This is a genomic window from Paraburkholderia sp. RL17-380-BIE-A (assembly GCF_046028085.1).
GTDB lineage: Bacteria > Pseudomonadota > Gammaproteobacteria > Burkholderiales > Burkholderiaceae > Paraburkholderia.
The window spans coordinates 228,339-278,147 of the sequence record NZ_JARESQ010000011.1 but is presented as its reverse complement, the minus strand read 5'-3'; the positions used below and the strand labels follow the sequence as shown (position 1 = coordinate 278,147).

Here is a 49,809-nt window from a genome sequence, read left to right as displayed (position 1 = left end):
GCCGGCGCGCACTTCCTCGGACATCTGCCACACGCCCGTGCCGGAGCCGATGTTCTTGCCGCGAAAGCGGCCGTTCAACATCGGTCCGCCGGAGACCGCCAGCGCGGGCAGATTGCACGAAGCCGCGCCCATCAACAGAGCCGGCGTGGTCTTGTCGCAGCCGACCAGCAGGATCACGCCGTCCATCGGATTGCCGCGAATCGATTCCTCGACATCCATGGAAGCGAGGTTGCGAAACAGCATTGCGGTGGGCCGCAAGTTGGTCTCACCGAGCGACATCACCGGAAACTCGAGCGGCAGGCCGCCGGCTTCATGCACGCCCTTTTTTACGTACTCCGCCAGCTCGCGGAAATGCGCATTGCAAGGCGTCAGTTCGGACCACGTATTACAGATGCCGATGACCGGGCGTCCGTCGAATTCGTCGTGCGGAATGCCCTGGTTTTTCATCCACGAGCGATGCAGAAAGCCGTCGCGGTCCTTGAGGCCGAACCACGCCTGGCTGCGCAGCGGCTTTTTTGTCTGGTTCGAATCAGCCATGAAATCTCCTGTTGGCAAACATGTAGAGCGGGGCGCGCATTAGTGCACGCGCTTGCTGCGCCGGAACTGGTCGAACAGCACCGCGAGCAGCAGAATCCCGCCGCGAATCAGGTATTGATAAAAGGTCGGCACATTCAGGAGGCTCATGGCGTCCTGCACGGAACCCATGATGAGCACGCCGACCAGCACACCGGAAATCGTCGCGACGCCGCCAGTGAGAGAGACGCCGCCAAGCACGCATGCCGAAATCACGCCGAGCTCGAGGCCGACTGAAGTTTTCGGGTCGCCCAGACTCATGCGCGACGCCAGCATCACGCCCGCGAAGCCGGTCACGAGGCCTTGCAATACGAACACTGTGATCTTGATGCGCGTGACCGGCAAGCCCGCCAGCAAGGCCGCCTCGCTATTGCCGCCGACGGCCAGCACGTTCTTGCCGAACACGGTTTTCTTCAGCAGAAAACCGAACAGCACGAAGCCGACAATGTTGCTCCAGATCGGAAACGAAATACCGAGGAACGAGCCGCCGCCGAGGTCGAAGAAACGTTCTTCGGAGATCATCACGGCGTCGCCGTTCGAGGTGATATACGCGAGGCCGCGCACGACCTCCATCATGGCGAGTGTGACGATCAGCGAGTTGATCTTGTAGCGCGCGACCAGCACGCCGTTCACGAGTCCGACCGCGCCACCCGCGAGCACGCCGGCCGCGACGCCGAGCATCACGCTATGCGTCGCGGTGATCAGCGTGGACGCCACCACGCCCGCGAACGCGACGATCGACGCCACCGAGAGATCCACTTCGCCGAGCGCGAGCACAAACATCATCGTGACGGAGATCGAACCGATCAGCGTGACGGAAAGCAACAAGCCCTGAATATTCCGCGAGCTCAGAAAGTCCGGCACGGTGAACGACAGGACCGCGAACAGAATCACGAACACCATGACGATGCCGGACTTGTTGATCATGTCCCAGGTGCGCGCGGCGCGCGCGCTCAATCCCGCTGAGGCGACGGCTGGGGTCGATGAATCGGTTGAAGGTGTGTGCATGGTGTGTATTCCGTTTCAATAACGCAATTCGATTCAGTTGCCTTCGTTGTGTCGAGGATGCAAGACGGCGTCAGCGGGGCAGGGCGAGCTTGATCAGCGCATCGGGGGTGGCCTGCGCCTTGGGCAGATCGCCGACAATGCGGCCTTCCTTCATCACGATCACACGATCCGCCACGCCGATCACTTCGGCGAGGTCGCTCGACACGACGATCACCGTGCGGCCCGCTTCGGCGAGCCCATACAGCAGCCCGTAAATCTCGCTGCGCGCGCCGACGTCGATGCCGCGCGTGGGTTCGTCCATCAGAAACACGTCGATGTCTTCGGCAAGCCAGCGCGACAGAATCACTTTTTGTTGATTGCCGCCCGAGAGCGTGCCGATCGGCGTGTCGCCATTGCGCGTCTTGATCGCGAGCTTGCCGATGAACTCTTTCGCGGTCTGCGCTTCCTTGCGGCCGTTGAGCACGTTGAAGCGGCTGAAATGGCGACGGCAACTGATATTGAGGTTGTCCGATACCGAGGCGATCGAAACGATGCCTTCCTGCTTGCGATCTTCGGGACACAGCGCCACGCCTGCGCGCACCGCGTCGCGCGGTGTGGCAAAGCGCACGCGCTTGCCTTTGAGCGTGATCTCGCCGCCCGCCGGTTTGACCGCGCCATAGATGAGCTTCATCAACTCGGAACGCCCCGCGCCGACGAGCCCGAAGAAGCCGACGACTTCACCTTTGCGCGCCGTGAAAGAAGCCGGTTCGCGCAGACCGCGTCCCATCAGGTTCTTGACATCGAGTTGCACGTCGCCGAGTTCGCGCGAGCGATAGCCGTACACGTCGGCGATCGAGCGGCCCACCATGCAGCTGATCAGGCGATCACGATCGAGTCCTTCACCCGCGTCGAACGTATCGATGCGGCGGCCGTCGCGAAACACCGTCACGCGGTCGCACAGTTCGTACACTTCATCCATCCGGTGCGTGACGTAGATGATCGCGCGGCCTTCGGCCTTCAGCGCACGAATGATCCGGAATAGTTGCGTCGTTTCGCGCGACGACAGAGAACTGGTCGGTTCGTCGAACGCGATCACGCGCGCGTCGCGCATTAGCGCCTTGCCGATTTCGATCATTTGCCGCTGGCCGATCGAAAGATTCTTCACCTGCTGCGATGGGTCGATCTTTTCGCCGAGCCGCTCCAGTTCGCGCATGGCGCGCGCCACCAGCGCTTTTTCGTCCAGCACACCGAAACGATTGGGCAGGGCGCCGAGCATCAGGTTTTCCGCAACCGTCAGTTCGGGGACCAGATGCAGTTCCTGATAGATGATCGCCACGCCCGCGGCAATCGCCGCCTTCGTCGTGACGAACTGCTGTTCAACGCCATCGAGCGACAAGGTGCCCGCCGCGGGTTGATTCACGCCGGACAACACCTTCAGCAACGTCGATTTGCCCGCGCCGTTTTCCCCCATCAAGCCATGCACTTCGCCGCGCCGCACTTCGAGCGACACCTGGTCGAGCGCGAGCACGCCCGGAAAGCGCACGGTGATGCCGTCGAGTCGCAGATACGGCTCGGCCGATAGGCGCGCAGGCAAGGGCGCAGGTGAGGGCGCCGGTTCGCCGGCGTGGGACTCGGTGTGTAAAGACGTCATCGAAAAACCTCAAGCGGAAGAACAACCAGAGCGGACCGCTCTCGCTTGAGCGAGGGACGGCCCGCGGCGTGCAGACTCGAATACCGCTTAAATACCGAGTTCTTTACGCACGTCCTGCCAGTTACCGCGCACCATCAGCTTGCCGGTGGTCTGTGTATCGGCGGGCGGCTGCTTGCCGTCCTTGATCCACTCGACGAGGTTCTCCGTGCTTTCCTTGCCATGCATCGTCGAACTCACGGCAATCGTGCCGTAGAAGCCCGTCGGCTCCTTCTTCTGGAATTCGGCGAATGCTTCACCCGCGCCGTTGATGCCGACGCCGATCACGTCCGCCGCCGGAATATGCAACTGCTCGGTCGCGCGTACGCCGCCCAGCACGCTTTCCTCGTTGAGCGCGAAGATCACCCACTTCTTGATGTTCGGATGCTGCGCGAGGACCGGCGACGACGCGTTGAAGCCGCCTTCGTCGTCGGTCGTCTTTTGCGGAGCGTCGAAAATGTTTTCCTTCTTGAAGCCGCCGGCGAGGAGCGATTGTGTGGCGCCATCGGTGCGCAGTTTTGCGGTCGGCAATTCGTAGTTCGTGATGCGCAGCGCGCCGACTTCTTCCGGCTTCCAGCCGCGGCGCTTCATTTCTTCGGAGATCGCGGTGCCGACCTGATTGCCGATCTTGAACGCGGACATGCCCAGATGCGGCACGTTCGGCAGCGGCTTGCCGGTGGAGTCGACCAGTTGATCGTCGACGGTGACGAACTTCATGTTGTAGCGCTTCGCCCGAGCCTGGATCGCCGGTCCGAGGCGCACGTCGGGCGCGCAGATCACGAAGCCTTTGGCGCCTTGCGCGCCGAGGTTGTCGATCGCGGCCAGCACTTTTTCACCGTCCGGCGTACCGATGTTGACTACCGAAAAGCCGTCCTTCTGGCCGAGCGCGCTCGCGGCCTTCTGTTCGTTGATGAACCACGCCTGTTCCGGCATCTTCACGAGGAAGCCGACCTTGAGCGGCTGATCCGCGTGTGCGGAAAGCTGCGCGGCAAAGGGTGCGGCGAGGGCGGCGACCGCTACTGCGGATAGCGTCAAACGGCGAAGCTTGCTGGTCATGTCTGTCTCCTGAGGTTGAAAAGCTGCATTGGTTTCGTTTATTTGCAGCGGGTGATGCACGGCGGCGTTAGCCGGGACGTGGATGAACGTGGTGGGACGCCACGGCGTAAAGGGATCTTATGAGCATCAGTTCGCTACGTAGGCCGTTTTCACGGCCGTCCAGAAACCCGCGCCGGTAGCGCCATAGGCCGACGCCTTGCGGCCGCCGCCGGGCGCGTGATGCTCGACGGCCGTGGTCGGCAGATTGATCGTGACGAGACCGCTATGCACATGACGGCGGAAATGCCGCGCGCGGCTGAGCGAGCGCGTGCAGATGCCGGCGCATAGACCATATGTGGTGTCGTTCGCGAGATGCAGCGCGTGGTCGTAGTCATCCGCGCGCAACACGACGGCGAGCGGGCCGAAGATTTCCTCCTGCGCGATACGGTGTTCGGATTCGCCGATGAATAACGCGGGTTCGAAGAAATAGCCGCGCGTTGCGCGTTCCAGGTGGCGGCCGCCGTGCAGCAGGTGCGCGCCTTCCTGCAGACCGATGCGCACATAGTCGAGATTGCGCTGCAACTGCGCGGCGTTCGCCACGGGCCCCATGTCAGTGCCGTGCTTCAGGGCGTGATCGATCGTGAGTCTCGCGAGTTTCGCCCGCAAGGCGTCCACGAACGGGTCGAACACCGCGCGCTCGACGATCAGCCGCGCCGCTGCGGTGCTGCATTGACCGGTCGAGCCATAGGCGCCGTGCAAGGCGGCATCGACGGCGCCGTCGAGATCGGCATCGGCCAGCACCACGAACGGATTCTTGCCGCCCATCTCGAGTTGCACACGCGCCTGGCGGGCGGCGGCGGCTTGCAGCACGCGCGTGCCGGTTTCCGCCGAGCCGGTGAAGCTGATCGCCGAGGTCAGCGGATGCGCGGCGATCCGCGCGCCGACCTGCCGGCCGCTGCCCATCACGAGATTGAACACGCCCGCCGGCAGACCGGCGCGGCTGATGATCGACGCCAGCGCCGCCGCGCAAGCCGGCGTCGATTCGGCCGGCTTGAAAACGACGCAATTGCCGTGGGCGAGCGCGGCGCCGATCTTCGCCGCGGCGATCGCGAGCGGTGCGCTCCACGGCGCGATGATGCCGATCACGCCGAGCGGTTCGTGCGTCACGTCCACTTCGACGCCGGCGCGCGCGCTCGTGCTCGCGCCGGACTCGGTGACGGCGCGCAAGGCTTCGGCCGCCAACAGCTTGAAGATCTGGCCGGCGCGCGTCGTCTCGATCATGGCCTCGGGCAGCGTCTTGCCGACTTCGCGTGCCAGCAGTTGGGCAAGTTCGTCGCGGCGCGCGAGCACCTCGCTGCCGATCGCATCGAGCACGTCCGCGCGGCGTTGAGCCGACGCCAGCGACCACTCGCGGAAAGCCAGGTGCGCCGCTTCGATGGCCGTATCCGTTTGCCGCACATCGGCCCGCACATATTCCCCGACCGGTTCGTCCAGGTCCGACGGGTTGAGCGAGACGCCCGTGGTCGCGCCGGTCTGCCATCCGCCATTGATGTAGTGGCGCAACGGACTTGCAGCGAGTGGGACGGGATCGCGGTTCATCGATGGAAAGGCACCACGTGAGGAAGTTCGGAAAGTCCACGAATGGTATGAGCCGTCCCAATAACTTTCCAATCCCTTTTCAAGCCGTCCCGATATCAATTTCGATATGGCATGATGGAGCACCGCCCCGGACAAACCGCGCAGCGGTCGGCTTCGAGCCGCTTATCAGAAAACAGGTTGGAGAGAGACCATGACGCGTAGCTACTCGAACTGGTTCGTGCGGGCGCGGCTCAAGACGCGGCAGTTACTGCTGCTCGCGGCGATGGACGAGGAGGGCAACGTCCGCCGGGCCGCCGACGTGCTCGGCATGACCCAGCCCGCCGCCTCGCGTCTGCTCAAAGAGCTGGAGGACATGCTGGAGGTGAGCCTGTTCGACCGCACGCCGCACGGCATGCACGCCACGCTATACGGCGAGGTCATGATCCGCCATGCGCGCATGGTGCTGTCGAATCTGAGCCATGCACACGACGAAATATCGGCGTTGCGCGCGGGCCTGGCGGGCCAGGTGCGGATCGGCGTGATCGCGGCGGCCGCGGCAACCATGGTGCCGCGCGCGATTGCCGAGGTGAAAGAACGCTATCCGCAATTGCAGATCTGGGTAGAGGTGGAAACCTCGGACGTGATGCTGCCGCGGCTGGCGGAAGGCGAACTGGACATCATGATCGGCCGCGTCCTGGAGCGGCAAAACCAGTTCAACGCCGAAGTCCGCTATGAACCGCTCGCCGATGAACCGCTTTGCGTGGTCGCGCGGCCCGGCCATCATCTCGAAAATGAGACAGGTTTGACGCTACGTGGAATCGTCAACGCGAGCTGGGTTTTGCATCCGCCAGGCAGCGTCTTGCGCCATCGTTTCGATCTGATGTTTTCTCAAATCGGGCTGAATCCGCCGCAAAACGTGGTCAATACGAACAATTTTCTGGCGATTTCGAGCCTGCTGCTCCAAAGCGACATGTTGGCGGTTCTACCCGACGAAGTGGCGCGTCAATACCAACAGTACGGCGTTTTGAAACGAGTGCCGATCGATTTACCGTGCAGGATGGATACATTCGGTATCATCACGCGCCAGTCGCACCTGCTTTCACCGGCAGCCTCGGTCGTGCTGGAGGCCCTGCGGGAAGCCGCGGGCGAGGTGTACGGCACCGCTTTCGAGCCGGCAGTGGCGCGATAAATGCTTCTCCCGTGGTAATAGCAGCCGGCTGACGGCGCGGGAGGGACCGAAAGATGTACCACAAACACGGAAAACGGCAACGCGCCGTCGACGATTCTTTTTCAGTTCGCTCCGGTGGAGCGAGCGCCTGGTTTAGCAACGGCATGGCTCTCAAATCGACGATTTACAAGGCGGAACTGCAGATCGCCAACATGGACCGGCATTATTACGCCGATCATTCGCTGACGATCGCCCGCCATCCCTCGGAAACCGACGAACGGATGATGGTCCGCGTCGCCGCGTTCGCGCTGTTCGCGCAGGAACGCCTCGAATTCTGCAAAGGTCTGTCGGACGTGGACGAACCGGATCTGTGGGAAAAAGATCTCACGGGCGCGATCGAGACCTGGATCGAAGTGGGTCAGCCGGACGAACGGCGTATCGCCAAGGCAAGCGGCCGCTCGAATCAGGTGATCGTGATCGCCTATGGCGGCCGGGCGTCGGACATCTGGTGGCAGGGCGTGCGCAACAAGGTCGAACGTATGCGCAACGTGACGGTGTGGACGCTCGGCGAAGACGTCGCCAGCGCGCTCGGCTCGCTAGCCGAACGGACCATGCGGCTGCAATGCACGGTGCAGGACGGCGAAGCATGGCTCGGCAGCGCCGAAGCCGATGCGGTGAAAATCGAATGGACGGTATTGAAGGCGCCCGCCAACGCCTGACACTGAACGCGGCCGACGCTCGAAGCGCTTAAAGCGACGTCACGCGCGCCGCGTCCGGCGGCCCCTTGAGTTCGACCATGTTGCCCTCCGGGTCGAACAGATACAGCGACTGCCCAAAGCCGTCCGCGCCGTAGCGCTGCCCCAGTTCGCCCAGCCGCGCGCCGTGTCCGGTCAGATGCGCCTTGAGCGCTTCGGCGTCGAACGGCTCGATGCGCAAACATAGGTGGTCCATATTCCGCCCGGCTCCTGGCACGCCGTTTTCGGCATGGTCGAGCTTGGCGCCGACCTGCAACAGGTCGATCAGCGAGCGCCCCGCACGCAACTGTGTCAGGCCCAGATCGCGCTGCTCCTTCTCCACGGTGCAACCCAGCACGTCGCAATAAAATCGCGCCATGGCCTCGACGTTCGTCGCCCGAATGACGACGTGATCGATCTCGCGGATATGGATTTTCATGTCGAACGCCCCTTTGGCCGGTTCGAAGAATGGGTGAATAGCCAGTGTAGGAGAAAGGACGGCGCCGCGAGTGAGGGCCGGATCAGACAGGTATGGGCGAAAAAAAGCCCGCTCTATGTGGAGCGGGCTGAATCCATATCAGGAGGAGACATGGAGGAGACAAGTACTAATATACACATGGGGTTGGTGCGACGCAATAACTTTTTAAGGGAAAACCCGATATCGTGCGAATTTGTCGCAGTTTGCGGCAAAACGAGCGCCTGGCGTGCCTTTGGGCGCTACGAAGAAGCGCAATGACAGAGCAAGAACCGGGGCGTACTGTGTCGGCATGCGGCCTACATTGGTGAACATCGACACCGCTGATCCGGGACCAACATGAACCGCACGCCTACCGACACCCCATCCAGCGCCGCCAGCTGGACTTCCGACGACGAGCGCTGGGAAGCCGTCACACGCCGTGAGCCGCTGGCCGACGGCGCGTTCTTCTACGCCGTCAAAACCACCGGCGTGTTCTGCCGCCCGTCGTGCGCGTCGCGCCAGCCGCGCCGCGAGAACGTCGCGTTCTTCGTCGATGCCGCCGCCGCGCGCAACGCCGGTTTTCGTGATTGCAAACGCTGCCAGCCCGGCGGTCTGCCGCGCGAGCTGGAAATCGTGAACCGCGCCTGTGCCGCGCTGGACGCCGATCCGCAGCAACGCCTCACGCTCGCGCAGTTGAGCGCCGCCGTGCACGTCAGCCCGTTTCACCTTCAGCGCCTGTTCAAACGCGTGGTCGGCGTGTCGCCGCGGCAATATCAGGCCGCCCAACGGGGCGCCGCGTTGCGCGACGCGCTCCGGCGCGGCTCGGACGTCACTCGCGCCACGCTCGACGCGGGCTTCGGCTCGCCCTCGCGGATGTACGACAGCGCCTCGGCCGAACTCGGCATGGCGCCGTCCGCGTATCGCCGCAAGGGCGCCGGACTCACCGTGCGCTATGCCAGCGCTTCCACGGCGCTCGGCTTCGTGCTCGTGGCGGCCACGGAGAAGGGCATCTGCAAGATCGGTTTCGGCGACGACGCCGCCATGCTCGCCAACGACCTGCGCAGCGAACTCGCCAACGCCGATCTGTTGGAAGACACTGACCACCTTGCGCCGTTCATCGCGCAGATCGACGCCTATTTGCGGGGCACGCGCCAGGACTTCGATCTGCCGCTCGACATCGCCGCGACGGCATTCCGGCAGCGTGTCTGGGATGCGTTGCGGCGCATTCCATACGGCGAGACGCGCAGCTATTCGCAGATCGCCGAAACGGTCGGCGCGCCGCGTGCGGTGCGCGCGGTCGCCAGCGCCTGCGCGACGAACCCAGTGGCACTGGCGATTCCTTGTCATCGCGTGGTGGCAAAGGGCGGGGCGCTGGCGGGATATCGCTGGGGTTTGCCGCGCAAGGCTGCGCTGCTCGACAACGAGGCCCAGCATGCCGGTGATTTTTCGCGCGGCCAGACAAGGCATGACGAGCGCGCCCTTGCAGACGCCGAAATCGACACCGAAACCACCACCAAACTGGATCACGCCGCGTGAGCACGCTTGACGAAGTCGCTACCCTCGAATTGCCGTTCAAACCACCCTTCGACTGGCCGCGCCTGCTGCGCTTCTTCGGCGGACGAGCGACGCCGGGCGTCGAAGCGGTGGAAGACGGCGCGTACCGTCGCGCGATCGATTGGGCCGGCGACAGCGGCACGCTCAGCGTGCGTCTGCATCCGCGCAAGCGTTGCCTCGTCGCCAGCATCGAAGGGCCCGTGAGCCGTCACGCCGACGCACTCGCCGCGCCGATTGCGAAGATGTTCGATCTGCACGCCGACCCGAAAAAGATCGGAGCCGAGCTCGCCGCCGACCCTTGGCTCGCGCCGCTCGTCGAAGCCGTGCCCGGCCTGCGTGTGCCGGGCGCATGGTCGGGCTTCGAACTGGTGGTGCGTGCGATCGTCGGACAACAGGTCAGCGTGAAGGCGGCGACCACCATCATCGGAAGACTGGTGCAGCGTGCCGGCGAGCGCATCGAGGGTCATCCGCACGAGAACACCGCCTGGCGCTTTCCGACGCCCGCCGCGCTGGCCGCCGTGGACCTCGCGCAGATCGGCATGCCGGGGAAACGCGTGGCGGCGTTGCAAGGTTTCGCGCACGCGGTCGCGACCGGCGACGTGCCGCTCGACAGCAAGACAGCCGACGCCGACGCCCTGCGTGCCGCGCTGCTTGCGCTGCCCGGCATCGGCCCGTGGACCGTCGAGTATGTCGCGATGCGCGCATGGCGTGACGCCGACGCGTGGCCCGCATGGGACCTCGTGCTGATGCAGGCGATCTGCGCGCGCGATCCGTCGCTCGTGCGGCCCACGCAGCAACGCTCGCGCACCGACATGTGGCGGCCGTGGCGCGCGTACGCGGCGATGCATTTATGGAATGAAGTCGCGGACCGCGCCGGCGCTGCGCGTGGTGGCTGAAGCCTGGCGTCAGGCGGGAAGAAAAGCGCGGAGAAAAGCGGATCGCGCGCAACGCGCGTGGCGGGTAAAGTAGTGCGGCGCACAGCCGACGAACTGGCCGAAAAGGCAGGCGGATTGGCCCGGAAAAGAGGTTGCCCGGCGCGCCCGGATGCCCTGCCGGAGCGGCCTCAAGCAGCCGTTGTGGCGAGATGTTAAAGTGCCCGCTACTGAAAATTCCGCCGAACGTTGTCCACCGCGCAGTGCTGCGGCACATGGCGGCCGACAACGCTCGACTCGCATCAATGCCAAACACGACACCTTCCCGCACGACCGACGCGCTCTCGCACCGCCTGTCCGTGCTGACCTCAGGCCCGCAGCGCGACGCGCTGACAAGCGGCCTGCGCGGCATCGAAAAGGAAAGCCTGCGCGTGACGCACGAGGGCAAGCTCGCCTTGACGCCGCATTCGCCGGCGCTCGGTTCGGCGCTCACGCATCCTTCGCTCACTACAGACTATTCCGAAGCGCTGCTCGAACTGATCACGCCGGCTGAGCGCGACGTCGCGATCACGCTGGAGAAGCTCGACACGCTGCATCGTTTTGTCTACGCGGAACTCGGCGACGAGATCTTGTGGAACAACTCCATGCCGGGTCTGCTGCCCGACACCGACGAAGGCATTCCAATCGCGCACTACGGCAGTTCGAATATCGGCAAACTGAAGTACGTGTACCGGATCGGTCTCGCGCTGCGTTACGGTCGCACGATGCAGTGCATTGCGGGCATCCACTACAACTATTCGCTCAACGAAGAAGTGTGGCGGCTGCTGCATGCCGATCAGCAATCCACCGCGAACGCCGTGGACTTCCAGTCCGACCGCTATCTCGCGCTGATCCGCAATTTCCGCCGCACCAACTGGCTGCTGATGTATCTGTTCGGCGCTTCGCCGGCACTGGATCGCCGTTTCCTGCGCGATCGCCAACATACGCTCGACACGCTCGACGCCGACACGCTCTATCGTCCGTACGCGACCAGCCTGCGCATGAGCGACCTCGGCTATTCGAACACCACGGCGCAAGCCGCGCTGCACGCGGATTACGACACGCTGCCGGGCTACCTCGACGCGCTTGCGAAGGCTGTGAGCCAGCCGTATCCGGCGTACGAAGCGATCGGTACGCAGCGCGATGGCGAGTGGGTGCAGATCAACACGAACGTGCTGCAGATCGAAAACGAGTTTTACTCGACAATCCGTCCGAAGCGCATCACGTATCCGGGCGAACGTCCGCTGCACGCGCTGGCCGCACGCGGCGTGCAGTACGTGGAAGTCCGTTGCATGGACATCGATCCGTTCGAGCCGACCGGCATTTCGCTGGAGACGTCGCGCTTTCTCGATGCGTACCTGCTGGTCTGCGCACTCGACGACAGCGCGCTGTTGCCGCCTGACGCCTATGCCGAAGCCAACCAGAATTTCGGCCGCGTGACGATGGAAGGTCGCAAGCCCGGCCTCGAGTTGACTCGCGACGGCCGCCCGATCGCGATGACGGATTGGGCGAACGAACTCCTCATCAAGATCGACGCCGCGGCCGCCACGCTCGACGCGTTGCATGGCGGCGACGCGCATGCGCGCGCCGTCGCGGTTCAACGCGCGAAGCTGGCGGATGTCTCGCTAACGCCGTCGGCGCGCGTGCTGCAAACCATGCGCGAGAAGCAGCAGAGCTTCCTCGCCTTCGGCCTCGCGCAAAGCGAAGCACACGCCGCGTATTTCCGCGCGCGTCCGCTGGATGCGGAGCAAACCAGGGCATTCACCGATCTCGCCGCGAAGTCGCTGGCTGAACAGGCCAAACTCGAACAGGAAGAAGTCGGCTCGTTCGACGCGTTCGTCGCGGCTTATCGGGCGTACACGTTGAACCGGTTCAGCGTCTGAACAACGCGTGCTGGTGAGGTGACAAAAAAGCGGTCAGCAATGACCGCTTTTTTTCTGCGCAGGTAACGTCTACGCGATGCGCCATTCTGTGTAGAAAGCCATCGGCAATTTCTCCGCGCGCTGTAACGATTCTCTGATCCAGATGAAACACCGTACCGACCCGGTGGTCCAAACTGACATGACGCGCACCACAGAGGGAGGATGCAACGCGATGAAAAAAAGTCTGTTGGCCATGCTGTGCGTAGCGGCGGCGGGATGTTCGACGCAGGGGCAGGTCGATCCGGACGTCATGCAGATCGCGACAACGCCGTTGACGTGTTCGAATAAAGCGCAATGCGATGTCTGGTGGCAGCGCGCGCAAGCGTGGGTGGCGAGTCATTCGAAGTACAAGATCGAGTCCTCCACCGACACGTTGATTCAGACCGCCGGACCCGATGGCGGCAAGCGCGCGTTGGCGTATCAGATCACGCGCGCGGCGAACCCCGACGGCACTGCGACGATCGGTTTTGCCGCGCACTGCGATGGCTCGATGGGTTGCAAGCCGAACCCGTGGGAAGCCGGCGCCGACTTCAAGCAATACGTGCGAGGCGTCGCAGATGGCGCCAAACCCCAGGAGCCTTCAACGCTGCATCCGGATGCTTTGCAGGGCCAATCGAACCCGGCAACGAATGGCGAAGCCGTCACGCAATAGAAAGTGCTAAAAGCGCGCGCAGAGTGGCCCAAGAAAAGTGTCGCTTCGGCGCGCGTCCGCTCAGCGGATCATCGTCGAGCCTCAATGTCCCAGCCCCAATGTCCCAGCCTCAATGTCCCATTGAAGGCCCAACGCCCTTGCGCGGCTTGGTGATCCAGACCAGCACCGCGAGCACGAGAAAGGCCGCGCACGAAATACGGAAAAAATCATTGGTGGCCATCATGTAAGCCTGCGCGGTCACCACCTGATTCAACTGCGCGGTGATGCTGTCGCCAGACAGGCCAACGCCGGCCAGTGCATTGGTATAAGCATTGGTGTTCGCGGCATACACGTTGACGGAATCGGTCAGCATGGCGTGATGGTAGATCGTGTCGTTCTCCCAGTACGTCGTACTGATCGCCGTGCCAATCGCGCCCGACAAGGTCCGGAAAAAATTGGACAGGCCGGACGCACTCGCGAGCCGCTCATCCGGCACGCTGGAAAGCGTAATGGTGGTCATCGGCACAAAGAAGCAGGCAACGCCGATCCCTTGCACGAGCCGTGGCCAGATCACGTGATTGAACGGCACGTCGAGCGTGAACGTGGAATTCCAGAACGAGACGAACGCGAACACGATGAACGCAAAACTCGCCACCACGCGCAGGTTCAACCGGTGCATGTTCTTGCCGATCATCGGCGACAAAAACAGCGCGAGCAGACCCACCGGCGCGGTCGCCAGCCCCGCTAGCCCGGCGGTATAACCCATCACGGTCTGCAGCCAGAGCGGGAAGATCACCACCGAGCCGAAGAAGGCCATGAACCCGAACGAGATGATCAGCACGCCGAGCGCGAAGTTGCGATCCCTGAACAGCGAAAGATCCACGACGGGTTCTTTCTCCGTCATCTCCCAGACCAGCATGAAGGCAAGCGACACCACCGCGACCACCGCCAGAGCGACGATAAATGTCGAATTGAACCAGTCGCGATCTTTGCCGAGGTCGAGCATCATCTGCAGGCACGACACGCCGATCACGAGCAGCGCGAGGCCGACCGCGTCGATGCGCTGTTTCGTGGTCTTCGTCTCACGGCCGCGCAACAACAGAAACGCGCACACCGCCGAGAACAACCCGATCGGCACGTTGATGTAGAAGATCCACGGCCACGTGTAGTTGTCGGTGATATAGCCACCCATCACGGGCCCGAAGATCGGCGCGCAAATCACCGTCATCGCCCAGAGACCCAGCGCGAGTCCGCGCTTTTCCGGCGGATACGAGCGCATCAGAATGGTCTGCGAAAGCGGAACCATCGGTCCGGAGACGAGCCCCTGCACCAGCCGGAATGCGATCAGCGATTCGAAATTTTGCGCGAAGCCGCACAGCGCCGAGGCAATCGTGAAAAGCAGCACGGACAGCGTGAAAAGTTTCACTTCGCCGACCCGGCGCGCAAGCCAGCCTGTGAGCGGCACTGCGATCGCCGAGGCGACGGAATACGACGAGATCACCCAGGTGCCCTGACTGGTCGCCACGCCGAGGCTGCCGGAAATAGTCGGCACCGCCACGTTCGCAATCGACGTGTCGAGCACCTCCATGAACGTGCCGAGCGCGAGGCCGACTGTAAGCAGGGCCAAAGCGCCGCCTTTGAGCGGGGCGGGTTCGGCGGCGGGTAGGGCAGCGGCGGAAGCCGTAGCGTCCATAAAATCTTCTCCTCAACTGGGAAAGCTTGTCACGGCATCTTTATTGCGCGGTGCATACAGTGCGCTTACATGCCGGATCATTCTCTGCCCAGACAGACATCTTCATACAGTGACGCTCGTGAAAAGCGTGTCTTGGTTAGCGTTCGCCGTGTTCCGGCGGCGACTCTTCGGGTGATTCGTCCTGCGATTCCTGGTGGGGCCCCAAGCCGCATCCCACACTGCTCCCCGCGTCGATGCCGTTCGCAATGAAACGGCCGAGCAGGTCGATCAGGGTGGCATGGTCGGCGGCGGAAAATCCACGCAATTGCTCGTTCAGCACCGCCGCGCCCAAGCCTGGCAGTTGCCGCGCGGCTTCATGGCCTTGCGGCGTCAACTCCAGCTCCACCATCCGGCGGTCGGTTTCACTGCGCGTGCGCACAATAAAACCTTTCTTTTCAAGGCGATCGAGCAGACGCGTCATCGATCCGCTGTCGTAAGACATGGCGCGCGACAGCTCGAACGGCGTGCTCGCGCGCCGCGACGACAGCATGAGGATGACGCCGATCTGCTGCGTGGTCAGCCCCAACGGTTTGACCGCACGGTCGGTCCGCTCGACCAGCACGTTTCGAGCTTTCGTCAGGTAGTAACCAAGACTCGATTCGAGGTGAATCTCGTCTGCCTTGTAGGGACCGTCAGTCATCGTGTATCCGGGAACATCATCGAGCAAAACGGATTTTAGCTGCCTAAGCAGACAAGTCAAACTGGATTTCGCGTAGCGCGAACGGCGGAAAAACAACACGACCGATGCTTGCGCATCAAAGTATCTTGAAATTTAATTGCATAGTCAATATTATTACAGGCAACGAGTTACGCGCGACCCGCGCCACCCGAGACCATGTTCTGACCGATTGACGGCACGCCGCGAGCGACGTGCGAAAAGGATTTTCCCGATGCTGTACCTCAAAAACACGCTTGGCGGCCTGAGCCGCTCCCTGACCGATTCCGCACTGAATACCTTTCAAGGGCCGCACCGCTGGTGGAAACTCGCGTTGTTCGCTCTGCTGTTCGTGCTGCCCGGGGGATCGGTAGGCGTGGCGGTGCTGGCATGGGTCGAACATCGGCGGGGACAGAAGGGCGTCACAGGGGCGAAGGTCGAACCGGCGGCGGCGTCGCGTCTCACGTCGAACAGTGCCGTGGCGGCCACCGCTGCAGAAAAGCACGCGGGTCCGGGCGGCGCCTGCCAGGCGCGCGGCGACGCGCCGTGCCGGGCCGCGGCCGGCAAGCTGCTCCGGCAAGTCAAGTCGACAGAATCGCGGGTTTAACGGCCGGGCCGGTAACGGCGCGTAACCATCGCGACACCCTCAGTAACACACCTGCCTCCCTCCTCGCATTACCCTTTCAGTTTCCCGCGACCCAGCGGGCTCATACGCTAACATTCCGGCAGACCAAGATCTCGCCCGGCGGGCGGTGCCGCGATAGGCCGCACCGCGGCGTCCAGAAGGAATTCATTGCATGCAGTCTGATCGAATCTCGCGCGCGCGGACGCTTGCGCCTCGCGCCCTGACTATTGCCGTGGCTGCGGCGCTCGCCGGCCTGCTGTCCGCTTGTGTGGTCGGCCCCGATTACCGCCGGCCCGCCGCCGACATTCCAGCGTCGTACAAGGAAGCGGCTCCAGGCTGGAAAGTCGCCGAACCGGCCGATCAGCACGATCGCGGCGACTGGTGGACCATTTACCAGGACCCGCAACTCAACGCACTCGAAGACCGGCTGAACACCGCGAACCAGACCGTGGCTCAATACGCCGCCGCCTACCGGCAGGCGCGCGCGCTGGTTGGCGAGGCGCGTGCAGCGTATTTCCCGACCATCAGCGCGTCGGCGGGCGCTACGCGTTCGGGCAATGGGTCGTCGTCCGGCGGCAACTCGACAACCGCGACAAGCCGCTCCGGCATCGGCAATAGTTTCAACGTGCAGCTCGACGCAAGCTGGGAGCCGGATCTGTGGGGTTCGGTCACGCGCTCGGTCAACTCGCAGAAAGCCGGCCAGCAAGGCGCTGCGGCGGACCTGGCCAACGCGCGGCTGTCTGCCCAGGCCACGCTCGCGCAAACCTATTTCTCGCTGCGCTCGCTCGACTCGACTCAAAAATTGCTCGACGACACCGTCGCGGCCTACCAGCGCTCGCTGCAACTCACGCAAAACCAGTACGCGGCCGGGGTCGCCGCACGCTCCGACGTGATTCAGGCGCAAACGCAATTGCAGTCGGCACAGGCGGCCGCGATCGACAACGGCGTCCAGCGCGCCCAGGACGAACACGCGATTGCCGTCCTGGTCGGCGAACCGGCGTCCACCTTCTCGATTCCGCCGATGCCGCTCACCGCCACGCCCCCTGCCGTGCCGGCGCAGATGCCGTCCGCGCTGCTCGAACGGCGGCCGGACATCGCCTCAGCGGAACGCAAGGCTGCGGCGGCAAACGAACAGATCGGCGTCGCCATCGCCGCGTTCTTCCCCTCGCTGACGTTGTCGGCCTCCGGCGGCTTTGAAAACTCGGTGTTCTCGCAATTGCTGACCGCGCCGTCGCGCTTCTGGACGCTTGGCCCGCAACTCGCCGCAACGCTGTTCGACGCCGGTCTGCGCCAGGCCAAGACCGACGCCGCTCGCGCCGCGTACGACGGCGATGTCGCGAGCTACCGTCAAACGGTGCTGGCCGCGTTCCAGGACGTCGAGGACAATCTCGCGTCGCAGCGCATCCTCGAACAGGAAATCGTCGTGCAGCAGCAAGCGGTGGACTCGGCGCGTCAGGCGCTCGCCATCGTCACGAACGAGTACAAGGCGGGTACGGTCGGCTACGTCAACGTGCTGACGGCGCAAACCACCGCCTTCACGGCCGAGCAGAAACTGGAGAGCATCGCCGGGCAGCGGATGGTGTCGTCCGTGGGTCTGGTGAAGGCGCTGGGCGGCGGCTGGGACGTGTCGCAAATGAATCGCGAAACCGGCGATGTGGCGGCGCCGGCGCCTGCATCATCGGCCACGCCGGTCGCGCAAAGCGGGTCGGCAGCGCCGGCGCAGATGCGCAACGAGTAGCAGCGCCGACCGTCGAGGCGACTCAAAAAAGGCATGCCCGCCTTGCGCGGCCATGCCTCTTTTTTCGCGTCGCGCCGACGCCCGCAGGTCCCGACAGGCTCAGCAGCCCACGAGGTATCGCATGCCTCGCGCGGCACCGGCGCCCCATGCAGCGACATCGATGCCGCCCTTCGACCAGGCTGCGCCGCCGCGCCGCTCAGCGCGCCTCAGTGCACGAACGTCAACATTACCGTGTCCGGGCCGTTCGGCCGCCCCAGCAGATTCAGCAATCCCGCGAGATTGTCGCGTGCCTCCGGCGCGGCGCTGGCCGTCCCATGAAACGACGTGGCCGCAGCCGAGACCGTGCCGTTGCCGGTCAGCATCAACGGGCCCTTGGTGGTCGTCAGATCGAGCGTGGACGATTCGCCTTGTGCCTGAAACAGCACCCGGTACGAGCCAAGCGGCTTGACCAGCGAAACACGCGAACTGACGTCGGTCAGCGTGACGGTCAGCTGCCCGAACGCTTCGCGGTTGAAGCTGCGCCAATCGGACCACGACAGTTGCACATTGCCCTGCAGATCGAGTGTATTGAAGGGCGCGCCGAGGCCGCTCAGCAGTGAGGCGGGCACGGCGATCGTGCCCGGCGTGACGGTCGCGGTGCGCGGCGTGGCGTCGACCGTGATCGGCTCCGGCATCGCCTCGCTGTGCCGCATGGTCATGCGCACCCGGCCGGTAAAGAGCGGCCAGAACGCCGTGTGCCATTCGATCCGCCCAGGCAACAGGGTCGCCGCGCTCGTGTCGGAGCCCGCGGCCAGCATCAGCGTGGCCGAGCCGTGCCACAGCGAACCGGCCGGATTGACGAGATTCACGTGGCCGCGCGTCTGTTTGGCGAACTGCGGCGTGATCCAGGCGGCCGGCAGCATCGCCAGCATCACGACGGCGGCGGACAGCACCGCGATCACCAGCCAGGGAAGCGCGAGGCGCAGGCGCCGCATCCAGTAGGTCATGCGAGATCCTGTAACGGCACGGGTACGGGCATATTCATTTCGCGGTGGACGGCTGCAGCGACGCCGTCAGATCCACCTGACCGTCTTCCTTGAGCGCCGTGGCGTGCGCCTCCGAAACCTGCACCTTGAACTGCTTGCGCACGTCGTCGACCCAGTTCGTCCACGCCGGGAACGACGCGTTCTTCAACTGGATCTGGACCGCGTTGCCGATCACCTGAATCTGTGTCGCCGCGAGGCCATGATCGTTGAGCGAAGCGGTGAGGGCGTCCTTCAGCGCGGCGCCGGTGGGCGCGACGCCCTGAGCCGCCGCCGACAACTGCCGTGCTTCGTTCGCTTGCGCGGTCATCTGCGCCAACTGCCGCTGCAAGGTGGGCAACGATTCACGCAGATGCGCGCGCCCTTCCTGCGCGGGCGCCCACAGCACCGACCACGCGATCACAATGGCGAGCAAGCCACCGCCCCACACCAGCAGGTTTTTTTCGCGCTCGGTGCGCTGCTCCCAGAATCCGGCCCAGGTTTGTGCGAGTTCAGCTTTCATTGTCCGTTCCTGATGGTCCACTTGCCGGTATTGCTGTCGATCGCGCCGCTCAGGCCGTTACGGCCGAGGCGCTTCGCAAAGTCGGGATCGAGCTTGACCTCCGGCTTGAAGGTCACGTCGAGCCGGCGGTCGTGATAGTCGAGCGCGGCAATGCCGTTGACCGGCACCGGCGCCAGCGAACGCGCGAGGCCGTCGGCCAGCACCAGGAAGTCGTCCGGCGACAGCTCACCCGCGGCGATACGCAACTGCTGCAACTGACGCGCCATCTGGTCGGGCGCATCGAGCACGACAGTCGTTTTGGGGAAGGTAGTGAGCAGCAGTTCGGTCATTTGCGTGTTGATCGCGTCGCGTTGACGCGCCAGCATCAGCCACTGCACGTTCGCGCCGACAATCGCGATCACCAGCGCGCCGACCGCGAGCAACACCGGCAGGCGCAAACGCCGCAGCGTTGCGCGGTCGAGCCGCCACGGCTGCGAAGCGAACTCGAACTGGCACAGGTCGAAGCGGCACTCCAGCGCTCGCCGCGCGAGTTGCTCGAACGGCAACGGGCTCGCGCCGTGGATATACGCAGCCAGCCGCGCCGGGCTGCTCGTGGCGAGGCTCGGCTCATTGCCCGGCAATTCGGTGAGCATGTACAACGAGACCGGTGCCGCGCCGGCGAGCGCGCCGAGTGTCGCGTTCACGGCGTTGGCCGGCACGGCCAGCCCTTCACCTTGCACGCCCCGCGCGATCGCCAGTTCGACACGCGGCACACTGTTGCTCGCGGCGCTTTCCACCGCGCCTTCGAGCAGCAGGGCGGGCGCGGTCTGCACCACGGCGCCGAGCACGGCGGCCACCATCGGCACCACGGACGCCACGCCGGGCGCCACCACCGGCGCGACGCCCGGCAGCGAAGTCGCCACGCTGGCGGAGCCTGCCATGGCGGGCTCACCGGCGTTCACCATTTCCGCGACTTCGGCGGGCGCATTGAGATCGAGCGCGGCGGCCTGCGGCAGGCAGCGTGTGACCGGCACCGCGCGCAAGCTGCGGTGACCGGCGTTGGCGAACGATTCGCAGACAAACCGGAACCAGCCGCGGTCGATGATCGCCAGCAACTGCCGGCCGCCCGCGAGCGGTTTCGGATCGACGGCGATGTGACAGGTCTGCGGGTCCTGGATCAGTTGATCCTCGACGATATTCGGCAACGCCTGACGCAGCCGCGGGCCGCGCAGCGGCGGCAGCGTGGCGGGCATCATCAGCAGGTCGCGCGCGGCGACCATCAGCACTGTCGTGGTGGCGCGCGGCAGCAGCGCGAGCGCCAAACGGCCGGCACGCTGGGTGCGCCCCGACTTGTCGAGCAGCACGAACGGCAACTCCGGCAGTTGCCATTCCTGCGACGGCACCGCCGGATCACGCGGCGGCAATAGAACGATCAGCGTGCTCAAAGGCCACTCTCTCTGGGAAAGGCGTTATTCATAGTTGGTCTTCTACTCGCACGATACGCGTAGTGTGAGTCAATGCGTCGCGATAGACGAGTGTCGTGCGGTCCACCTCGGCGCGTTCGTGCTGCACGCGGCCGTGGATCAGGAAGTAATTCGAGTTGACGTCGAGTTCGTTCGGATCGATCGAAACCGATTGCACGCCGGCGCCGCGCAACGCGAGCTGTACGTCGCCGGCGTTACGGAAAAACACCGTCTGCCGACGCGCGACGAAGGCTTGCGCCGTCGACACGCTCATTCCCTGTACGACCGCCGCGATCACTTCGGCGGAGGCCGTGTTCACGTTGACGGCCGAAACGGTCGGCAACACGGTGACGAACGGGCGCAAGCGCGCGACCATCTCGGGCGTATAGCCTGGAATGTCGAGTAGCGAGTCGACGCTGGTCATTTGCAGCGGCGCGTTGGCCGAGCTGTCGTTGCTGTCTTCGATACCGGGTTTGTCGGTGAAGCTGCCGCCGGTGGCGCCGCCTTGAACCTGCGGGGTCGCTGTCGTGCCGTTCACGGACGTGACCGTTTGAAAGCGGGTGGCCGATTGCGCAAGGCTTGCGCGGACCTGGATTGCCGTGGTTTTGGCCAACTGGCTGTTCAGGCCGAGCGACACGAGCAGGCGCTGGTAGGCGCCGATCTGGTTCATGTCCAGTTGCATGACGCCGGGGGCGGGGCTCTCGACCAGATTCCGGAGGTTGAATTTGGCCTGGGCGTCTTCGATTGAGCCCGATAAATAGGTATCCGCGCCTTGTTGCGCGCGCACTTCGCCGATCTGGCCGAGGAAATCGGATAGCCGGGTTTTGGCGATGGGGACGCCCCATAGGCCGCCCAGGTACGTGATGCCGGCTGAGGTGTCGCCCTCCGAGCGGAGGATCAGGCGCGTCCAGTCTAGCGCGCCGCGGGCTACCCATTGGGCCTGGGATAGGAGGCGCTGGTTTTCTATTCGGCGGATTTGGACTTGTTGGCGCCAGAGCATGCCGGAGACCAATATTGCGGATAGGGCTACTACCAGTAAGGCGCTGATGATTGCTACGCCTTTCTGGGTTGGTTGGGTTTGGTTTTTGTTGTTGGCCTTTCCTTGCTTTCTTAGTGGTCTATTGGCGTTGCCCCTGTGCGGGGCGGCACCTACTTTCTTTGCCGCGGCAAAGAAAGTAGGCAAAGAAAGCCGCTTTACACCGCCAATGCTAAGCGGGTCCCCCGCACAGTCACGGTAGCGGCCCATCTGGAATCCGTCATCCCGCACACTCCCCGCCCGTGACAAGGCAGTCATACCTCCCGCCTCACACTGCGTGCTCGCCGGAACGGCAGGCAGGGAACACCATCGGTTAAGCTCGCCCTCGCGGGTGCCGTCGGCTTCGCCTCGGCTGGGAGCGGAAGCGGACCGAAGATGGTTTGAGATACGGCGACGAGTTGCAAAGGGCCGTTGGTTTTGTGATGAACCGCTCGGCGCGCGCAGCGCCGCCGGAACGGATGACGGCTTGGTCACTGTCGTTTGCTGTGCGAGGGATCGTTCGTCAATCGCGCCACTACCGTGGCTGCGCGAGGGCTCCGCTTGTACGTTAGCGGTGTGAAGCCGCTTTCTTTGCTTACTTTCTTTGCGGCGGCAAAGAAAGTGAGTGCCGCCCCGCACAGGGGCAACGCCAATAGACCACCGTGAAATCAAGGAAAGGCCAACACCCCAAAGAGCACAGCGCAACACTTCCCGCGGAGAAAAAACAAAACCCTTCATCTCACTCTCCGACGAGAAAAACCCGAGTCACCGGCCGAGCCAAAGACGTCGCTCCGACACTGACCTGCAACCCCGTCACCGACCGCGGCAGCGGCGCACTCCCCAACTGGGGCACTTTCAGATTATTGTCCGCCTCCGTAATGGCACTCTGCACATCGCCCATCTGCGTAGTCCAACCCACTTTCGGCACATAAACCTGCGCGGAAATCGAACCGACACCGCCCATCAAGGGCACACCACTCCATCCGTCACCTTCGCTACCGCGCAGCGCCCGCCGCAACTCGCCCATATTGCCCAAGGGCGGCGAGGCATACCGAATCACACGCCCACCAGACACCCGATACCGCACCACCTGCAAGCGCGGCGCCGCCCCGGGCAAATTCATCTGCCGTACGATCTGCAACACGCTGCCCGACACCGACACGGCCGGCTGCCCAGCCTCGTCATCCGATGCGGCCTGGCGCGCGTCGATCCGCATCTGGTCGAACAGTTGCGCGAAGACGCGCTCGTCTTCCATCGCGTTCGTAATGGTCTGCCGGCCGCGAATGATCTGGTCGAGCCCGCGCCACGACAGCACGGCAATCACCGCCAGGATCGCAATCGCGACCAGCAATTCGATCAGCGTGAAGCCGCGCGCGCCCCTCGCGCGTGAAAGGCGGCGGCGCTCAGAGCGAACGGTTGTTTTCATTCGCGACCACCGTCACCATTTGAGCCAGATTGCCGGAGCCGCCCGGCATCGTCACCATCACTTCCACACGACGAAACACCGGATTCGGCGTTGCCGTCACATGCTCCGTACAGATCAACTGCAAGTTGCCTTGCGAACAATCGAAGCTCGTCGAGCCTACGTTCGGCCACGCATGCGCCAGATGCAATTGCGCCAGCGTATTGTCAGCACTCCAGCCCGCCAGCAAGCGGCGGTGCAGATCGGCCTCGCCGCTCGCGAGACTCCCCACCGCGCGCAACGACGCCGCCAACGCCACCGCGATGATCGCCAGCGCGACCAGCACTTCGATCATCGTAAAACCGCGCTGCGCGACATGGATCTTTTCGCGCGCCACCCTGCTCCTGCAACGACGCATCTCAGTGCACCTCGTAGCGGCCATTGCCGGTGCCGACGATCGTCGCGCTCCCGGCCGCCGAAAACAGCGTGATCCGCACGGGCACGTCGATCGCCTCGGTACCGAACACGATTCGGCTCGGCTGCGTATCCGAACCCGGATAGTCGATGCTCACGCCCGTTACGCCGCCTTCCCAGCGACGCGGCCCAAGCAGATCGTCACGCAACGGACGCCAGCCGTCTTCGGTGCGCAGGTCGAAACGGAAGCCGCCTTCAACCGGTTGCCAGGCAATCGGCCGCGCGCGCACCTGCGCTTCGTCGCCGGCCGATTCGAACAGCAGCGCGAGACGCTGCGCTTCCTCGTTCAGATCGGTGCGTGGATTGCGCGTGACCGTCAACGCGGTCAAGGACACCAGCAGGCCCGCAATCACCAGCACCACCAGCATTTCCAGCAGCGTGAAACCCGCCGCGCGTTGCCGGCCGGCGCGCGCGCTCGCGTCACGTGAGCACGACACGCGATGAAGGCGCGCGCGGGCACACGCCGCGCGCGGCAACGAAGCCGTACACGGAGTGTCCACGCAGGACTTGCAAGCGGACAATCGTATAGTGCCGGCCACGAACGATCAGCTCACAATCAAACGACAACACATCGAAGAGCGCGTAAGAATCATCTCCTTAACTGCCTACTGCCACGAGCCGACGTCGGCATCGTTGCCTTCGCCGCCCGCCTTGCCGTCCGCGCCATAGCTGAACACGTCGATCTCGCCGTGCACACCCGGATTCAGATATTGATAGGCATTGCCCCACGGATCGTTCGGCAGACGTTCGAGATAGCCGCCGTCCTTCCAGTTGTTCGGCACGGGGTCCGTGCTCGGCTTTTCGATCAGCGCGCGCAGACCTTGCTCCTGCGTCGGATAACGGCCGTTGTCGAGACGATAGAGCTTGAGCGCCTGCATGACCGTTCCGATGTCCTGCTTGGCGGCCACACGCCGCGCCTCGTCGGGACGGCTCATGATTTTCGGCACGATCAACGCGGCCAGAATGCCCAGAATCGCGATCACGACCATGATTTCGATCAGCGTAAAACCGCGCTGACGTCGGCTGCGCGGACCCGCGATTTCATGACGGCGAGTGGTCGACAGTTGCATAGCTTGCTACCTCTTTTCAGGTGAAATTTTCGACTGGGCGGAATTCATCGTTCAGCGAACAGGGTGCCATTGAACACGTCCGGCCGGTCATTTTAATGTCATGGAGTTGAAGGGTCGTAAGAAACCGCCGGGCCGCCGCAAGTTTGCTCACGCGCTGGCGGAGCCTCGTGCAAAGCGCCTGGTTAGAGGGCGCTTTCAACCCAACGCAATTTTCACAATAGTCCGTACAATGATGCGCATGAACGCCATCCAAATCCGCCTTCTGTCGCTCGCGCTGTTCGCCGTGTTCTGCGCGACGCTGACCTATTGGGTCATCACGCTCAGCACGATGTCCGGTGCGCCGTTGCCCGCAGCGGCCGCGCATGCGCAGGTCTCGACCGACCAGGCCGCCACGCTGTTCGGCGGCCAGCTCACGCGCAGCGCCAACCAGGACGTGCGACTGTTCGGCATCCTCGCGTTGCGGGAAGGCGCCGCGGCTATCGTCAGCGTCGGCGGCGAACCGCCCCATGCGGTGTCGCTCGGCAGCGCGCTGATGCAAGGCGCCAAACTCTCCGAAGTCCGTGCCCGCTCGATCATCATCGACCGCAATGGCGCGCACTCCGAAGTGTTCCTGCCGGCCAACCCCGCAGGTCCCACGATCTACGTGCGCTAAAGTCACGCACCGAACAAACCGCCTCGCTGCACCGATTGCGCGGTCACCGCGCCGATAACCGGCACGCTCATCGCGCAATCCAGCCGCTCTCCCGGCCTTACTGCACCAGGTTGTTCAACTCGATGATCGGCAGCATCACCGCCAGCACGATCACCAGCACCACGCCACCCATCGCCAGAATCAGCAACGGCTCCAGCAGACTCGTCAGGAACATCGTGCGGCGCTCGAGTTCGCGCGCTTCGCCATCAGCCGCGCGGTCGAGCATCGTGGTCACGTCGCCGGTCGCTTCGCCCGAGCGGATCAGGTGAACCAGCACGGGCGGAAAGGTCTTCGTATTGCCGAGCGCGCGCGATAACGACGTGCCCTCGCGAACACGCACGATCGCATCGTCGATGTTCTCGCGCATGGCGTTGTTGCTGAGCGTTTCGGCTGCTGCTTGCAGCGCCCGCAGAATCGGCACGCCGGCCGCCGTGAGAATGCCGAGCGTGCTGGCAAAGCGCACAGTGTTGTAGCCGCGCACGAGTTTGCCGAGCAGCGGGGCGGTCAGCAGCCAACGGTCGAACGCGAGGCGCGGGCCGGGCTGCTTGAGAATGGAGCGCACCAGATACGACAGCACGACCACGCCGATCAGCATCGCCCACCACCAGTTCCGCACGAACCCGGACAGCGCCATCATCATGATGGTGAGGAAGGGCAGTTGCTGCTTGGTGCTGGCGAACACATTCACCACCTGCGGCACCACGTAACTCAACAGAAACGTGACGATGCCGAAAGCGATGATCGTGACAATGGTCGGGTACGTGAACGCGAGCACGATCTTCTGCTTCAGCGCGTTGCGCTGCTCGATATAGTCCGCGAGGCGCGACAGCACGAGACCCAGTTTGCCGGTATGTTCGCCGGCCGCGACCAGCGCGCGGTAAATCTCGGGGAAATCTTTCGGATGCTGCGTCAGCGCATTGGCGAGCGAATGGCCGCCGAGCACTTCCGCGCGGATCGACGCCATCAGTTCGCGAATGTAGTCGCGTTCCGATTGCTCGGTGAGCACGGCGAGCGCTTCGTCGAGCGGCAGGCCGGCAATCAGCAGACTGGCGAGCTGGCGCGTCAAGATTGCCTGCTCGCGTTGCGACAAACGCCGCCCCAGCGACAGCCGCTGACTGCGCTCGCCACGCGTGCGTGTGGCGGCCGGTTCGACGACGAGCGGCGTCAGTCCCTGCGAGCGCAGATTGGTCCGCGCGCCGCGCGCGCTGTCCGCGTCGAGTACGCCTTTTTGCGCCTTGCCCGCCGCATCGATCGCTTCGAAACGAAATGCCGGCATGCGCTTATGCTCCGCCCGTGACGCGGATCACTTCTTCGAGCGATGTCAGCCCGGAGGCGAGCCAGCGGTCCGCATCCTCGCGCAGCGTACGCATGCCTTGCTCGCGGCCGGCCGCGAGAATCTCGGCATCCGCCGCGTTGCGGTGAACCAGCGTACGAATGTTGTCGTCGATCAGCAGCAGTTCGTAGACGCCGCGACGTCCCGCATAACCGGAGTGGCCGCACCGGTCGCAACCCACCGGATGCCAGCGCACGCTGCCGTCTTCTTCCACGCGCTCTTCGCGGCACACCGGGCACAAGCGCCGCACGAGCCGCTGCGCCAGCACGCCGAGCAGCGACGACGCCAGCAGATACGGCTCGACGCCCATGTCGGTCAAACGTGTCACGGCGGAGGCCGCGTCGTTGGTGTGCAGCGTGGCCAGTACGAGGTGGCCTGTCAGCGACGCCTGCACCGCGATCTGCGCGGTCTCCAGGTCACGGATTTCACCAATCATGATGACGTCCGGATCCTGCCGCAGAATCGAGCGCAGCGCCCGCGCGAAAGTCATTCCGATCCGCTCGTTGACCTGCGTCTGGCCGATGCCGGAGAGGTCGTATTCGATCGGGTCTTCAACCGTCATGATGTTGGTGGTCGCCGTTTCGAGCCGCGACATCGCCGCATAGAGCGTGGTCGTTTTACCCGAGCCCGTCGGACCCGTAACCAGCACGATGCCGTGCGGTCTGCCGATCAGCTTGTCGAACTTGACGAGCGTGTCGGGCGCCATGCCGAGTGCTTCGAGATTCAGACGCGACGCGTCTTTCTCCAGCAGACGCAGCACCGCGCGTTCGCCGTGGCCGGTCGGCAGCGTCGAGACGCGCACGTCGACCGGGCGGCCGCCTACGCGCAGCGTGATCCGGCCATCCTGCGGCAAGCGCTTTTCGGCAATGTCGAGCTGCGCCATGATCTTGATCCGCGAGATCAGCGCGCCGTGCAGCGCTTTCTTCGGGCGCACCACATCGCGCAACGTGCCGTCGACGCGAAAGCGCACCACGGAAGAAGTCTCGAACGGCTCGATATGAATATCCGAAGCCTGCTCGCGCGCCGCTTGCGTGAGCAGCGCGTTGATCATGCGGATGATCGGCGCGTCGTCTTCCGACTCCAGCAGATCTTCCACCTCGGGAATGTCCTGCATGAGGCGCGAGAGATCGACTTCGCCTTCCACTTCGCCGACCACCTGCGCAGCGCTGCCGTCCTGACGCGCATACGCCTGGTTGATCGCCTGCGCGAGTTCGTCGGCGGGCACGCGCACGATCGACACTGCGCCGAAGTTACGCGCGACTTCGGAAAGCGCGGCGTCGCTCGTGCGTTCGCTGATCCAGACTTCGAGACTGTCCGCATGCTGATGCGCAACCAGAATCTGACCGGCACGCGCAAACCCGTAGGGCACGAGCCGAGCGGCGATCGCGGACGGCGCCTCGCGCCCGGCATGCTCCGTCGCGCCCGCAGGCGCAAGCGCCGCGGCTTGCGGCGCGGCGCCGGCTCGCGCTGCTGCCGGCGTAGCGGCCGCTGACGGCGGCGTGGACGGCGTGCTCACGGCCGCACTCCCGGCGACTCGGTAGAGGGCGTCACGGTGACGGGACTGCTCTGCACGGCGGGCCCAACGGTGGCCGGACTGTTCTGCGCGGCGGCGCCATTCGTGGCCGCCGCGCCGTTGGTGACAGCGGCGCCATTCGTAACAGCGCCTCCGTTGGCCGGCGGCGGCGTGAGCTTCTGCCGGCGCATCTTGTCGATATCGAACAGGTTCATCTCGGGCGAACCGCCCTGACTCGGACCGATCGGCATGGGCGGCACCACCGGGTCGTCATTGTCCTTCATCAGGTTGTTGTCCTGCTTGTATGCGCCCTGAACTCCCTGAATGTAGTCGTAGCGATTCGACGTCACTGCCTGAGCCGTCCCGCGATCGTTGATGATCACGGGACGCAGGAACACCATCAGGTTGGTCTTGTTGCGGGTTTTCTGCTCCGAACGGAACAGCTGGCCGATCCACGGAATATCGCCGAGCAGCGGCACCTTGCTGTTGCTGACCTGGTAGTTGTCCTGCATCAAGCCGCCCAGCACGATGATCTCGCCGTTATCCGCGAGCACCGTCGACTGGATCGAGCGCTTGGTGAATTCCGGGCCGGCCGGGTTGGTCGCGGCGTTGTTCGTGCCGGTCACGATCGCCGAGTCTTCCGTGTAGAGCTGCAGTCTGAGAATGCCGCCGTCGGTGATCTGCGGCTTGACGTGCAGCGTCAGGCCGACGTCCACGCGATCGTAGGTATTGAACGCCGAAGTCGCCGTCGAACTCGTGAGGTTCGAATACGAACCCGTCTGGATCGGCACGTTGGTACCGACGACGATCTTGGCTTCCTCGTTGTCGAGCGTGATGAGGTTAGGCGTGGACAGCACGTTCGCATCGGCGGTCTGCGAGAGCGCCTGCAGCAACGCACCGAGTCCCTGCACACCGAAAATGTTGTGTATCCAGCCGACGTTCAGGCCTTGCTGGAGACTTTGGCCGGCGAGCGCCCCGGCTAGACCACCTGTGGCGCCGGTCGCCGCGGCCGCCGCCGTCAGATTGATGATGCTATTGCTGCTGCCGGTCTGCAGATTGGTGCCGGCAAAGATCGAATTGTTCGCGACCTGCCACTGAATGCCGAGATTGCCGCTCGTGTTCGAGTTCAACTCGACGATCAACGCTTCAAGATAAACCTGAGCGCGCCGTGCGTCGAGCTGGTCGATCACCGCCCGCAAGTTGCGGTACACCGGCTCGGCTGCTGTGATGATCAGCGAGTTGGTCGCGGCGTCCGCCTGGATCATGCCGCCGGGCTGATTGTCGTCGCCCTTTTCCTTCTCGTTACCCAGCAGCCCGCCGGAATTGGAACCGCCGCCCGCGCCGTAGCCGCCGCCCCCGCTGCCGCCCATCGGCGAGGCCATCGAGCTGCTGCCGAGACCGCCCGAGGGCAGTGGCGGCGTACCCGACGTGCCCGTCGAATTGTTGCCGCCAAGCCCACCGCCGCCGTTCTGGTTGAACGAGTTCGCATCGTTCGAGTTCGCCGACGAGCCCGTGTCGCCGCCTTTGCCGAACATGCCGCGCAAGGTCTTGGCGAGCCGCGTCGCGTCCGCGTTGCGCAGCGGCACGACGTGAATGTTGCCGGGCATCGTGGTCGGCGTGTCGAGTTCCTTCGCCAGTTGCTTCGCTGCCGCGAGGCGCGCACCGTTCGACGCGCGGATCAGCAGCGAGTTGGTGCGCGGGTCGGCGGTGATCGAGACCTTCAGCGTCGCGTCAGTGCTGCCGATCGCGCCCGGGTCGAGCATCTTGGAGAGCTGCGTGGCAATGTCGATCGCATTGGCGTTCTTCAGTTGCACCACCGAAACCGACTGGCCCGCCGCCGTATCGACACCCGCAATGATCTGGGCGATGCGCCGCACGTTGTCGGCGTAGTCGGTCACTACAATCGTGTTGTTGGCGGGGTAGGCCGCCACGGTATTGTTCGGCGAGATCAGCGGACGCAGCACGGGCAGCAGATTGTTGGCCGATTCGTTCTTCAGCACGAATACCTGCGTGACCACCTGGTCGCCGCGCGCAACAGGCGCGTTGCCCACATAGGTCGGCACGCCTTGCAGCTTGGCGTCCGCCTCGGGCACCACTTTCAGCACGCCGTGGTCTTGCACCAGCGCGAAGCCCTGCATCCGCAACGCGGACTGCAAGGTCTTCAGGGCCTGATCCTCAGGCACTGCATTTTCCGACACGAGATTCAGCTGACCCTTTACACGCGGGTCGACGATGATCGTTTTGCCGGTTGCCGCGCCGATCGCCTTGGCCACCTGGTCGATGTCGGCGTTGACGAAGTTGAGTGTCACCTGTGCCTGTGCTGTCTGCGCGGTGATCAAACCAGCCACCAGCAGCGCCGTTGCGACGCGACGCAAAGCCATACGATTTCTTCTCATGGAATAGGGTATTGATGCCGACGGCCATAGCCGTTGACGGTCATGCAGTGCGGACATGGGAGCAGGCCGCCGCCCTGTCGATCTGCCGGCCGGCCTCGCGGGCGTTCATCGCCCTCGCAACCCGCCGCCCGATGTCCGAAAAAAATGAACAGTACCAGTTTTTCATGTCGGATTTGTCACAAAACAGACCGCGCTGTGCGATTCCTCTAAAGATTGCCCTATTTTGTCAAACAATTGAAAGCTAACAGGATGGTCTGTGATGAGCGCGAAAATGCTTCGTTTTCTGCGTGCTTATGTCGGTTAGCCAACTTGACGGAGGTCCGCCTGCCGGTATGATACGAGCCGTTCGAGTCCCTTGTTGCGTGTTGCTGGCGCGGGTTTTCCCCGATGTCCCGTGAATGCCCGGCTGGCGCGGCTCGGCTGCTGTCAGCGGCTGAAGTATGGCCGACGCGATCCCTAACCCACCCTTACGCTTGCACTTTATTTAGTGGTCTTGACCGATGAAACGCTCCCTCGTCACTGTCGCTGCAGGACTTGCCGTGCTGATAGCAGCAGGGTCGGCGCGCGCCGATTGCTTTGACGAAGCGGCCAGGTATCAAAAGGTCAATCCTCTGATTCTGCGCGCAATCGCGTGGCAAGAGTCACATAATAGGCCCGACGCACAGCATAAAAACGCCAATGGCTCGACCGATTACGGCGTCATGCAGATCAATTCGATTCATCTGCCCACACTCGCCCAGTACGGTATCTCGCAAGGCACGTTGATGGAGCCGTGCAAGAACGTCTATATCGCGGCATGGCATCTGCGCCGCCAGATGAACAAGTACGGCAACACATGGCAGGCTGTCGGCGCATACCACTCGGAAACGCCGGCATTGCGGGACAAGTACTCGCAGCAGATCGTCGCGATCCTGCGCAAGTGGAATCTGATGCCGGCTACGCGCTGAGTCGGTCTCGTGAGCCGGCCCGCTGATCTGACTCCATCCGGCCTAATCCGGCCTATTACCCGGCCGTCGCCCGTTTTGATGCACAATGCGGCTTCGTGCTGCCGTCGAGGCTCGAACATCGTTCAGGTCGAGCCGTCATGCGACCCCGAGCCCGGCACGCCTTCCAATCCTCTAGCTTTTCCGTACTGCGATGAACCAGCCGCTATTGCCCGTCACCGTGCTCTCCGGTTTTCTGGGCGCCGGCAAGACCACGCTCCTGAATCACATTCTCGCGAATCGCGCCGGTTTGCGCGTGGCCGTGATCGTCAACGATCTGGCCGCCGTCAATATCGATGCGACGCTCGTGCGCGATGCCGCCGCGCTGTCTCACGTCGAGGAACAACTGGTCGAGTTGTCGAACGGCTGCATCTGCTGCACGCTGCGCGACGATCTGCGGGTCGAGATCAAGCGCCTCGCGGCCGAACAGCGTTTCGACGCGATCCTGATCGAATCGACCGGCGTGGCCGAACCCATGCCGATCGCCGAAACGTTCACCTTCGTCGATGACGAAGGCGCATCGCTCTCCGACGTCGCGCGGCTCGACACGATGGTGACCGTGGTCGATGCATTCAACTTCCTGCGCGACTACGGTTCGGCCGACGCGCTCGCCGAGCGTGGCATCGCTGCGAGCGAAGAGGACGACCGCACACTCGTCGAGCTGTTGATCGAGCAGATCGAATTCTGCGACGTGTTGGTGGTAAACAAGGCGGATCTGGTCAGCGCGGACGAACTCACGCGCCTGCAGCGCATTCTCGGCCGGATCAACCCGCGCGCGGTACAGGTCGTTGCCCGTTTCGGCGACGTGCCCCTCGCGCAAGTGCTGAACACCGGCCGCTTCGATTTCGACGAGGCGTCGAGCGCGCCGGGCTGGCTCACGTCGCTGAATCATGAGCATGAGCACGGCCATGCGCATCACGGTGAGGCAGACGAATTCGGCATCGGCAATTTCATTTACCGCGCGCGTCGGCCGTTTCACCCGGAACGACTGTGGGCGCTGCTGCATCAGGAGTGGAAGGGCGTTCTGCGCAGTAAAGGCTTCTTCTGGCTGGCCACGCGTAACGATATCGCCGGCTCGCTTTCGCAGGCGGGCGGCGCTTGCCGGCACGGTCCAGCGGGCATGTGGTGGGCCGCTCAGGATCGCAGCGAATGGCCTGACGGCGACGACGAGCTGGCTGCCGAAATCGCCGCGGACTGGTATGGCGAACCGGACGATCTGAGCATTGGTGACCGTCGCCAGGAGCTGGTCATGATCGGCGTCGGCATCGATCCGGCTGTCTGGAAAGCGAAGTTCGACGCGTGTTTGCTGACCGACGAGGAATACGCGCAGGGACCGCAAGCATGGGAGAAGCTCGCCGATCCGTTCCCGGCCTGGGATTTCGACGAAGACGACCACGATCACGATCACGATCATGGTCACGGCGAGATCGTGCATCGCCACGACTGAGCGCCCTTTGCCTCCCGGCGGGATAGTCGCGACGCTCGTCGCCGCTATCCCTTGCGCAGTGTGCGGACGAAAACACGCAGGCGAAAAAAAACCCGCCATTGGCGGGTGTCAACTGCCTGGCAGTAATCTGCTTAGCGCTTGTTGACTGCGTCCTTGAACGCCTTACCAGCCGTGAACTTGACGGTCTTGGCGGCCGGGATCTTGATAGTTTCGCCGGTCTTGGGGTTACGACCCGTACGTGCTGCGCGCTTGCCCGAACCGAAGCTGCCGAAGCCGATCAACTGGACCGCATCGCCCTTCGACACAGACTTCTTGATCACTTCAAGCAACGTGTCCAGCGTTTCACCGGTTTGAGCCTTGCTGGCGCCCGTCTGTCCTGCGACGGCGTCGATCAGTTCCTGTTTGTTCATTAAGGTTCCTTTCTGAGTTTAGGTTGACACGAACAGCGCGAACGCGCCGATTATACGTGCGCGGGCCGCGCCGTCGAGCAGCTCCGGCTCCGGATCCCCTCCGGACCAATAGCGCCGGACAGATGACTGTCCGTCGGCCGTGCTGCCGCTCCCTTCGCGGCGCTTGCTATGATAGCGCAGCGCAAACCCAATCAGGATAAGGGTTTCGAAGAATTGCACGGTTGCGGAGCGGATAAAGCAACGAAACTGCCATTTTTGCTCCCGGCGACCTTCAACCGAGGGCTGAAACCCAGTCCGGACGGGGCTTGGCGTTGGTATTTGCCAACGTTCAGCGCGTCTTTTTCGCCGTTCGGCGAGCTGTGCTCGGGCGGTAACGTTCAACCCGCGTGTGAAAAAACGCTCGCCGGCTCAAGTTTTCTTATCCCCCACGGGGGCCTTGGCGCGAAGCGACAGGTTCTGGGGGCCTTTTTCCGAGCGTCATTTTCCGTCGCGCATGACTGATCCGCTGATCCCCGCCGTCCTCGCTTTTCGCGACAACGGCACGCCTTTTTCGCCGCTTTACGACGATATCTATCACAGCGCCGTGGGCGGTCTCGAACAGGCCCAATATGTTTTCCTGCGCGGCAACGCGCTACCCGAGCGGTGGCAGGGCCGCCGCGTCTTCACCGTGGTCGAAACCGGCTTCGGCATGGGCATCAACTTTCTGGTGACCTGGGCCGCCTGGCGTGCCGACTCGTCGCGCTGTGAGCGGCTGCATTTCGTGTCGACTGAGAAACATCCGTTTACCGTCGACGATTTACGCAAAGTAGTAGCCGCGACCATTTCCGATCCGGAGATTGCGGGCCTCGCACAAGCCCTCGCGAACGCCTGGCCGATGCTCGTTCCTGGCACGCATCGGCTCGAGTTCGAAGAAGGGCGCGTCGTGCTCACGCTCGTTTTCGCCGACGCGCAGGACAGCCTGCCGGCCTTGAGACTGCGTGCCGATGCTTTTTACCTCGACGGATTCGCGCCGGCCAAAAACCCCGAACTCTGGAATCCCGCGATCTTCAAGGCGCTCGCGCGCCTGGCGGGCGAGGGCGCCACCTTCGCCACCTACAGCAGCGCCGGCGAGATCAAACGTGCGTTGACGCAATGCGGCTTCGAATACCGCAAGGTGGACGGCTTCGGCTGGAAACGCGCGATGCTGGTCGGCCACTTCGCCCCCCGCTGGCGCGTGCGGCGTTACGAGCCGCCCGCGCCGCTCGCGCTCGGCGAGCGCCATGCCGTGGTGATCGGCGCCGGCCTGGCGGGCTGTGCGGTGATCGAACGGCTCGCGGCGCGCGGCTGGCGCGTCACATCGCTCGAACGGCATGCTTCGGTGGCGCAGGACGCGTCGGGCAATCCGGCCGGCGTCTTTCATCCCATGATTTCGCGTGACGACAGCGTCGCCTCACGCGTCACGCGCGCGGGCTTTCTGTATTCGCTCAAGCGCTGGGCCGCCCTCGAACGGCTTGGTTACGGACCAACGCGCGGCGGCCAAGGCCTGTTGCAGATCGCAGCGGACGACGAAGAAGCCCGCTCGATCAGCAACGCGATTGCCACGTCAGGCTATCCATCCGACTACGTGAGGCCCGTCTCGCCGGATGAAGCTCAGCGGCTCGCCGGCATGCCGCTCGCCCGCGGCGGCTGGTTCTTTGCGCACGGCGGCTGGATCGACCCGGCGTCGCTCTGCGCAGCACAGTGCGCCGCGGCGGGTCAGTTGCTCGAACGACACTTCGGTGTGGATGTCGCGCGAATCGAGCGGTCGGGCGATGAGTGGATCGTGTTCGACTCCGCGGGCCAGGCGCTCGCGCGAGCGCCGGTGGTAATCGTCGCGAGCGCTCACGACGCCGCGCGCATCGCCGGTTTGCAGCACGCGCCGACTCGCAGCATTCGCGGCCAGCTCACATTGCTGCCGGCAGGCACGGTGCTGCCGCCGCTCGGCATGCCGGTGATCGGCGAAGGCTACGCCGTTCCACTCGCCGACGGCGTGACGCTAACCGGCGCCACCTACGAACTCGACGACCCCGACACCACGCTGCGCGCGGCTGGCCATCTGGAAAACCTGCAGCGCGTCGCGCAGATGCTGCCGGCCTTCGCGGGCATCGCCGATCACGCTAAGTCAGCGGCGTTGGCGGGGCGTGTCGCGTTCCGTTGCGTCACCAGCGATCGCATGCCGATGATCGGCCATCTCGCTGACGAAGCGCTCGCAGCGCGCGACGCCCAGCGTCTGCGCGGCGCATGGCCACTCGATCTGCCACGTACGGACGGACTGTACGGCGCATTCGCCTATGGTTCGCGTGGGCTCGTGTGGGCCGCGCTTGGCGCAGAGCTGATCGCCTCGCAACTGGAAGGCGAACCTTGGCCACTTGAACGGGATCTGGCCGAAGACCTCGATCCCGCGCGCTTTCTGTTGCGCGCATTGCGTCAGGGAACGGTCCGTTAACGGTGAGTTAACCGCTGGCGTCCCCGCATGCTTACCCGATGAGTTATCCACTGAAACTTGTGGATAACTGCGCCGTTTACCCGCGCAACTCATGTGGAGCCGTTGTGGACGTAAACGGGGTAACTTTGCCGCCGCCGAAAATCGCAAAAAGTTGCTCTTGTATACCCGCCGCTGCCGCACATGCTGTGCATCCGGTTGTGCGATCGGCAAACCGATGATTCATTTCGGTAAACAGGAGTTATCCACAGAAACCGAGGCACCTTGTTAACTGTTACTACGTATACATACGGTAAACCAGTAAACAGCAAGGCCGTGGCTGGAATGAAGCCTATCGACGTAGCTCCGTCCCATGACCCAAGACAAAACTGCCTCGGCAGTGTCCCGAAAAACACATCTGCCGAATTCAAACTGGCCGCATCCGCGGCTGAGTTTGGACGTAAAAACGGTCGCTTTTTCCTCATGTCGTCGAGATAACGTACGTTTTTACCGTTTTGTCAGCATGTTCGTGTCTTTTCGGTCGAGGCTGAAAAAGCTATGGCACAATCGCCGTTCTTTTCCGCGTCGTGCCTTGCTTCTACAGCGGCACACGCAGCAAACGGAACGGTGCCGCTCAATCAGAATCTGATTCAAAGTCGACGGCGTTCTTTCACCGTGCCGGTTGCTACGGCCGCACCCCGAATGCGTCAAGCTCCCCGCGGCTGCGGCGCATTCAGATCATCCGATCGTTGAACACTCGCAACGCTGGCCATGCGAAGCGATCGCGACAGTGAGCGCTCCATGCGCCCACCCGCTCGCCGGCGTCTGCGCCGGTTCGTGTCGTCTGCCGTTGCTGCAAAGGAGAACCCATCACGATGAATTCGGCGTTTTCATTTTTTCCAGCCTGGCCGCTTTCACCCGACGCCATTTTTTGGGCTGGTCTCGCATTGCTTGCCGCCGGTCTGTGCGGAGAGCTGTGCTATCGCGCGTGGCGTTTGCCGCGCATTTCCGGGTATGCGGTGATTGGTCTGGTTGCCGGCGCCGCCGGTTCGGGCGTGATCGACGCGGATTCCGCGAGCGCCGCGCGGCCGTTGCTCGATGTCGCGCTAGGCTTGTTGTTGTTCGAACTCGGCAGCCGCCTCGATTTGCGCTGGATCCGTCGCAATCCGTGGCTGATTCTGTCGAGCGTCGCCGAAGCCACGCTGACTTTCGCGCTCGTGCTCCCGGTCTTGCTGTTTCTGAACGTGCCGCTCATGGTGGCCACCGTGCTCGCTGCGATTGCCATGGCAACTTCGCCGGCCATGGTGATCCAGCTGAAAACGGAATTGCGCGCGGAAGGCCAGGTCACCCAGCGTCTGCTGACCTTGACCGCGCTGAACAGCATGTATGCGGTGGTGATCGAGAAGCTCGTGTCGAGCTGGCTGCATCAGGAAATGTACGGCAACGTATTCGCGACCATCCTGCAACCGCTTTATCTGCTGGTCGGCTCGCTCGTGCTCGCGTATCTGCTCGCGCGCACCTGCACATTCTTTTATCGACGTTTGAACATGCAGGACGAACATTCGTTCGTCGCGCTGTTCGGCCTCGTGCTGCTGGCCATTGCGGTCGCGCATCTGTTCAAGCTGTCGACCATTCTTGCGTTGCTGGCCGCCGGCATCATCGTAAAGAATCATGAAGCGCGTCCGCAGTTGTGGCCGGAGCACTTCGGCACGGCCGGCTGGTTGTTGACCGTGATTCTGTTCGTGCTGACGCTGACTTCGTTCGAATGGAAAGACATTGCGCTCGGCGGCGTCGCGGCGCTGGGTCTGATTGTTGCGCGCCTCGTGGCGAAACTGGTCGGCGTGCTGGCGTTTGCCAAGCCGAGCGGTTTGAACTGGAAGCAGGGCATGGCGCTTGGTCTGTCGTTATCGCCCATGTCGGCGCTCGCCTATCTGCTGGTCGACGATACGTACAACCTGTATCCGAATTTCGATCCGCAACTGCGGGCGATCGTCATGTGTTCCATTTTCGTGCTGCAGATTCTCGGGCCGTGGCTCGTCTATCGCAGCCTCGCGCTGGTGAGCGAACGGCGCGAAGAGTAAGTGCGCCGGCGGGCGCACTTCGTTGCTCGAAGCTCGGTGCTTGCTATGCTCTATCCAGCTTATATTCGATTCAAAAACGGCCGGGCACGTGACCCACACCCGGCCGACCTGACTCAGGGGACGCCATGTCACTCGAACCCTTCATCGATTCGAAACCGTTCACCTTCGGTGTCGAACTCGAGATGCAGATCGTCAACACGCATGACTATGATCTGACCAAAGCCGGCTCGGATCTGCTGCGCCTCATCAAGGACGAAAAGATCCCCGGCAACATCACGCCGGAAATCACCGAAAGCATGATCGAGCTGTCCACCGGCATTTGCACGTCGCATGAGCAAGCCGTCGCCGACTTGCGCAAGATTCGCGACACGCTCGTTTCGGCGGCCGATCATCTGAACGTCGGCTTGTGCGGCGGCGGCACGCACGCGTTCCAGCAATGGAGTGAACGGCAGATCGTCGATACGCCGCGCTTTCAGTACCTGTCCGAGTTGTACGGCTATCTCGCCAAGCAGTTCACGGTGTTCGGCCAGCATGTGCATATCGGCTGCCCGGATCCGAACAGCGCGCTCTACCTGCTGCATTCCATGTCGCGCTTCATTCCGCACTTCATTGCCTTGTCCGCATCGTCGCCGTTCGTGCAGGGTGTCGATACCGGCTTTCATTCGGCACGACTGAATTCCGTGTTCGCGTTCCCGCTCTCGGGCCGGGCGCCGTTCGTGTTGACGTGGGACAGTTTCGAGGAATATTTCTCGAAGATGGTCCACACGGGCGTCGTCAACAGCATGAAAGATTTTTACTGGGACATCCGGCCGAAGCCCGGTTTCGGCACGATCGAAGTGCGCGTGATGGACACGCCGTTGTCGGTGGATCGCGCGGCGGCGATTGCCTGCTACATCCAGACGCTCGCGCGGCATCTGCTGCTCGACAAACCGATCACGCCGAAGGAAGACGACTACCTCGTCTACACCTTCAATCGTTTCGAAGCATGCCGTTTTGGTCTGGCCGGCACCTGTATCAATCCGCAAACGGGCGAACGCAAGACGATTTCCGAAGACATTCTCGAAACGCTCGATCGGATCGCTCCGCACGCCGAAGCGTTGGGTTCGGGTAATGCGCTGGCTGAAATCGGCTCGATCGCTCGCAGTCAGGTCAATGATGCGACCTGGCTGCGTGGCGTCGTCGAACGGGAGAAGTCCCTGCACGAAGCCGTCAGGCAACAGTGTTTGCAGTGGCGCGCGTAGCCGGAGACTGAACGGCTCGCGGTAAATCGTAAGGAAACCCGCCTCGAGCGGGTTTTTTTCAATAAATTAAATTTCCAGCTCGGCGTATCTTAGGTTTTATAAAGTTAACGTATACAGACGTAGTAGTAGTTAACAAGCATTGCGCCGGCCTGTGGACAACTGAATAATTCCCTGCAAAGTCAATGCGCTGCGTAAACCATAAGTGAGCTGATCGAGGCTGCATGGAGGCCGGTATACGAGGACAACTTCGGTGCGGCCAGGCAGGCCTCGCGCCTTATCAAGAATTGGCGCACAAGCTGTCCTTGCGTTTTCCCGTGGTTATCCACAGCTTGCGTTGGATAAGTTAGCTGTACGATTCGCCGCTCTCGCATAGAATGTCGTTTTCGCTGCCTTGCCTTGCAGGGCGGTAAATTTTTGAGATAGTAGAAAACCGTCTTGTCCGCAGTTGGGCGAGGCTACCCCACACAGGCTACGGGTGCGGTCGGCGAATGGTTCGCCAGCGGCGCACGAAAGCTGTAAATAAACCAATCGAAGATTATGAGCGAAGGCGTATACGGAGAACAGGCGACCGGGCGGGTGACCCACAGCCTATTGCGATTGAGCACGGCAATGCGGAGCCAGGCTTGGGAATGGGCGGAAGGCGCTGGCCTGACGCCGACTCAAGGCGAAATTCTGGTTTTGCTGATGCAGCGCAAAGGCCCGATGCGTCTCGGCGAAATTGCCCGTGAAACGGCCCTCACCGCCGCGACAACCAGCGATGCAGTCAGCACGCTCGAGACCAAAGGCCTGGTCGAAAAACGCCGTGCCCTCGACGACGGCCGCGCCCTCGCAGTTCGCCTGACGGCGCGTGGCCGCACGGCCGCGAAGCGCGCCGCGCAATGGCCGGACTTTCTGGCCAAGGCGGTCGGCACGCTGCGCGATGACGAGCAGGCTGTGTTCTATCGCACGCTGCTCAAGACCGTGCATCAGCTGGAAGCGCAAGGCACGATTCCGCCGCACCGCATGTGCCTGACCTGCACGCACTTCGAGCCGAGCAAGAATCCGAAGAAGACGCCGCATCATTGCGCGTTACTCGATATGAACATGTCGGATACGGATCTGCGCCTCGATTGCTCGGTGTATGAGATTGCCGACGTCGCCACCCAGAAGAAGACCTGGAAGATCTTCGCCCAATAAGGCGGCTTCTTCCGGGACAATCCGCTACACTGCCAGCCGGTTTGGGCGGGCGGCGCATGCCGCCTGTCAGCCGTCCGGTGCCGCGTGGCGGCAAGTCTTTAGTCAACCTGAAGGTGGGGCAGGCCGATGAATCACGAAGTTCTGGCCATTCGCCACGTGCACTTCGAGGATCTGGGCAGTCTTGAGCTGGTGCTCGGCGAGCGCGGGCGTCCGGTTCGCTATCTCGATGTCGGGGTGGCTCGCATCGAGGCGCCGAATCCCGTCTCCGCGTCATTGATGGTGGTGCTCGGCGGCCCGATCAGCGCAACCGACGACGCGCATTACCCGACGCTCGTGCCGCTGCTGTCCAAGATCGAGAAACGCATAGCGGCGGGTTTGCCGACACTCGGCATCTGCCTTGGCGCCCAGCTGATTGCCCGCGCGCTCGGTGCTCGCGTCTATCCCGCGGGCCGCACCGAACTCGGTTGGACACCGCTTACGTTGACCGATGCCGGCCGCGCTTCGCCGGTGCGTCATCTGGATGGCGCGCAGACTTCCATGCTGCATTGGCACGGCGACACCTTCGATTTGCCTGACAACGCGACACGTCTCGCGTCGACTCCTGCGTGCGAGAACCAGGCGTTCTCCTGGGGCAGCCATGTGCTGGGTCTGCAGTGTCATCCGGAGATTCGGACCGATCGCTTCGAGCCCTGGCTGATTGGTAACGCCGGTGAGCTTGCGGGCCACGGTATCGACGCGCGCCAGTTGCGGGCCGAGACCGCGCAGTTCGGTCCCGCGCTCGAAGTCGCCGCGCGCCGGATGTTCAGCGAATGGCTCGATCAGGTCGAGGCGAAACCCTGATAGGCCCGTGCCAGCAGTAAATCCATTGCGGTGCTATGCTCGTTCGCTCTTGGGTTTTTACTGGGCGTAATCCATGAGCGCGCTTTTTTCTCCGCTCACGCTGCGCAGCGTGACGCTTCCCAATCGTATCGTCGTGTCCCCGATGTGCCAGTATTCCGCCGAGCGTGGCGAGGCAACGGCGTGGCACATGATCCATCTCGGCAGCATGGCATTGTCGGGTGCCGGCATGCTGTGCATCGAGGCGACTTCAGTCGAGCCGGACGGACGCATCACACCGGGCGATCTCGGCTTGTGGGACGACGTCACCGAAGCCGCGCTCGTTCCCGTGCTCGCCGCGATCCGCAAGCATTCGCACATCAAGGTCACGATGCAGTTGTCGCACGCCGGGCGCAAGGCGTCGAGCCACGCGCCTTGGGAAGGTGGCCAGCTGATTCCGGTGTCGCAAGGCGGATGGTTGCCGCACGCGCCGTCCGCGTTGCCACACAAGGCAGGTGAAGAGCCGCCACTGGCGCTCGACATACCTGCGTTGAACCGGATCCGCGAGGCATTCGCGGCCTCGGCGCGGCGCGCCGCGCGGCTCGGCATCGACGGACTGGAAGTGCATGCGGCACACGGCTATCTGCTGCATCAATTCCTCTCGCCGATCGCCAACCAACGCGACGACGAATACGGCGGCTCGCTTGAGAACCGCATGCGCTTTCCGCTTGAAATCTTCGATATCGTGCGCGCTGCATTTCCCGCCGACAAACCCGTCGGCGTGCGCGTCTCGGCAACCGACTGGGTCGAAGGCGGCTGGACGCTCGAGGATACGATTGCGTTCGCGCAGGAGCTGAAAAAGCGCGGCTGCGACTGGATCGACGTGTCGTCCGGCGGCGTCTCGCCGCTACAGAAGATTCCGCTTGAACCGGGTTATCAGATCCCCTTCGCCAAGGCCGTCAAGGAGGCCACGGGCCTCACCACCATCGGGGTGGGTTTGATCACCGACCCATTGCACGCCGAGCAACTGATCGAAGCCGGCGACGCCGATCTGATCGCGCTGGCTCGCGCATTGCTGTACAACCCGCGTTGGCCATGGCACGCCGCGGCGCAACTCGGTGCGACGGTCGAAGCGCCGCCGCAGTACTGGCGCTCGCAACCGCGCGAGCAAAAGGCGCTGTTCGGCGACATTTCGTTCGGACAACGGTGAAATTGGCGACACGTCTTGCGCGCGCGTCTTTTTGACGGTTGAACGAAGCCGTCGTGAGCGTGTACGATGCCGGTTGTGGCGCATGAGCGTCGCAGATCGACGCGGCGCTCGCAAGGCGCCGCGTTTGCTATGCGCGTCGGAAAAGAGCAGCGCATTAGACGCGGGCATTCCTGACGGCTGCCGATCTTCACCCCAAGTTCTTCACAAGGATTCATTCAATGAGTTCACGCAGGATCGCCGTGCGCCGTTCGGGTGTGCACGGCAAAGGCGTGTTTGCCGTCGAACCGATTGCGGCCGGCGAGCGGCTGATCGAATACAAGGGCGAACGGATCTCCTGGAAAGAAGCGCTGCGCCGTCATCCGCACAATCCGGCGGAGCCGAATCACACGTTCTATTTCGCACTCGACAGCGGCAAGGTGATCGACGGCAAAGTGAATGGCAATAGCGCGCGCTGGATCAACCATTCCTGCGCGCCGAACTGCGAAGCCGAAGAAATCGACGGTCACGTGTATGTGCACGCGTTGCGCGATATCGCCGAAGGCGAGGAAGTCTTTTACGACTATGGCCTCGTAATCGACGCGCGGCAGACCAAGAAGCTCAAGAAGGAATACGAATGCCGTTGCGGCGCGCGCAAGTGCCGGGGCACGATGCTGGCCCCGCCGGAGAAGGAGAAGGGCGCGGGCAAGTCTGAGAAGTCGGCCAAAAAGGCCAAGACGACTGCAAAGAAAGCGAAGAAGAAATGACATGCGCGCTGCCTGAGTCGTTCACATTGGTGAACGCGCCAGGCAGTCCGTCGCACAGCTGATCCGTTAGCTATCCACCGGCGCCGAGTGCGCCGATTTTTTTGCCGGCCGCCTTGTATCGGGCGTGGCTTCAATGTGTACGCTGATCGGCACGAGCGGTATGCGCACAATGAAACGTGCGCCGCCTTCCGGCGCGTCTTCGTAATGCACGCTGCCGTGATGCAGCACCATGATGTCGTGAACGATGGCGAGGCCGAGACCGGCGCCGCTGTCCACGCCGGCATCGCTCTGACCGTCGCCGCGGAAAAACCGTTTGAAGAGATCGGCCTGCTGATTGCGCGGCACGCCCGGCCCGTTGTCTTCAACGGCAATCTCCGCCATGCGCAGGTCGTCGATCACCGTTTGCGACACCGTTACCGTAATGCGGCCGCCATCGAAGCGCGACGGTGGCATGTACTTCAGCGCGTTATCCAGCAGATTGGCAATCACTTCGTGCAGCAGTACGGGATTGCCGCGCGCCATCAACGGATGGCCGTTGCTCGGGTCGTCCAGACGCTGGAAACCGAGGTCGACGTGGAACGTCAACGCACGCGGCACCCATTCCGCGCCGGTATCGAACGCGAGCGCGGCCATGTCGACGTTGACGAAGCGAGCCGCCTGTTCGCCCGGCTCGGCGCGCGCGAGCGAAAGCAGCTGATTCGACAGCCGCACCGCTCGGTCGGCTGCGGCGCGCAACTCACGCACCGCGGCTAGCGTTTGCTGCGGGTCGCGCGCAACGGCCGCCTGCTCCGCATGCAGCTTGACCGCGGTCAGAGGCGTGCGCAGTTGATGCGCGGCGTCGGCGATAAACTTGCGCTGGCCGTCGAGCGCGGTTTTCAGGCGACCGAGCAACGCGTTCAGCGCACCGGTCAGCGGCCGGATTTCGACCGGCACATAGGTCTCGTCGACCGGTTCGAGCGACGTGTGGGTTTGCCGGTTCAGTGAATCCGCAAGATCGGTCAGCGGATTGAGCTGCTGATTGACCACGCGCCATACGATCACCCAGCCGGCCAGCAGCAGCAATAGCAGCGGCATCATGATCGCGACGAGAAACTCGGCGGCGATTCGAAACCGGTGGTGCACCGGTTGGCCGACCTCGACGACGATCGGATTTCCCGTTGGTTGATCGACCCGCACCTGCGCCACGCGCACCGTCACGCCCTGATGCTGCGTTTCGAATACGTACGCGTAATGCATGCGCCGCACGCTCGTGCCCTGCAGCGGAAGATTATGGTCGCCGGCGATTTCGGTTTCGCCAGTGCTGATCCGGTAGACGAGGTGTTCCACCGGGTCCGAGAACATGGCTTGGGCAAGTGGCGGCACGGTGACTTTGGCGTCTGGGCCGGCAATCTGGATCTGTTTGGAGATCGCGGTGGCGAGATCGGCGAGCGAACGGTCGACCACGTGCTGCGTGTACTGCCACGCCAGCCAGTATGCGATCAGGCCGCTCATGAGCGCGAGCAGCGAAAGGGGAGCAGCGAGGCGCCGCAGCAGCGTGCGGCGCAGACTATTGGCGGCCGGCTGGGGCATGATCGAACGCGCGGGAAAGAGGCAACGGCGCAAGCACCGCGAAATTTCGCCGACGGCCGGCGTGTTGCGCAACCAGTGCGCGGTGCCGGCCCGGCGCCGTCAGGCCGCAATGGGCATTGCGGCCTTCATGACGATTATGCGGCCTGGCGGATTTCCTGCAACAGGTAACCGAAGCCACGCACCGTGACGATCTCGACACGGCAGCTTTCGAGCTTTTTACGGACCCGGTGCACGTAGACTTCGATCGCGGTGTCGCCGAGATCGCCGCCGAAATGCGTCAGATGGTCTTGCAGTTGCGCCTTGCTGACCACCCGGCCATGACGCAACAGCAGCATTTCGAGCACGGCGAATTCACGCGGCGAGAGTTCGAGCGGCTTGTCGTCGTTGAAAATGCGGCGGTCGACGCCCGACAGGCGTACACCACCCAGCGACACTTCCGGACGCGGCATGTCGCCGTGCGGACCGCTGCGGCGCATCACCGCGCGAATGCGCGCTTCGAGTTCGGTGGGTTCGAACGGCTTCAGCATGTAGTCGTCGGCGCCGGAATTCAGACCTTGCACGCGGTCGTTCAACTCGTCGCGCGCGGTGAGGATGATCACGGGCGTGTGACGATTGCTCTGACGGAAGCGCGAGAGCAGCGACATGCCGTCGATGCCGGGCAAGCCCAGATCGAGGATCACCAGTTCGTGGCGATTTTGCGTTAGGGCCTGTTCGGCGAAAATGCCGTCGTGAACCATGTCGACGGTGAAGCCGGCTTGTTCGAGACTGCTTTGGATGCCGCGTGCGATGGGGCGGTCATCTTCGATCAGAAGGAGTCGCATGGATTTCGCTCAAGTACAATGGGTTAGGCGTTTGGGCAAGCGGTTCGCCGGGGCGCCTGCTGCACAGGCAGCGTGCGGCGTGGCTATACCGGACTGACACGAAGAAGCGGCCACGAAGCAGGCATCGAGCAGCCTCGAAGCACTTGTTCCGCGCCCCGGACCTGTCGCTTCGCGCGAGTCCCCCGAGGGGCAAGAAAACTTGGGACGGGCCGGCGTTTTCTTGAGAGCGATCACGAAGTCATGTCCGAGATAAGCATTCACGAACTGGAAGCCGCGATCAACTTCTGGCGCGCCCGCTCACCTTCGAGCGGCGACGAACTCGTTCTGTGCAAGGAGGCAAGCGCGCTCTCCAAGCCGTATGCGTTAATGATTGTACAGCGTCAGAACACGCTATCGCCGGATCGTTTGGACGAGACTGCGAGGCTTGCATGGGATTCTTACGTGCACCTTAAGAATAGCCTGTAGAACTGAAGGTTTGGACAAGGGATTACCTGCAATGCCCTTTCATTGCCGCCGAATTGTTCCGTATGCGGCTCGTAATCACGGCTGAAGCCGACCTGTTTGTTTGTATTACGCCGTAATACTGTCGATAAACGCGGCCAATTCGATGTCGCGTTCGGTCAAGCCGTTGGCCTCGTGCGTCGAAAGCGTGATTTCCACCTTGTTGTACACGTTGAACCATTCCGGATGGTGATCCATTTCCTGCGCCTTGATCGCGACGCGGGTCATGAAACCGAATGCTTCGTTGAAGTCAGCGAATGTGAACTGGCGCTGGATTGCGTCGCGGCCCGTCGCGGCTTGCCAGCCATTCAGCGCGGCGATCTGGGTGGCGCGTTCTTCTGAAGTGAGTTTGTGAATCATGGTGCTACCTCATTGAGTCTGGACAGACACGCCGGTGGGCGTGCGCACCCGCTATTTTTTCATGGATAAAGCCTGCCCGCTGCCGGCCTGCCCGGCGTTACCTGTCAGATATCGCCGTCTGCCAGCCAGCCCTTCCGTGAGCCGCGCGTGATGACGCGATCGTGTTCGAGCACGTCGCCGGCCGCGAACGCCGGTTGGGCGGCAAGCTTTGCCAGCAGCGGCGCGAAGTCGGTTTGCGTCACGTTGAACAACTGCGCGAAATCATCGATTACGAAGTAGGTCTTCTGGAACGTGTCGATGCGGTAGCGGGTGCGCATCACGCGTTCGAGGTCGAAGCCGAGCCGGTTCGGCGCGGCGCTCTGCTGGCTGTAGAGCGTCTCGCCCTTGCTCGACACAATTCCCGCGCCATAAATCTTCACGCCGTTCGGACTTGCCGCGTCGCGGATCAGGCCGAACTCCACGGTGTACCAATAGAGGCGCGCGAGCAGCGGCAGGGCGCCGGCGTCATGGGCGGCAAGCGCGGCGCGGCCGTATGCGTGCATGTAGTCGGCGAATACCGGGTTGACCAACAGCGGCACGTGGCCGAAAAGATCATGAAAACAATCCGGTTCCTGCAGGTAATCGAGCTGGTCGGGCCGGCGCATCCACCAGGTCACGGGAAACCGGCGGTTCGCCAGATGCTCGAAGAACACCTGGTCCGGCACGAGGCCCGGCACGGCGACAATCTGCCAACCGGTGGCGGGTAGGAGCTTCGCGTTGATCTCGTCGAAGGAGGGCACGCGATCGGCCGGCATGCCGATGCGTTCGACGCCCGCCAGAAACTCGTCACATACGCGCCCTTTGAGCAACGCCGTCTGGCGGGCGTAAAGCTGTTGCCATACTGCGTGGTCGACCGCGCCGTAGCTTTCGGTTGGTTGATCGATGGTGAAATCGGCACGGGTTTCGAGCCCGGCGTCGAATTGCTCTTTCAGTTTGGCGGTATTGGCGGTGGACATGGTGCAACGCTCTGCGGTAGCGGCAGTAAAAATCGGTGATGCAAGTGTAGAGCGGCAAGTATGCGGAAAGGGCGCAATGTTGGCGTTTTATAGATGTGATATGCAATAATCATGCATGAAATCACCATTCAATGCAGGTGTTCGTCATGTTAGAACTGGATCACTTCGATCTCGCGCTGCTGGAGGTGCTTCAGCGCTTCGGCCGGGCAACGCATCAGCAACTGGCTGAGCAGGTGCCGCTGTCACCGTCACAGATTGGCCGGCGCTTGCAGCGTCTGGAGCAGGCGGGTGTGGTGGACGGCTATCGCGTCGTGCTGCGGCCGGAAAAACTCGGGCTCGGCGTCACCGCTTTTACGAGCTTGAAGTTGAAGCACCACGGCGATTCGATCATCGAGCAATTCCAGCAACAGATCGACGTGCTGCCTGAAGTGCTGGAGTGCCATGCCGTGGTGGGCGACGCCGACTATCTGTTGCGCATTGTCGCGCCCGATCTGAACTATCTGTCGACGTTCGTCATGAAAAAGCTGATGCGCGTGCCGGGCGTCGATAGCGTACGTTCGAATATCGTGCTTACCACCTTCAAACGCAACGGGCCGTTGCCGCTCGGCCATCTGTCGCCGGGCGCAGCCGCCGCTTGAAGCGGCGGCGTTACGCATGCGGCGCCGGTCTCGCGGATTCAGGCCGCAGCCTATAGCGCCCTGGTCTTACGCGGCTTGCTTTGGGGCGCTGTCCGGGCTCAGCAAATCGACGTAGGCCACCGCCACCAGATCCGATTCCGGCACGCCGAGCGTGGCGAACATCGCGTGCGCTTCTGCATGGCCGCCTTCTTCGTCGTCGTCCTGGGCAAGCAGGACTTCGAGTTCGACGAAGTCGCCCAGACCGTCCACCCGGTCCAGATGGATACGTGTGCGCCCGGTCAGATACACATGCCGTTCCTTGGTGACGATGCCGCGCGTGGTCAGCGCGGTGGCGAGCAGCGCGTGCATGGCTTCCGGGTTGGTCACCGGGCTGCGCGTGTAATAAGACGCTTTCGGGCCGTCACGGTCGTCGCGCTGGTAGAAGATCAACTCGGCCGGCGTGCCGTCGTCGAACTGGCGCAGCTTCAGGCGGCCGCGCGGCACGTCGTAGAAAAAGTCCTGCTGGCGGAAGATCAGCGGCGCGTCCGGCGCGAGCTGCGCCGCGCGTTCGCGGAGTTGCTCGAAATGCTGGGCGCGGGCTTTGATTTCAATGTTGCGTGCCATGTCAGGCTCCTGTCGAAGGATGGAGTGGTCGGCGACTTCCGGTGTTGCCGGGGCGAAGCTGCCGGGAAGGACAAAGTCAGGCGGAACGGGAAACAATGCGGGGACGGCGCGTGAGCGCGAAGCCTCAATCTAACAAAAACTGCGTGACGGTGTGGTTTCAGATGTGGGGCGGATGGACGCGACGGGTGATGAAACTCACCGGCCGATCGTCGCGGTGGTCCGCGGAAAGCGCCGCGCGAGAGGACCGCCGTGAGGATCGCCGCGAGGACTGCGCGGTACACGGACATCATGAGAGCGGCTCATATCGCTTGCCTGTCGCACTCTGGCTGACGGCCGATCATGCTTCACGCAATCGTCGTTCGCGTGCTCATCAAGTCGCCCATTGCTGCTCGATCAACTTCAGCGCTGCCGCAATGGCCGGCTCCTCCTTGCGCTGCGCGAGCGTGATGAAGCTGAGCTGAGTCGGCACGGTCACACCTTCGACAATGGTCAGCGCGTGCGCATGCGCTTCGGCGATCGCGGTGGCGTCGCGTGCGAGCGTGAGGCCCACGCCTGATTTGACCAGGTCGAGCATGGACGGCTCCTGATCCACTTCCGCCACCTTGATGGGCTTCACGCCTGCCTCGTCGAAGCAGCGCGACAACAAGCGGTTATGCGCCGACGCGGGCGGCGTCCAGATCCACGGCAGCGCCGCAAGCGAGCGCCAGTCGCGCGCGCCTTTGACGCGGTCTTTCCAGCCGGCCGGCGCCAGCACACGGTACTGGAAGTGAGTCAGCGTGACGGCGTGAAAAGCGGGTCCGTCGCGCGGTTCGTCTTCGGACGGCAGGCCGATGTAGTAGCCGACATCGAGCTCACCCGCGCGAACCTGCTCCAGCACCCATCCCGACATGCCGTGGCGCAAGGCTGTCTCGATGCGCGGCCAGGTTTC

Annotated in this window: 46 protein-coding genes (1 of these 46 cut by a window edge); 20 read left to right on the top strand and 26 right to left on the bottom strand. The window is 63.2% G+C overall.

Annotated features, from left to right (window positions below; translation table 11 throughout):
- The 5 genes from P0D68_RS20620 to P0D68_RS20600 all read right to left on the bottom strand — a co-directional run.
- Positions 1-537: dihydroxy-acid dehydratase domain-containing protein (locus P0D68_RS20620; RefSeq protein ID WP_408299694.1), on the bottom strand; the 537-nt coding region annotated here is incomplete at its 3' end.
- A gap of 39 nt (positions 538-576) precedes the next feature.
- Complete coding sequence (gene araH, locus P0D68_RS20615; RefSeq protein ID WP_091797684.1) at positions 577-1,581, bottom strand: L-arabinose ABC transporter permease AraH; 1,005 nt, start codon at positions 1,579-1,581, stop codon at positions 577-579.
- A 70-nt stretch (positions 1,582-1,651) separates the two neighbouring features.
- Positions 1,652-3,211 carry an L-arabinose ABC transporter ATP-binding protein AraG gene (araG, locus tag P0D68_RS20610; protein ID WP_408299696.1) on the bottom strand — a complete coding sequence of 520 codons (1,560 nt, stop codon included), beginning with the start codon at positions 3,209-3,211 and terminating at the stop codon, positions 1,652-1,654.
- 87 nt (positions 3,212-3,298) lie between these two features.
- Positions 3,299-4,303 carry an arabinose ABC transporter substrate-binding protein gene (locus P0D68_RS20605; protein ID WP_408299698.1) on the bottom strand — a complete coding sequence of 335 codons (1,005 nt, stop codon included), beginning with the start codon at positions 4,301-4,303 and terminating at the stop codon, positions 3,299-3,301.
- A gap of 126 nt (positions 4,304-4,429) precedes the next feature.
- The gene (locus P0D68_RS20600; RefSeq protein ID WP_408299700.1) at positions 4,430-5,881 is read right to left on the bottom strand and encodes an aldehyde dehydrogenase family protein; all 1,452 of its coding nucleotides are present in this window, start codon (positions 5,879-5,881) and stop codon (positions 4,430-4,432) included.
- Positions 5,882-6,071: 190 nt separating this feature from the next.
- Between P0D68_RS20600 and P0D68_RS20595 the strand changes: the two genes are divergently transcribed.
- Positions 6,072-7,049, top strand: a complete 978-nt coding sequence (locus tag P0D68_RS20595) for a LysR family transcriptional regulator (protein WP_408299702.1) — start codon at positions 6,072-6,074, stop codon at positions 7,047-7,049.
- Positions 7,050-7,192: 143 nt separating this feature from the next.
- Positions 7,193-7,747, top strand: coding sequence for a YaeQ family protein (locus P0D68_RS20590; protein WP_091797700.1), 555 nt, complete (start codon positions 7,193-7,195; stop codon positions 7,745-7,747).
- A gap of 28 nt (positions 7,748-7,775) precedes the next feature.
- Here P0D68_RS20590 and P0D68_RS20585 read toward each other — a convergent pair whose 3' ends face one another.
- The gene (locus P0D68_RS20585; protein WP_091797703.1) at positions 7,776-8,201 is read right to left on the bottom strand and encodes a VOC family protein; all 426 of its coding nucleotides are present in this window, start codon (positions 8,199-8,201) and stop codon (positions 7,776-7,778) included.
- Positions 8,202-8,576: 375 nt separating this feature from the next.
- Between P0D68_RS20585 and ada the strand changes: the two genes are divergently transcribed.
- From ada to P0D68_RS20565, 4 genes are all read left to right on the top strand, one after another.
- Positions 8,577-9,755, top strand: a complete 1,179-nt coding sequence (gene ada / locus P0D68_RS20580; RefSeq protein ID WP_408299705.1) for a bifunctional DNA-binding transcriptional regulator/O6-methylguanine-DNA methyltransferase Ada — start codon at positions 8,577-8,579, stop codon at positions 9,753-9,755.
- Positions 9,752-10,669: a DNA-3-methyladenine glycosylase family protein gene (locus P0D68_RS20575; protein WP_091797708.1), complete on the top strand. Its 918-nt coding sequence runs from the start codon at positions 9,752-9,754 to the stop codon at positions 10,667-10,669. Before ada ends, P0D68_RS20575 begins: the two co-directional genes overlap by 4 nt.
- Before the next feature lie 281 nt (positions 10,670-10,950).
- The gene (gene gshA, locus P0D68_RS20570) at positions 10,951-12,567 is read left to right on the top strand and encodes a glutamate--cysteine ligase (protein WP_408299707.1); all 1,617 of its coding nucleotides are present in this window, start codon (positions 10,951-10,953) and stop codon (positions 12,565-12,567) included.
- A gap of 211 nt (positions 12,568-12,778) precedes the next feature.
- Complete coding sequence (locus tag P0D68_RS20565; RefSeq protein WP_091797711.1) at positions 12,779-13,258, top strand: hypothetical protein; 480 nt, start codon at positions 12,779-12,781, stop codon at positions 13,256-13,258.
- Positions 13,259-13,367: 109 nt separating this feature from the next.
- On the opposite strand, the gene P0D68_RS20560 is transcribed toward P0D68_RS20565, so the two are convergent.
- Both P0D68_RS20560 and P0D68_RS20555 read right to left on the bottom strand, forming a co-directional pair.
- Entirely contained in the window at positions 13,368-14,930 is a 1,563-nt protein-coding gene (locus P0D68_RS20560; protein WP_408299709.1) for a DHA2 family efflux MFS transporter permease subunit, read from the bottom strand.
- A 136-nt stretch (positions 14,931-15,066) separates the two neighbouring features.
- Positions 15,067-15,609, bottom strand: coding sequence for a MarR family winged helix-turn-helix transcriptional regulator (locus P0D68_RS20555; RefSeq protein ID WP_408181834.1), 543 nt, complete (start codon positions 15,607-15,609; stop codon positions 15,067-15,069).
- A 250-nt stretch (positions 15,610-15,859) separates the two neighbouring features.
- On the opposite strand from P0D68_RS20555, the gene P0D68_RS20550 reads away from it, so the two are divergent.
- Together P0D68_RS20550 and P0D68_RS20545 are read left to right on the top strand one after the other, a co-directional pair.
- Entirely contained in the window at positions 15,860-16,231 is a 372-nt protein-coding gene (locus P0D68_RS20550; protein WP_408299711.1) for a hypothetical protein, read from the top strand.
- A gap of 190 nt (positions 16,232-16,421) precedes the next feature.
- Positions 16,422-17,987, top strand: coding sequence for an efflux transporter outer membrane subunit (locus P0D68_RS20545; RefSeq protein WP_408299713.1), 1,566 nt, complete (start codon positions 16,422-16,424; stop codon positions 17,985-17,987).
- 206 nt (positions 17,988-18,193) lie between these two features.
- On the opposite strand, the gene P0D68_RS20540 is transcribed toward P0D68_RS20545, so the two are convergent.
- From P0D68_RS20540 to gspG, 8 genes are all read right to left on the bottom strand, one after another.
- Positions 18,194-18,973: a type II secretion system protein N gene (locus P0D68_RS20540; protein WP_408299715.1), complete on the bottom strand. Its 780-nt coding sequence runs from the start codon at positions 18,971-18,973 to the stop codon at positions 18,194-18,196.
- A gap of 34 nt (positions 18,974-19,007) precedes the next feature.
- A complete protein-coding gene (locus P0D68_RS20535) occupies positions 19,008-19,511 on the bottom strand; it encodes a type II secretion system protein M (protein ID WP_408299717.1) in 504 nt (167 codons plus the stop codon).
- Complete coding sequence (gene gspL, locus P0D68_RS20530; protein ID WP_408299719.1) at positions 19,508-20,935, bottom strand: type II secretion system protein GspL; 1,428 nt, start codon at positions 20,933-20,935, stop codon at positions 19,508-19,510. The genes P0D68_RS20535 and gspL overlap by 4 nt, the downstream gene beginning before the upstream one ends.
- 28 nt (positions 20,936-20,963) lie before the next feature.
- Positions 20,964-22,247: a type II secretion system minor pseudopilin GspK gene (gene gspK / locus P0D68_RS20525; RefSeq protein WP_408299721.1), complete on the bottom strand. Its 1,284-nt coding sequence runs from the start codon at positions 22,245-22,247 to the stop codon at positions 20,964-20,966.
- A 460-nt stretch (positions 22,248-22,707) separates the two neighbouring features.
- On the bottom strand, positions 22,708-23,394 hold the full coding sequence (locus tag P0D68_RS20520; RefSeq protein WP_091797738.1) for a PulJ/GspJ family protein: 687 nt from the start codon (positions 23,392-23,394) through the stop codon (positions 22,708-22,710).
- Positions 23,372-23,788 (bottom strand): type II secretion system minor pseudopilin GspI, encoded by a 417-nt coding sequence (gene gspI / locus P0D68_RS20515; protein ID WP_091797741.1) that lies wholly within the window; start codon positions 23,786-23,788, stop codon positions 23,372-23,374. Before gspI ends, P0D68_RS20520 begins: the two co-directional genes overlap by 23 nt.
- Position 23,789: 1 nt before the next feature.
- Positions 23,790-24,344, bottom strand: a complete 555-nt coding sequence (locus P0D68_RS20510) for a GspH/FimT family pseudopilin (RefSeq protein WP_408299724.1) — start codon at positions 24,342-24,344, stop codon at positions 23,790-23,792.
- Positions 24,345-24,449: 105 nt separating this feature from the next.
- Positions 24,450-24,914, bottom strand: coding sequence for a type II secretion system major pseudopilin GspG (gene gspG, locus P0D68_RS20505; protein ID WP_091797744.1), 465 nt, complete (start codon positions 24,912-24,914; stop codon positions 24,450-24,452).
- A 238-nt stretch (positions 24,915-25,152) separates the two neighbouring features.
- Between gspG and P0D68_RS20500 the strand changes: the two genes are divergently transcribed.
- Positions 25,153-25,566 carry a type II secretion system protein N gene (locus tag P0D68_RS20500; RefSeq protein ID WP_035518470.1) on the top strand — a complete coding sequence of 138 codons (414 nt, stop codon included), beginning with the start codon at positions 25,153-25,155 and terminating at the stop codon, positions 25,564-25,566.
- Positions 25,567-25,663: 97 nt separating this feature from the next.
- On the opposite strand, the gene gspF is transcribed toward P0D68_RS20500, so the two are convergent.
- From gspF to gspD, 3 genes are read right to left on the bottom strand one after another with little or no spacing between them, the layout of a single operon-like run.
- Positions 25,664-26,881 (bottom strand): type II secretion system inner membrane protein GspF, encoded by a 1,218-nt coding sequence (gene gspF / locus P0D68_RS20495; protein ID WP_408299727.1) that lies wholly within the window; start codon positions 26,879-26,881, stop codon positions 25,664-25,666.
- A 4-nt stretch (positions 26,882-26,885) separates the two neighbouring features.
- On the bottom strand, positions 26,886-28,454 hold the full coding sequence (gene gspE, locus P0D68_RS20490; RefSeq protein ID WP_408299729.1) for a type II secretion system ATPase GspE: 1,569 nt from the start codon (positions 28,452-28,454) through the stop codon (positions 26,886-26,888).
- The gene (gene gspD / locus P0D68_RS20485) at positions 28,451-30,832 is read right to left on the bottom strand and encodes a type II secretion system secretin GspD (protein ID WP_091797753.1); all 2,382 of its coding nucleotides are present in this window, start codon (positions 30,830-30,832) and stop codon (positions 28,451-28,453) included. Before gspD ends, gspE begins: the two co-directional genes overlap by 4 nt.
- A gap of 515 nt (positions 30,833-31,347) precedes the next feature.
- Here gspD and P0D68_RS20480 point away from each other — a divergent pair.
- Together P0D68_RS20480 and P0D68_RS20475 are read left to right on the top strand one after the other, a co-directional pair.
- Positions 31,348-31,794 carry a lytic transglycosylase domain-containing protein gene (locus P0D68_RS20480; RefSeq protein WP_091797757.1) on the top strand — a complete coding sequence of 149 codons (447 nt, stop codon included), beginning with the start codon at positions 31,348-31,350 and terminating at the stop codon, positions 31,792-31,794.
- Positions 31,795-31,984: 190 nt separating this feature from the next.
- A complete protein-coding gene (locus P0D68_RS20475) occupies positions 31,985-33,277 on the top strand; it encodes a GTP-binding protein (RefSeq protein ID WP_408299732.1) in 1,293 nt (430 codons plus the stop codon).
- Positions 33,278-33,408: 131 nt separating this feature from the next.
- Here P0D68_RS20475 and P0D68_RS20470 read toward each other — a convergent pair whose 3' ends face one another.
- Positions 33,409-33,687 carry an HU family DNA-binding protein gene (locus P0D68_RS20470; protein ID WP_006050811.1) on the bottom strand — a complete coding sequence of 93 codons (279 nt, stop codon included), beginning with the start codon at positions 33,685-33,687 and terminating at the stop codon, positions 33,409-33,411.
- Positions 33,688-34,180: 493 nt separating this feature from the next.
- On the opposite strand from P0D68_RS20470, the gene mnmC reads away from it, so the two are divergent.
- From mnmC to P0D68_RS20435, 7 genes are all read left to right on the top strand, one after another.
- Positions 34,181-36,151 (top strand): bifunctional tRNA (5-methylaminomethyl-2-thiouridine)(34)-methyltransferase MnmC2/FAD-dependent 5-carboxymethylaminomethyl-2-thiouridine(34) oxidoreductase MnmC1, encoded by a 1,971-nt coding sequence (gene mnmC / locus P0D68_RS20465; protein ID WP_408468740.1) that lies wholly within the window; start codon positions 34,181-34,183, stop codon positions 36,149-36,151.
- An 851-nt stretch (positions 36,152-37,002) separates the two neighbouring features.
- Positions 37,003-38,208: a cation:proton antiporter gene (locus P0D68_RS20460; RefSeq protein ID WP_408299736.1), complete on the top strand. Its 1,206-nt coding sequence runs from the start codon at positions 37,003-37,005 to the stop codon at positions 38,206-38,208.
- A gap of 125 nt (positions 38,209-38,333) precedes the next feature.
- Complete coding sequence (locus P0D68_RS20455) at positions 38,334-39,449, top strand: YbdK family carboxylate-amine ligase (RefSeq protein ID WP_091797771.1); 1,116 nt, start codon at positions 38,334-38,336, stop codon at positions 39,447-39,449.
- A 537-nt stretch (positions 39,450-39,986) separates the two neighbouring features.
- Complete coding sequence (locus P0D68_RS20450; protein ID WP_408181759.1) at positions 39,987-40,625, top strand: MarR family winged helix-turn-helix transcriptional regulator; 639 nt, start codon at positions 39,987-39,989, stop codon at positions 40,623-40,625.
- A gap of 126 nt (positions 40,626-40,751) precedes the next feature.
- Complete coding sequence (locus P0D68_RS20445; RefSeq protein WP_408299739.1) at positions 40,752-41,465, top strand: glutamine amidotransferase; 714 nt, start codon at positions 40,752-40,754, stop codon at positions 41,463-41,465.
- A gap of 73 nt (positions 41,466-41,538) precedes the next feature.
- Positions 41,539-42,651, top strand: a complete 1,113-nt coding sequence (locus tag P0D68_RS20440; protein WP_091797780.1) for an NADH:flavin oxidoreductase/NADH oxidase — start codon at positions 41,539-41,541, stop codon at positions 42,649-42,651.
- 218 nt (positions 42,652-42,869) lie between these two features.
- Positions 42,870-43,394 (top strand): SET domain-containing protein, encoded by a 525-nt coding sequence (locus P0D68_RS20435; RefSeq protein WP_408181754.1) that lies wholly within the window; start codon positions 42,870-42,872, stop codon positions 43,392-43,394.
- Between the two features lie 66 nt (positions 43,395-43,460).
- Here the strand turns inward: P0D68_RS20435 and P0D68_RS20430 are convergent, their stop codons facing one another.
- Together P0D68_RS20430 and P0D68_RS20425 are read right to left on the bottom strand one after the other, a co-directional pair.
- Entirely contained in the window at positions 43,461-44,963 is a 1,503-nt protein-coding gene (locus tag P0D68_RS20430) for an ATP-binding protein (RefSeq protein ID WP_408299741.1), read from the bottom strand.
- A 134-nt stretch (positions 44,964-45,097) separates the two neighbouring features.
- Entirely contained in the window at positions 45,098-45,784 is a 687-nt protein-coding gene (locus P0D68_RS20425) for a response regulator transcription factor (protein WP_091797785.1), read from the bottom strand.
- A 240-nt stretch (positions 45,785-46,024) separates the two neighbouring features.
- Here P0D68_RS20425 and P0D68_RS20420 point away from each other — a divergent pair, with 240 nt between their 5' ends.
- A complete protein-coding gene (locus P0D68_RS20420; protein ID WP_408299743.1) occupies positions 46,025-46,249 on the top strand; it encodes a DUF3717 domain-containing protein in 225 nt (74 codons plus the stop codon).
- Positions 46,250-46,354: 105 nt separating this feature from the next.
- On the opposite strand, the gene P0D68_RS20415 is transcribed toward P0D68_RS20420, so the two are convergent.
- Complete coding sequence (locus P0D68_RS20415) at positions 46,355-46,645, bottom strand: 4a-hydroxytetrahydrobiopterin dehydratase (protein ID WP_408181748.1); 291 nt, start codon at positions 46,643-46,645, stop codon at positions 46,355-46,357.
- 104 nt (positions 46,646-46,749) lie between these two features.
- The gene (gene phhA / locus P0D68_RS20410; protein WP_408299745.1) at positions 46,750-47,640 is read right to left on the bottom strand and encodes a phenylalanine 4-monooxygenase; all 891 of its coding nucleotides are present in this window, start codon (positions 47,638-47,640) and stop codon (positions 46,750-46,752) included.
- 146 nt (positions 47,641-47,786) lie between these two features.
- Between phhA and P0D68_RS20405 the strand changes: the two genes are divergently transcribed.
- Positions 47,787-48,278, top strand: coding sequence for an Lrp/AsnC family transcriptional regulator (locus tag P0D68_RS20405; protein WP_408181741.1), 492 nt, complete (start codon positions 47,787-47,789; stop codon positions 48,276-48,278).
- 66 nt (positions 48,279-48,344) lie between these two features.
- Here the strand turns inward: P0D68_RS20405 and P0D68_RS20400 are convergent, their stop codons facing one another.
- Entirely contained in the window at positions 48,345-48,881 is a 537-nt protein-coding gene (locus P0D68_RS20400) for a class IV adenylate cyclase (RefSeq protein WP_091797800.1), read from the bottom strand.
- A gap of 370 nt (positions 48,882-49,251) precedes the next feature.
- A protein-coding gene (locus P0D68_RS20395) for a LysR family transcriptional regulator (protein WP_408299748.1) crosses the window boundary here: on the bottom strand, positions 49,252-49,809 show its 3' portion. The gene runs 342 nt beyond the window's last position; the window shows 558 of its 900 coding nt (coding positions 343-900); its start codon lies off the right edge, out of view — the gene reads right to left on this strand; it ends in the stop codon at positions 49,252-49,254.

Coding starts and splice junctions, on each gene's coding strand:
- araH (WP_091797684.1), bottom strand. CDS start 1,581: ATGCACACACCTTCAACCGATTCATCGACCCCAGCCGTCGCCTCAGCG.
- araG (WP_408299696.1), bottom strand. CDS start 3,211: ATGACGTCTTTACACACCGAGTCCCACGCCGGCGAACCGGCGCCCTCA.
- P0D68_RS20605 (WP_408299698.1), bottom strand. CDS start 4,303: ATGACCAGCAAGCTTCGCCGTTTGACGCTATCCGCAGTAGCGGTCGCC.
- P0D68_RS20600 (WP_408299700.1), bottom strand. CDS start 5,881: ATGAACCGCGATCCCGTCCCACTCGCTGCAAGTCCGTTGCGCCACTAC.
- P0D68_RS20595 (WP_408299702.1), top strand. CDS start 6,072: ATGACGCGTAGCTACTCGAACTGGTTCGTGCGGGCGCGGCTCAAGACG.
- P0D68_RS20590 (WP_091797700.1), top strand. CDS start 7,193: ATGGCTCTCAAATCGACGATTTACAAGGCGGAACTGCAGATCGCCAAC.
- P0D68_RS20585 (WP_091797703.1), bottom strand. CDS start 8,201: ATGAAAATCCATATCCGCGAGATCGATCACGTCGTCATTCGGGCGACG.
- ada (WP_408299705.1), top strand. CDS start 8,577: ATGAACCGCACGCCTACCGACACCCCATCCAGCGCCGCCAGCTGGACT.
- gshA (WP_408299707.1), top strand. CDS start 10,951: ATGCCAAACACGACACCTTCCCGCACGACCGACGCGCTCTCGCACCGC.
- P0D68_RS20565 (WP_091797711.1), top strand. CDS start 12,779: ATGAAAAAAAGTCTGTTGGCCATGCTGTGCGTAGCGGCGGCGGGATGT.
- P0D68_RS20560 (WP_408299709.1), bottom strand. CDS start 14,930: ATGGACGCTACGGCTTCCGCCGCTGCCCTACCCGCCGCCGAACCCGCC.
- P0D68_RS20555 (WP_408181834.1), bottom strand. CDS start 15,609: ATGACTGACGGTCCCTACAAGGCAGACGAGATTCACCTCGAATCGAGT.
- P0D68_RS20550 (WP_408299711.1), top strand. CDS start 15,860: ATGCTGTACCTCAAAAACACGCTTGGCGGCCTGAGCCGCTCCCTGACC.
- P0D68_RS20545 (WP_408299713.1), top strand. CDS start 16,422: ATGCAGTCTGATCGAATCTCGCGCGCGCGGACGCTTGCGCCTCGCGCC.
- P0D68_RS20540 (WP_408299715.1), bottom strand. CDS start 18,973: ATGACCTACTGGATGCGGCGCCTGCGCCTCGCGCTTCCCTGGCTGGTG.
- P0D68_RS20535 (WP_408299717.1), bottom strand. CDS start 19,511: ATGAAAGCTGAACTCGCACAAACCTGGGCCGGATTCTGGGAGCAGCGC.
- gspK (WP_408299721.1), bottom strand. CDS start 22,247: ATGACTGCCTTGTCACGGGCGGGGAGTGTGCGGGATGACGGATTCCAG.
- P0D68_RS20520 (WP_091797738.1), bottom strand. CDS start 23,394: ATGAAAACAACCGTTCGCTCTGAGCGCCGCCGCCTTTCACGCGCGAGG.
- gspI (WP_091797741.1), bottom strand. CDS start 23,788: ATGCGTCGTTGCAGGAGCAGGGTGGCGCGCGAAAAGATCCATGTCGCG.
- gspG (WP_091797744.1), bottom strand. CDS start 24,914: ATGCAACTGTCGACCACTCGCCGTCATGAAATCGCGGGTCCGCGCAGC.
- P0D68_RS20500 (WP_035518470.1), top strand. CDS start 25,153: ATGAACGCCATCCAAATCCGCCTTCTGTCGCTCGCGCTGTTCGCCGTG.
- gspF (WP_408299727.1), bottom strand. CDS start 26,881: ATGCCGGCATTTCGTTTCGAAGCGATCGATGCGGCGGGCAAGGCGCAA.
- gspD (WP_091797753.1), bottom strand. CDS start 30,832: ATGGCTTTGCGTCGCGTCGCAACGGCGCTGCTGGTGGCTGGTTTGATC.
- P0D68_RS20480 (WP_091797757.1), top strand. CDS start 31,348: ATGAAACGCTCCCTCGTCACTGTCGCTGCAGGACTTGCCGTGCTGATA.
- P0D68_RS20475 (WP_408299732.1), top strand. CDS start 31,985: ATGAACCAGCCGCTATTGCCCGTCACCGTGCTCTCCGGTTTTCTGGGC.
- P0D68_RS20470 (WP_006050811.1), bottom strand. CDS start 33,687: ATGAACAAACAGGAACTGATCGACGCCGTCGCAGGACAGACGGGCGCC.
- mnmC (WP_408468740.1), top strand. CDS start 34,181: ATGACTGATCCGCTGATCCCCGCCGTCCTCGCTTTTCGCGACAACGGC.
- P0D68_RS20460 (WP_408299736.1), top strand. CDS start 37,003: ATGAATTCGGCGTTTTCATTTTTTCCAGCCTGGCCGCTTTCACCCGAC.
- P0D68_RS20455 (WP_091797771.1), top strand. CDS start 38,334: ATGTCACTCGAACCCTTCATCGATTCGAAACCGTTCACCTTCGGTGTC.
- P0D68_RS20450 (WP_408181759.1), top strand. CDS start 39,987: ATGAGCGAAGGCGTATACGGAGAACAGGCGACCGGGCGGGTGACCCAC.
- P0D68_RS20445 (WP_408299739.1), top strand. CDS start 40,752: ATGAATCACGAAGTTCTGGCCATTCGCCACGTGCACTTCGAGGATCTG.
- P0D68_RS20440 (WP_091797780.1), top strand. CDS start 41,539: ATGAGCGCGCTTTTTTCTCCGCTCACGCTGCGCAGCGTGACGCTTCCC.
- P0D68_RS20435 (WP_408181754.1), top strand. CDS start 42,870: ATGAGTTCACGCAGGATCGCCGTGCGCCGTTCGGGTGTGCACGGCAAA.
- P0D68_RS20430 (WP_408299741.1), bottom strand. CDS start 44,963: ATGCCCCAGCCGGCCGCCAATAGTCTGCGCCGCACGCTGCTGCGGCGC.
- P0D68_RS20425 (WP_091797785.1), bottom strand. CDS start 45,784: ATGCGACTCCTTCTGATCGAAGATGACCGCCCCATCGCACGCGGCATC.
- P0D68_RS20420 (WP_408299743.1), top strand. CDS start 46,025: ATGTCCGAGATAAGCATTCACGAACTGGAAGCCGCGATCAACTTCTGG.
- P0D68_RS20415 (WP_408181748.1), bottom strand. CDS start 46,645: ATGATTCACAAACTCACTTCAGAAGAACGCGCCACCCAGATCGCCGCG.
- phhA (WP_408299745.1), bottom strand. CDS start 47,640: ATGTCCACCGCCAATACCGCCAAACTGAAAGAGCAATTCGACGCCGGG.
- P0D68_RS20405 (WP_408181741.1), top strand. CDS start 47,787: ATGTTAGAACTGGATCACTTCGATCTCGCGCTGCTGGAGGTGCTTCAG.
- P0D68_RS20400 (WP_091797800.1), bottom strand. CDS start 48,881: ATGGCACGCAACATTGAAATCAAAGCCCGCGCCCAGCATTTCGAGCAA.